This window comes from Pseudomonas asuensis, assembly GCF_014646755.1.
In the GTDB taxonomy this organism is placed as follows: Bacteria; Pseudomonadota; Gammaproteobacteria; order Pseudomonadales; family Pseudomonadaceae; genus Chryseomonas; species Chryseomonas asuensis.
The window spans coordinates 678,396-733,835 of the sequence record NZ_BMNW01000001.1 but is presented as its reverse complement, the minus strand read 5'-3'; the positions used below and the strand labels follow the sequence as shown (position 1 = coordinate 733,835).

The 55,440-nt window shown below is 54.7% G+C and carries 57 protein-coding genes and 1 pseudogene (2 of these 58 running past the window's edge); 29 read left to right on the top strand and 29 right to left on the bottom strand.

The window, feature by feature from the left end:
• Positions 1–287, top strand: partial view of a phospholipase BipL gene (gene bipL, locus IEX86_RS03350; protein ID WP_188864628.1) — the 3' portion only. It extends 655 nt beyond the left edge of the window; only the last 287 of its 942 coding nucleotides appear in the window; its start codon lies off the left edge, out of view; its stop codon occupies positions 285–287.
• Positions 288–297: 10 nt separating this feature from the next.
• Here bipL and IEX86_RS03345 read toward each other — a convergent pair whose 3' ends face one another.
• Complete coding sequence (locus tag IEX86_RS03345; RefSeq protein WP_188864627.1) at positions 298–1,029, bottom strand: DUF2059 domain-containing protein; 732 nt, start codon at positions 1,027–1,029, stop codon at positions 298–300.
• A 215-nt stretch (positions 1,030–1,244) separates the two neighbouring features.
• Here IEX86_RS03345 and IEX86_RS03340 point away from each other — a divergent pair, with 215 nt between their 5' ends.
• Both IEX86_RS03340 and IEX86_RS03335 read left to right on the top strand, forming a co-directional pair.
• Complete coding sequence (locus tag IEX86_RS03340; RefSeq protein WP_188864626.1) at positions 1,245–1,883, top strand: 2OG-Fe(II) oxygenase; 639 nt, start codon at positions 1,245–1,247, stop codon at positions 1,881–1,883.
• Entirely contained in the window at positions 1,884–2,375 is a 492-nt protein-coding gene (locus tag IEX86_RS03335; RefSeq protein WP_188864625.1) for a 2-thiouracil desulfurase family protein, read from the top strand.
• Between the two features lie 56 nt (positions 2,376–2,431).
• Here IEX86_RS03335 and serA read toward each other — a convergent pair whose 3' ends face one another.
• The gene (serA, locus tag IEX86_RS03330; RefSeq protein ID WP_188864624.1) at positions 2,432–3,661 is read right to left on the bottom strand and encodes a phosphoglycerate dehydrogenase; all 1,230 of its coding nucleotides are present in this window, start codon (positions 3,659–3,661) and stop codon (positions 2,432–2,434) included.
• A 153-nt stretch (positions 3,662–3,814) separates the two neighbouring features.
• On the opposite strand from serA, the gene IEX86_RS03325 reads away from it, so the two are divergent.
• The 4 genes from IEX86_RS03325 (at position 3,815) to IEX86_RS03310 (ending at position 7,988) form a co-directional block, all read left to right on the top strand.
• Entirely contained in the window at positions 3,815–5,206 is a 1,392-nt protein-coding gene (locus tag IEX86_RS03325; protein WP_188864623.1) for a D-2-hydroxyglutarate dehydrogenase, read from the top strand.
• 147 nt (positions 5,207–5,353) lie between these two features.
• On the top strand, positions 5,354–6,019 hold the full coding sequence (locus IEX86_RS03320) for a fumarylacetoacetate hydrolase family protein (RefSeq protein WP_188864622.1): 666 nt from the start codon (positions 5,354–5,356) through the stop codon (positions 6,017–6,019).
• A gap of 67 nt (positions 6,020–6,086) precedes the next feature.
• The gene (locus IEX86_RS03315; RefSeq protein WP_188864621.1) at positions 6,087–6,986 is read left to right on the top strand and encodes an SdiA-regulated domain-containing protein; all 900 of its coding nucleotides are present in this window, start codon (positions 6,087–6,089) and stop codon (positions 6,984–6,986) included.
• An 84-nt stretch (positions 6,987–7,070) separates the two neighbouring features.
• Positions 7,071–7,988, top strand: coding sequence for an SdiA-regulated domain-containing protein (locus tag IEX86_RS03310; protein ID WP_188864785.1), 918 nt, complete (start codon positions 7,071–7,073; stop codon positions 7,986–7,988).
• A 13-nt stretch (positions 7,989–8,001) separates the two neighbouring features.
• On the opposite strand, the gene IEX86_RS03305 is transcribed toward IEX86_RS03310, so the two are convergent.
• Together IEX86_RS03305 and rpiA are read right to left on the bottom strand one after the other, a co-directional pair.
• Positions 8,002–9,939 (bottom strand): autotransporter outer membrane beta-barrel domain-containing protein, encoded by a 1,938-nt coding sequence (locus IEX86_RS03305; protein ID WP_188864620.1) that lies wholly within the window; start codon positions 9,937–9,939, stop codon positions 8,002–8,004.
• 207 nt (positions 9,940–10,146) lie between these two features.
• Positions 10,147–10,818, bottom strand: coding sequence for a ribose-5-phosphate isomerase RpiA (gene rpiA / locus IEX86_RS03300; RefSeq protein ID WP_188864619.1), 672 nt, complete (start codon positions 10,816–10,818; stop codon positions 10,147–10,149).
• 150 nt (positions 10,819–10,968) lie between these two features.
• Between rpiA and ilvA the strand changes: the two are divergent.
• From ilvA to ptsP, 4 genes and pseudogenes are all read left to right on the top strand, one after another.
• Positions 10,969–12,489 (top strand): annotated as a pseudogene (gene ilvA, locus IEX86_RS03295) (threonine ammonia-lyase, biosynthetic); the annotation flags it as partial.
• A gap of 112 nt (positions 12,490–12,601) precedes the next feature.
• Positions 12,602–14,116, top strand: coding sequence for an MFS transporter (locus IEX86_RS03290; RefSeq protein WP_188864617.1), 1,515 nt, complete (start codon positions 12,602–12,604; stop codon positions 14,114–14,116).
• Between the two features lie 277 nt (positions 14,117–14,393).
• Positions 14,394–14,867: an RNA pyrophosphohydrolase gene (locus IEX86_RS03285; RefSeq protein WP_188864616.1), complete on the top strand. Its 474-nt coding sequence runs from the start codon at positions 14,394–14,396 to the stop codon at positions 14,865–14,867.
• Between the two features lie 294 nt (positions 14,868–15,161).
• Complete coding sequence (ptsP, locus tag IEX86_RS03280; RefSeq protein ID WP_188864615.1) at positions 15,162–17,441, top strand: phosphoenolpyruvate--protein phosphotransferase; 2,280 nt, start codon at positions 15,162–15,164, stop codon at positions 17,439–17,441.
• A 12-nt stretch (positions 17,442–17,453) separates the two neighbouring features.
• On the opposite strand, the gene IEX86_RS03275 is transcribed toward ptsP, so the two are convergent.
• A complete protein-coding gene (locus IEX86_RS03275; protein ID WP_188864614.1) occupies positions 17,454–18,200 on the bottom strand; it encodes an NRDE family protein in 747 nt (248 codons plus the stop codon).
• A gap of 94 nt (positions 18,201–18,294) precedes the next feature.
• On the opposite strand from IEX86_RS03275, the gene IEX86_RS03270 reads away from it, so the two are divergent.
• From IEX86_RS03270 to IEX86_RS03260, 3 genes are all read left to right on the top strand, one after another.
• Complete coding sequence (locus IEX86_RS03270) at positions 18,295–19,077, top strand: sulfite exporter TauE/SafE family protein (RefSeq protein ID WP_188864613.1); 783 nt, start codon at positions 18,295–18,297, stop codon at positions 19,075–19,077.
• 24 nt (positions 19,078–19,101) lie between these two features.
• A complete protein-coding gene (gene lgt / locus IEX86_RS03265) occupies positions 19,102–19,914 on the top strand; it encodes a prolipoprotein diacylglyceryl transferase (RefSeq protein WP_188864612.1) in 813 nt (270 codons plus the stop codon).
• A gap of 88 nt (positions 19,915–20,002) precedes the next feature.
• The gene (locus IEX86_RS03260) at positions 20,003–20,365 is read left to right on the top strand and encodes a multidrug transporter (RefSeq protein ID WP_188864611.1); all 363 of its coding nucleotides are present in this window, start codon (positions 20,003–20,005) and stop codon (positions 20,363–20,365) included.
• A gap of 75 nt (positions 20,366–20,440) precedes the next feature.
• On the opposite strand, the gene IEX86_RS03255 is transcribed toward IEX86_RS03260, so the two are convergent.
• From IEX86_RS03255 to IEX86_RS03230, 6 genes are all read right to left on the bottom strand, one after another.
• Entirely contained in the window at positions 20,441–20,692 is a 252-nt protein-coding gene (locus IEX86_RS03255) for a YfhL family 4Fe-4S dicluster ferredoxin (RefSeq protein WP_188864610.1), read from the bottom strand.
• 114 nt (positions 20,693–20,806) lie between these two features.
• On the bottom strand, positions 20,807–21,292 hold the full coding sequence (coaD, locus tag IEX86_RS03250; protein WP_188864609.1) for a pantetheine-phosphate adenylyltransferase: 486 nt from the start codon (positions 21,290–21,292) through the stop codon (positions 20,807–20,809).
• 204 nt (positions 21,293–21,496) lie between these two features.
• Entirely contained in the window at positions 21,497–22,513 is a 1,017-nt protein-coding gene (locus IEX86_RS03245) for a hydrolase (RefSeq protein ID WP_188864784.1), read from the bottom strand.
• A 19-nt stretch (positions 22,514–22,532) separates the two neighbouring features.
• Positions 22,533–23,102 carry a 16S rRNA (guanine(966)-N(2))-methyltransferase RsmD gene (rsmD, locus tag IEX86_RS03240; protein ID WP_188864608.1) on the bottom strand — a complete coding sequence of 190 codons (570 nt, stop codon included), beginning with the start codon at positions 23,100–23,102 and terminating at the stop codon, positions 22,533–22,535.
• A gap of 2 nt (positions 23,103–23,104) precedes the next feature.
• Positions 23,105–24,562 (bottom strand): M16 family metallopeptidase, encoded by a 1,458-nt coding sequence (locus IEX86_RS03235; protein ID WP_188864607.1) that lies wholly within the window; start codon positions 24,560–24,562, stop codon positions 23,105–23,107.
• Positions 24,559–25,926: a M16 family metallopeptidase gene (locus IEX86_RS03230; protein WP_188864606.1), complete on the bottom strand. Its 1,368-nt coding sequence runs from the start codon at positions 25,924–25,926 to the stop codon at positions 24,559–24,561. Before IEX86_RS03230 ends, IEX86_RS03235 begins: the two co-directional genes overlap by 4 nt.
• Positions 25,927–26,078: 152 nt before the next feature.
• Between IEX86_RS03230 and ftsY the strand changes: the two genes are divergently transcribed.
• The 8 genes from ftsY (at position 26,079) to IEX86_RS03190 (ending at position 32,072) form a co-directional block, all read left to right on the top strand.
• Positions 26,079–27,569 carry a signal recognition particle-docking protein FtsY gene (ftsY, locus tag IEX86_RS03225; protein ID WP_188864605.1) on the top strand — a complete coding sequence of 497 codons (1,491 nt, stop codon included), beginning with the start codon at positions 26,079–26,081 and terminating at the stop codon, positions 27,567–27,569.
• Positions 27,566–28,237 (top strand): cell division ATP-binding protein FtsE, encoded by a 672-nt coding sequence (gene ftsE / locus IEX86_RS03220; RefSeq protein WP_188864604.1) that lies wholly within the window; start codon positions 27,566–27,568, stop codon positions 28,235–28,237. The genes ftsY and ftsE overlap by 4 nt, the downstream gene beginning before the upstream one ends.
• The gene (gene ftsX, locus IEX86_RS03215; RefSeq protein WP_188864603.1) at positions 28,234–29,244 is read left to right on the top strand and encodes a permease-like cell division protein FtsX; all 1,011 of its coding nucleotides are present in this window, start codon (positions 28,234–28,236) and stop codon (positions 29,242–29,244) included. Before ftsE ends, ftsX begins: the two co-directional genes overlap by 4 nt.
• Before the next feature lie 189 nt (positions 29,245–29,433).
• Positions 29,434–30,288, top strand: coding sequence for an RNA polymerase sigma factor RpoH (rpoH, locus tag IEX86_RS03210; RefSeq protein WP_188864602.1), 855 nt, complete (start codon positions 29,434–29,436; stop codon positions 30,286–30,288).
• A gap of 113 nt (positions 30,289–30,401) precedes the next feature.
• Positions 30,402–30,698, top strand: a complete 297-nt coding sequence (locus IEX86_RS03205; RefSeq protein ID WP_188864601.1) for a hypothetical protein — start codon at positions 30,402–30,404, stop codon at positions 30,696–30,698.
• A gap of 37 nt (positions 30,699–30,735) precedes the next feature.
• Positions 30,736–30,993, top strand: coding sequence for a hypothetical protein (locus IEX86_RS03200; protein WP_188864600.1), 258 nt, complete (start codon positions 30,736–30,738; stop codon positions 30,991–30,993).
• Positions 30,990–31,547, top strand: coding sequence for a lipocalin family protein (locus IEX86_RS03195; RefSeq protein ID WP_188864599.1), 558 nt, complete (start codon positions 30,990–30,992; stop codon positions 31,545–31,547). Before IEX86_RS03200 ends, IEX86_RS03195 begins: the two co-directional genes overlap by 4 nt.
• A gap of 15 nt (positions 31,548–31,562) precedes the next feature.
• Positions 31,563–32,072: a YbhB/YbcL family Raf kinase inhibitor-like protein gene (locus tag IEX86_RS03190; RefSeq protein ID WP_188864598.1), complete on the top strand. Its 510-nt coding sequence runs from the start codon at positions 31,563–31,565 to the stop codon at positions 32,070–32,072.
• A 49-nt stretch (positions 32,073–32,121) separates the two neighbouring features.
• Here the strand turns inward: IEX86_RS03190 and IEX86_RS03185 are convergent, their stop codons facing one another.
• Together IEX86_RS03185 and IEX86_RS03180 are read right to left on the bottom strand one after the other, a co-directional pair.
• Positions 32,122–32,946, bottom strand: a complete 825-nt coding sequence (locus tag IEX86_RS03185) for a cysteine hydrolase family protein (RefSeq protein WP_188864597.1) — start codon at positions 32,944–32,946, stop codon at positions 32,122–32,124.
• Between the two features lie 64 nt (positions 32,947–33,010).
• The gene (locus IEX86_RS03180) at positions 33,011–33,436 is read right to left on the bottom strand and encodes a hypothetical protein (protein WP_188864596.1); all 426 of its coding nucleotides are present in this window, start codon (positions 33,434–33,436) and stop codon (positions 33,011–33,013) included.
• A gap of 102 nt (positions 33,437–33,538) precedes the next feature.
• On the opposite strand from IEX86_RS03180, the gene pip reads away from it, so the two are divergent.
• From pip to mdoH, 4 genes are all read left to right on the top strand, one after another.
• Positions 33,539–34,504 (top strand): prolyl aminopeptidase, encoded by a 966-nt coding sequence (pip, locus tag IEX86_RS03175; RefSeq protein ID WP_188864595.1) that lies wholly within the window; start codon positions 33,539–33,541, stop codon positions 34,502–34,504.
• A complete protein-coding gene (gene dtd / locus IEX86_RS03170) occupies positions 34,501–34,938 on the top strand; it encodes a D-aminoacyl-tRNA deacylase (RefSeq protein WP_188864594.1) in 438 nt (145 codons plus the stop codon). The genes pip and dtd overlap by 4 nt, the downstream gene beginning before the upstream one ends.
• 233 nt (positions 34,939–35,171) lie before the next feature.
• Positions 35,172–36,671, top strand: a complete 1,500-nt coding sequence (locus IEX86_RS03165) for a glucan biosynthesis protein G (protein WP_188864783.1) — start codon at positions 35,172–35,174, stop codon at positions 36,669–36,671.
• A complete protein-coding gene (mdoH, locus tag IEX86_RS03160; protein ID WP_188864593.1) occupies positions 36,664–39,264 on the top strand; it encodes a glucans biosynthesis glucosyltransferase MdoH in 2,601 nt (866 codons plus the stop codon). Before IEX86_RS03165 ends, mdoH begins: the two co-directional genes overlap by 8 nt.
• A 75-nt stretch (positions 39,265–39,339) precedes the next feature.
• Here mdoH and IEX86_RS03155 read toward each other — a convergent pair whose 3' ends face one another.
• From IEX86_RS03155 to ubiE, 9 genes are read right to left on the bottom strand one after another with little or no spacing between them, the layout of a single operon-like run.
• Positions 39,340–40,047 (bottom strand): 16S rRNA (uracil(1498)-N(3))-methyltransferase, encoded by a 708-nt coding sequence (locus IEX86_RS03155; RefSeq protein ID WP_188864592.1) that lies wholly within the window; start codon positions 40,045–40,047, stop codon positions 39,340–39,342.
• Positions 40,044–40,835 (bottom strand): twin-arginine translocase subunit TatC, encoded by a 792-nt coding sequence (tatC, locus tag IEX86_RS03150; RefSeq protein WP_188864591.1) that lies wholly within the window; start codon positions 40,833–40,835, stop codon positions 40,044–40,046. The genes IEX86_RS03155 and tatC overlap by 4 nt, the downstream gene beginning before the upstream one ends.
• On the bottom strand, positions 40,832–41,215 hold the full coding sequence (gene tatB / locus IEX86_RS03145) for a Sec-independent protein translocase protein TatB (protein ID WP_188864590.1): 384 nt from the start codon (positions 41,213–41,215) through the stop codon (positions 40,832–40,834). Before tatB ends, tatC begins: the two co-directional genes overlap by 4 nt.
• Before the next feature lie 9 nt (positions 41,216–41,224).
• The gene (locus IEX86_RS03140; protein WP_188864589.1) at positions 41,225–41,467 is read right to left on the bottom strand and encodes a twin-arginine translocase TatA/TatE family subunit; all 243 of its coding nucleotides are present in this window, start codon (positions 41,465–41,467) and stop codon (positions 41,225–41,227) included.
• Between the two features lie 19 nt (positions 41,468–41,486).
• Positions 41,487–41,819 (bottom strand): phosphoribosyl-ATP diphosphatase, encoded by a 333-nt coding sequence (locus IEX86_RS03135; RefSeq protein ID WP_188864588.1) that lies wholly within the window; start codon positions 41,817–41,819, stop codon positions 41,487–41,489.
• Positions 41,812–42,213, bottom strand: coding sequence for a phosphoribosyl-AMP cyclohydrolase (gene hisI, locus IEX86_RS03130; protein ID WP_188864587.1), 402 nt, complete (start codon positions 42,211–42,213; stop codon positions 41,812–41,814). Before hisI ends, IEX86_RS03135 begins: the two co-directional genes overlap by 8 nt.
• Before the next feature lie 55 nt (positions 42,214–42,268).
• A complete protein-coding gene (gene ubiB / locus IEX86_RS03125) occupies positions 42,269–43,867 on the bottom strand; it encodes a ubiquinone biosynthesis regulatory protein kinase UbiB (protein WP_188864586.1) in 1,599 nt (532 codons plus the stop codon).
• 3 nt (positions 43,868–43,870) lie between these two features.
• On the bottom strand, positions 43,871–44,488 hold the full coding sequence (locus IEX86_RS03120) for a ubiquinone biosynthesis accessory factor UbiJ (RefSeq protein WP_188864585.1): 618 nt from the start codon (positions 44,486–44,488) through the stop codon (positions 43,871–43,873).
• Complete coding sequence (gene ubiE, locus IEX86_RS03115) at positions 44,488–45,258, bottom strand: bifunctional demethylmenaquinone methyltransferase/2-methoxy-6-polyprenyl-1,4-benzoquinol methylase UbiE (RefSeq protein WP_188864584.1); 771 nt, start codon at positions 45,256–45,258, stop codon at positions 44,488–44,490. Before ubiE ends, IEX86_RS03120 begins: the two co-directional genes overlap by 1 nt.
• Before the next feature lie 192 nt (positions 45,259–45,450).
• On the opposite strand from ubiE, the gene IEX86_RS03110 reads away from it, so the two are divergent.
• Entirely contained in the window at positions 45,451–45,729 is a 279-nt protein-coding gene (locus IEX86_RS03110) for a polyhydroxyalkanoic acid system family protein (protein ID WP_188864583.1), read from the top strand.
• A gap of 3 nt (positions 45,730–45,732) precedes the next feature.
• Here the strand turns inward: IEX86_RS03110 and IEX86_RS03105 are convergent, their stop codons facing one another.
• From IEX86_RS03105 to IEX86_RS03080, 6 genes are all read right to left on the bottom strand, one after another.
• Positions 45,733–46,104, bottom strand: coding sequence for a gamma-butyrobetaine hydroxylase family protein (locus IEX86_RS03105; RefSeq protein WP_010797020.1), 372 nt, complete (start codon positions 46,102–46,104; stop codon positions 45,733–45,735).
• Between the two features lie 63 nt (positions 46,105–46,167).
• Positions 46,168–47,511: an ATP-dependent protease ATPase subunit HslU gene (gene hslU, locus IEX86_RS03100; RefSeq protein ID WP_188864582.1), complete on the bottom strand. Its 1,344-nt coding sequence runs from the start codon at positions 47,509–47,511 to the stop codon at positions 46,168–46,170.
• A 19-nt stretch (positions 47,512–47,530) separates the two neighbouring features.
• On the bottom strand, positions 47,531–48,058 hold the full coding sequence (hslV, locus tag IEX86_RS03095; RefSeq protein WP_010797022.1) for an ATP-dependent protease subunit HslV: 528 nt from the start codon (positions 48,056–48,058) through the stop codon (positions 47,531–47,533).
• 86 nt (positions 48,059–48,144) lie between these two features.
• Positions 48,145–48,834 (bottom strand): SPOR domain-containing protein, encoded by a 690-nt coding sequence (locus IEX86_RS03090; protein WP_188864581.1) that lies wholly within the window; start codon positions 48,832–48,834, stop codon positions 48,145–48,147.
• 10 nt (positions 48,835–48,844) lie between these two features.
• Positions 48,845–50,584 (bottom strand): arginine--tRNA ligase, encoded by a 1,740-nt coding sequence (gene argS / locus IEX86_RS03085; protein ID WP_188864580.1) that lies wholly within the window; start codon positions 50,582–50,584, stop codon positions 48,845–48,847.
• Positions 50,585–50,710: 126 nt separating this feature from the next.
• On the bottom strand, positions 50,711–52,930 hold the full coding sequence (locus tag IEX86_RS03080; RefSeq protein ID WP_188864579.1) for a primosomal protein N': 2,220 nt from the start codon (positions 52,928–52,930) through the stop codon (positions 50,711–50,713).
• A 162-nt stretch (positions 52,931–53,092) separates the two neighbouring features.
• On the opposite strand from IEX86_RS03080, the gene rpmE reads away from it, so the two are divergent.
• Together rpmE and IEX86_RS03070 are read left to right on the top strand one after the other, a co-directional pair.
• Positions 53,093–53,311 carry a 50S ribosomal protein L31 gene (gene rpmE, locus IEX86_RS03075; protein ID WP_188864578.1) on the top strand — a complete coding sequence of 73 codons (219 nt, stop codon included), beginning with the start codon at positions 53,093–53,095 and terminating at the stop codon, positions 53,309–53,311.
• Between the two features lie 570 nt (positions 53,312–53,881).
• Positions 53,882–55,150, top strand: a complete 1,269-nt coding sequence (locus tag IEX86_RS03070) for a malic enzyme-like NAD(P)-binding protein (protein ID WP_188864577.1) — start codon at positions 53,882–53,884, stop codon at positions 55,148–55,150.
• Between the two features lie 46 nt (positions 55,151–55,196).
• Here IEX86_RS03070 and IEX86_RS03065 read toward each other — a convergent pair whose 3' ends face one another.
• A protein-coding gene (locus IEX86_RS03065; protein WP_188864576.1) for a penicillin-binding protein 1A crosses the window boundary here: on the bottom strand, positions 55,197–55,440 show its end. 2,180 nt of this gene lie beyond the right edge of the window; the window shows 244 of its 2,424 coding nt (coding positions 2,181–2,424); its start codon lies beyond the right edge, outside the window; it ends in the stop codon at positions 55,197–55,199.

The window sequence follows — 55,440 nt, the reverse complement described above, 5'->3', positions numbered from 1 at the left end:
AGCACCACGATCTACTCCAGCCACGTGAATTGCCTAGCCGCTGGGTTGGGGCGCTGGCCCGTTGGATTCCGCGAATCGAGAAGGCCTCTCCGAGTCGATATCGGCCCATCATTGTTCAGGGTGAGCAGGATAACACCGTGGACTGGCGTCACAACCTGCAAGTCCTGGAGAAGAAGTTTGATAAACCAGAAGTGCTGCGCCTGCCGGAGGCGCGGCACCATCTGGTTAACGAGACAGAGGCGTTACGCCAGCGCTACTTCGATTTTTTGCGAGAGCGGCTGACGTAAACAGAAGAGACTAATTACTGTCTGAGCCGAGGCCTGCCCGCAAAGCGGCCAGGGCAGCCTGATAATAACGAGTACCTTCAGGCGAGCTGGCAAAGTCAGCAAACTGGGTCAGTTCTGCGTCTGTCAGCGTGCGATAGACATAAAGCAGAGTGTTTTCCAGGTCGCCATTGTTCATCTGCTGCATGATTCGCTCGCGCTGCTGGCCGATCATGCCCTGAGCCTGACCCATCAGACCAGGGAGCATCTGGCTCAAGCTGTCGGCGGCAAGACCTGCCAGCGCCATGCTGACTTCGGCACCGGCTTCGCGGGCCGGAATCACGGCTGCGATTCGCTTGATCTGTGCTTGCCGGGTTGCATTGGCTTGTATTTTAGGCAAGCCGCCAGCGCTGCGGGCGATCTGATCGCTACGGGTGGCACTGACTTCTGCTGCGACGACTTTCTTGCCAACAGATGATTGGAAAAACTGTAAGGCAGGATTGGTTTCTGGCAACGCCTGACGCAACTGGCCAATGGCACGCTGATCAATGGCCTCGGCCGAGAAGCGACGGTTACTGTTGTCGACCAGTGTCTGATACAACGCCGGTGGCAGGCTATTCTGGTAACGCTGCTGCGCCGCTTGCAACGCATCGCGGAAATGGCTGCGTTGTTCAGGCCAACCCGCGGTCTGGTAAAGAGTTTGATAATTATCGGCCAGCGCGGGAAGGCCGATGGCAAGTAGCAGACCAGCAATAAAAACGCGCATGAACTCTCCTGCAGGGGCACGCCTTGAACCGCAACGTGCCAGAAAATAAACAGTATTTTGGGTACGTATCACGTTGATGTCGAGGCTGGAAAGGGCCGATTCGTCGGAGCGTATAAATTCGAGCAGAAGTATGGACGACTTATTACAATGCCGACGCCGCCAGCCACACTTGTTTATGCTGGTTATCTCGTTGCGATGTCTCGCAGGAATTCGATATGCCCATTCGCCCTGATCATCCCTTGTTGCAGCGTATCGTTGATGATCTGGCCGATGTCGGCTGGTCTCATCAAACGGTGTTTTTGCCTGATGATCTGACCCGCGCGCTGGCGGAAGAGTGCCATAAGCGCGCGCAGCATGGGTCGCTGGCCCCGGCCGCCATTGGCCGAGGCGACAGTCAGATCATTCGGGAAGGGATTCGCGGTGACCAGATTGCATGGTTGGAAGGCGATGAATCGTCACCAGCCATCACCTGCTATCTGGAACTCATGGATGCGCTACGCCTGGCCTTCAACCAGAGCCTGTTCATGGGGCTCGAAGATTATGAAAGCCATTTTGCGATGTACCCACCGGGAGCGTTCTATGCAACACACGTGGATCGCTTTCGTGACGATGATCGGCGTATGGTTTCATTAGTGCTGTACCTGAATGAGGCGTGGCTGCCGGAGCACGGCGGAGCACTGCGTATGCATCTGCGTGATGGTCAAACCCGTGACGTACTCCCAACTGGTGGCAGTCTGGTCTGCTTTATGTCAGGCGATCTACCCCATGAGGTCCTGCCTGCGACACGTGAGCGTATGTCGCTCACCGGCTGGTTCCGCCGGCGGGGAGAAAACGTGTTGGAAAACGTCTTGTAAATGGAAAAGATACTGGTTAGTCGCTGTCTGTTAGGCCACCGGGTTCGCTATGACGGCGGCGCCCATGGTCCCTTTGATCAACTAGGCGCCTGGCTGGCGGAAGGGCGTGTTGTAGCGTTATGTCCAGAAGTGGCAGGTGGTCTGCCCACACCTCGGCCGCCTGCTGAGATTCCAGGCGGGCAGGGCGCTGCCGTATTGGAAGGCAAGAAGTCAGTGATAACCGATACTGGTGAAGATGTCAGTGCAGAATTTCTAGCGGGTGCCGGTCAGGCTATTGCGCTGGTCGAGCAGCACCATATTCGGATGGCCGTACTCAAGGCACGTAGCCCTTCGTGCGGTAATCATGAAAATTACGATGGGACTTTTTCAGGACGTAGAGTGCCCGGCGAAGGCGTAACGGCCGCAGCTTTGCGACGCGCCGGTATAAAAGTCTTTAACGAAGGTGAGTTGGATAAGGCTAGCGCCTACCTTCAGTCACTCGAAGCGAAATAAGCGTTCTTTCTACAAAAGAAAAGGAGGCCGAAGCCTCCTTCCTTATCCATGAATGCTTAGAACAGCACGCGGCAGCGGATGGTGCCTTTGACGTTCTGCAACTTCTCCAGCGCGATGTCAGAGTAAGCGGCATCTACATCGACCACTACATACCCAACTTTCTCGTCAGTCTGCAGGTACTGACCGGAAATGTTAATACCGTTTTCGGACAGCACCCGGTTGATCTCGCTCAGGACGCCCGTCACGTTCTGGTGGATGTGCAGCAAACGGTGCTTGCCCGGATGGGAGGGCAAGGCCACTTCAGGGAAGTTGACAGAAGATACGGACGTACCGTTGTCGCTGTATTTCACCAGCTTCTCAGCCACTTCCAGACCGATGTTGGCCTGGGCCTCCATAGTAGAGCCACCTACATGTGGGGTCAGGATGACATTGTCCAGGCCGCGTAGCGGGCTAACGAACTCGTCATTGTTGGAGCGCGGCTCGACTGGGAATACGTCGATGGCAGCGCCCAGCAGATGCTCGTCCTTGATGGCTGCTGCCAGCGCTTCAAGATCAACAACGGTGCCACGTGCCGCGTTAAGCAGGATGCTGCCTTTCTTCATGGCGCGGATTTCACGCTCGCCAATCATCAGTTTGGTCGAGGGTGTTTCCGGTACGTGAAGCGTTACGATATCGGCCATGCCCAGCAGCTCGGTGATGGAAGCAACCTGTTGTGCATTACCCAGCGGCAGCTTGGTGACTACATCGTAGAAGTAGACCTGCATACCTAGGCCTTCGGCCAGGACGGAGAGCTGCGTACCGATGGAACCGTAACCAATGATGCCCAGCTTCTTACCGCGAATCTCAAAGGAGTTGTTGGCGCTCTTGAGCCAGCCGCCACGGTGGCAGGAAGCGTTCTTGGCAGGAATGCCACGCAGCAGCAGAATGGCTTCAGCCAATACCAGCTCAGCGACCGAACGGGTATTGGAGTAGGGCGCATTGAACACGACAATACCGCGCTCGCGTGCTGCGTTCAGGTCCACCTGATTGGTACCGATGCAGAAACAGCCAACAGCGATCAGCTTCTTGGCACAGTCGAACACCTCCTCGGTCAGTTGGGTGCGAGAGCGAATGCCGATAAAGTGCGCATCAGCGATCTTCTCCTTGAGTTCAGCCTCGGGCAGCGCTTTGGAGATGTACTCGATGTTGGAGTAGCCAGCCGCTTTCAGCGTGTCTACTGCCGATTGGTGTACGCCTTCGAGAAGAAGAAATCTGATCTTGCTCTTGTCGAGTGAGGTCTTGCTCATCTGCGTTGAACCCGTAGTCCCGAGGAAGTGTGAATCGGCTGCCGGCTGGCGTCGCCGAAGGGTAGGCATATGCTAGCATGTTCTCCCTTTTCCTTGCCCGGATACGACCTGAGCGGTTCTCAGGACGACCATGAATGCCACGAGAGTTTCAACATGATTGACGCTGCTTTGATCGAATCGCTGAAAACCCTGGTCGAGCCCGGAAAGGTGCTCACGGATGCGGCCTCGCTGGAGTCTTACGGCAAGGACTGGACCAAGCACTTTGCCCCGGCGCCGTCTGCCATTGTCTTTCCGAAGACTATAGAAGAAGTGCAGGCCATCGTGCGCTGGGCCAATGAACATCGGGTGGCCCTGGTACCATCCGGTGGCCGTACCGGTCTTTCGGCGGCAGCGGTGGCGGCCAATGGCGAAGTCGTCGTGGCGTTCGACTATATGAACCAGATTCTGGATTTCAATACGTTCGACCGTACCGTGGTGTGCCAGCCGGGAGTGATTACCGAGCAGCTGCAAGCCTTTGCTGAAGACAAAGGGCTGTATTACCCGGTCGACTTTGCCTCGGCTGGTTCCAGCCAGCTGGGTGGCAATATCGGCACCAATGCGGGTGGCATCAAGGTGATCCGCTACGGCATGACCCGTAATTGGGTGGCTGGCCTCAAGGTTGTTACCGGCACGGGCGAACTGCTCGAGCTCAACAAGGGCCTGATGAAGAACGCCACTGGATATGACTTCCGCCATCTGTTTATTGGTGCTGAAGGCACGCTAGGCTTTGTGGTCGAGGCTACGATGCGCCTGGAGCGTCAGCCGACCAATTTGACGGCCCTGGTATTGGGTACGCCGGATTTTGACTCCATCATGCCGGTGTTGCATGCCTTCCAGGACAAGCTGGACCTGACGGCCTTCGAGTTCTTTTCCGATAAGGCCATGAGTAAAGTCCTGGCTCGCGGTGATGTGCCTGCACCGTTCGATACGAACTGCCCGTTCTATGCGTTGCTGGAGTTTGAAGCGACAACGGACGAGCGTGCCGATCAGGCCCTGGCTACATTCGAGCATTGCGTTAACGAGGGCTGGGTGCTTGATGGCGTCATGAGCCAGAGCGATCAACAGCTACAAAACCTGTGGCGTCTGCGTGAAGATATCTCCGAGACGATTTCCCACTGGACGCCCTACAAGAACGACATTTCCGTAACGGTTTCGAACGTGCCGTCCTTCCTGCGTGAGATCGATGCCATCGTGGGCGAGCACTATCCTGATTTCGAGATTATCTGGTTTGGCCATATCGGCGACGGCAACCTGCACCTGAACATTCTCAAGCCTGACGACCTGTCCAAGGATGAGTTCTTTGATAAGTGCAAGGTCGTAAACAAGTGGGTATTCGAGACGGTGGCAAAGTACAACGGTTCGATCTCTGCCGAGCATGGCGTAGGGATGACCAAGCGGGATTATCTGATCTACTCCCGTTCAGCGGCCGAAATCGCCTACATGAAGGCTGTCAAGGCAGTCTTTGATCCCAATAACATCATGAACCCGGGCAAGGTCATCGTCTGATAACCCTTCAGGCTCAGGCGATAAACTGACCGTTCCGTTAACGTTCAGGTTTGTGTCGTTATGCTTGGCCGCCACCTTGGTAATGCGGCCAAGCTTTTGGTTATAAAGGATTAAGCAGGACTTTTCCTCTTTCGGAGTCGGTTCACCATGAGCTACCAACACCAGTACGTCGATGGTACGAAGATCCACTTCCCGCTGGGCAAAGTGGTCTGTATTGGCCGCAACTATGCCGAGCATGCCAAGGAGTTGAACAACCCTGTACCCACCGAGCCGCTCATCTTTATCAAGCCAGCCAGCTCAGTTGTGCCGATCGAAGGGGGCTTCAGCATTCCTGATGATCGCGGAGTTGTGCATTACGAGGCTGAAATTGCCGTGCTGATCGGCAAGCCCCTGTCACGCACGCCAAGCGAAGAAGAAGTCCGTGATGCTATTTCCGGCTTCGCACCGGCGCTGGATCTGACGCTGCGTGATGTACAGGCTCGCCTGAAGGAGAAGGGGTATCCTTGGGAAATTGCCAAAGGGTTCGATGGCGCCTGCGTCTTGGCACCTTTTATTCCAAGTGATGCCTACAGCGATCTGACCAATATTGATGTGCGCCTGACCATCAATGGCGATGTGCGCCAGGACGGTAACAGCCGCGATATGCTTAATCCTATCGTTCCGCTGATTCAGCACCTCTGTACACACTTTTCTCTGCAACCGGGCGATGTCGTGCTGACCGGTACGCCCAAAGGTGTTGGGCCGCTAAACAAGGGTGAAGAGCTGATCCTGGAGCTGCCTGGTAAAAGCCGCTTTACGAGCCGTGTTCTCTAACTACTCATTAACCATCCGGATGCATCAGGCGACGGATCCAAAACGCTAAGCAGTTGAAACCGTCGTCATGCCAAACGTATTACAACGTCGATCCCTCAAATGGTGGCTGGCCGGCTTCGTGCTGGTCGTCTCCGCCACACTTACCTACCTGTTTCATTGGGATCAGCGCGCATACCTCTGGTGGCAGGAACATAATACGCCTGCCGATCAGCATGCGGACAATATCTGGCTTCCGGGCTATACCGCGGTTATTCAGGCCAAGCCTTTGCCTGGTATGGAAAAAGCGGAGGCATCAGATATCGCTTATAACCCGCTAACCGGCACGCTTTTCATTATCATGGGTAAAGAGCCCTTGCTGGTGGAAACCAACCTGAGTGGCGACATTCTTCGGCAAATTCCTATCTCCGGACTTTCTAACCCCGAGGGCGTCGTTGTCCTGGATGGAAATCGCATGGGGATCGTCGATGAGCGGCAGCATACGCTGGCCTTGTTCAATCTGACCCCCGAGACCCGCCAGCTACAGTCCGCAGATTTCCAGTTTTTCGACCTGGGGTTTGCCGATGCCGGCAACAAGGGGTTCGAAGGTGTTGCCTGGGATCCCCGTCAGCAACGTCTCCTGCTCAGCAAGGAGCGAGACCCTGCAGCACTGTTCAGCCTGTCCAGCGATGGTGATCAGATCCTGGGCGAGATGGCGGACCTTCCCGATCAGCCCGACCTGATGAACGATTATTCTGCGCTAAGCGTCGATCCCCGTACCGGCCATACGCTGGTACTCTCTGATGAGTCGCACCTGTTGCTTGAGCTGGACGGAAGCGGAAAGCCGGTCAGCTTTATCAGCCTCCTCGGAGGGCTCAATGGACTCAGTAAAAACATCCCTCAGGCCGAAGGTGTTGCGATTGATGAAGAGGGAACGGTCTACATTGTCAGTGAGCCCAACCTGTTCTATGTCTTTCGGAAATCTGAATGACATAAATTACCCGTAGGCTTGCTGTCGAGCGCGGGCATGCAGGTCGCCCGGATGATCGATCCCTCGACGACAACGGGCCTACCCATGCAGCGTATCTATCCTTATCGCATTCCTCTGGCTGGCCTGCTGGTGGCAGCGCTCATTGCAACCGTAGCCAGCCAGCAGGCCCCGCTCCTGGCGCGTCTCTGGTATGGCGTCCAGCAGCACTGGCATGCCGATGAGCGTCGGGAAGTTTCAATATGGTTGCCGGATTATCACGTTGATATCGAGGCCAAGCCCCTGCCAGGGCATACGGACCTGTCTGCGCTGACCTATGACCCGAGCAGAGGAACGCTCGCGAGCCTGACCAACAAGTCATCTCACTTCATTGAGCTGTCGCTCGACGGTGAAATTCTGCGGCAAATCCCTATGCAGGGATTCGATGATCCTGAGGCGATCGAGTACATTCGCCCAGGCGTTTTTGTTGTGGCAGAAGAGGGCCGGCAACGGTTGGTTCAGATTCATGTCGATGACACCACGCGCGTCATTGATGCAAATGACCCTCGCAATCAGACACGTCTCTCTCTGGAGTTGGCCGCGTTCGACAATCGGGGTTTCGAAGGGCTCGCCTATGACAGTCGACATAAGCGGCTTTATGTGGCGAAGGAAAAGGACCCGGTGCAGATCTACGAGGTCGATGGTTTTGCCGATCCTGAGCCCGGCGCACCGGTCAGCATTACGATCAGGTCCAATGTGCTGCGTGACAGGGGCCTGTTTGTCGACGATCTGTCGAGCCTCTACTTTAGTGCCAGCACGAATCACCTACTGGCACTCTCGGATGAGTCGAGGCTGGTTATCGAGCTGGATAGTGAGGGAAAGCCCTTGAGCACCCTGCCGCTCGATGCCGGGCGGCAGGGTCTGACGAAAAGCGTGCCGCAGGCCGAAGGCCTGGCCATGGACGACCAGGGCACGCTGTATATCGTGAGCGAGCCAAACCTCTTCTATCGGTTCAGGCGTAAATGATCTGCTAATGCAGTTAGAACCGCCACTGGGCACCCAGGCTGTATCCGGTCTGGCTACCCTCGGAATGGCCTAGGCGACTGTTGACCTCGGCATAGACGCCAATCTCCGGTGTGATCGCCCACTGAGCCCCGATCTGAGCGCGGGCAAAGTGCTTGTCTACCGAATCCAGCGCTGCCGTACGCAGCCGACCATCGCCACGGCTGATGACATCCAGCCGACTCTCGCGGCCATCCCCCAGCTCTTCGATCCAGGCCACATGAGCATAGGGTTGTAGGGCCATGCCACGGCTCATGGGAAGATCGCCATAGACTCGCCAGCCAAGGCTTGCCTGAATGGAATCATAGGTTTGATCATCAAATGATGCGGCGGTCCGGCGGCTATCGTCTTCATCGAAGCTGTCGATGTGGTAGCGGGTATAGTCCAGTCCCAGTTGAGGCCCGGTTCGCAGCTGACCGACCGTCATATCGTAGCCCCCGGTCAGGCGAGCACCGAAGAAGCGGGCCCTGGTATCGCCGGATAACGTCTGGTTCAGGAGAACCGGCCCGCCACTGGCCTGAAGAAATACGGAGCGATCCGTATCGAAGCGGGTGCGACCCGCGCTCAGCTCGCCTGCAGCCCAAAGCGGTCCGCCGTTGCTGATCAGGCCATACAGCCCGGCCTGCCATGTCTCGTTACGGATCTTGCCGGAATGCTCCAGATCATCCTTGCCACGCTGAATGCTCAGGCTACCGCCTACGGTCAGCCATTCACTGGCCCGGTAATCGCCAATGGCATAGGCGGTGGCCCGCTTGGAGCGCTGGCTCGGGTCTACATCAAATCCATGCTCAGGTTGATACTCGCCCTCGATTCCCACGCTGCCAGTGAATTGGTTGAGTGCAAGTGGAGCAAGCTGAAGGCCCAACCAACGGCGATCATGCAGGCGGGTCAGGGTTTCATGCTGGCTGCGCAGGTTGTCTTCCATCGCCCGTGCCAGCGCACCGCTGGAGGCGGTAGAAGCGAGCAGGTCGGCATTTGTCAGCTCCAGCAGGAGACGCGTCAGCAGGCGTGAATAATCACGCAGGCGCTGCTGAATGCGCTCTGCACCAAAGGCGTCGGTCAGCACTGCCTCGTTATCCAGCGAAGGCGTATGCCAAGTAGCACCGCCGGGGATCGCCGGGTTGGTGGTTTGCTCATAGCCATCCAGATCGCCAATTTCCCAGTTGGTCGCCTCGACGAACAGCACCGGAATGCCTAGCGCCTCGAAGCTTGCAGCATCACTGCAACAGCCGGTGCCGGCAGGGTATTCTGGATTGAGCCCAGGATTCGTGCGCAGATCGATACCCAGCTCCTGTGCGATACGAAGCGTCTGCTCGCGTAGGGACGCCAGGGCAGGGGTGTCAACACTGTTGGCGCCTGCATGGGCATACATCATGTCCCCGGTAATCAGACTGTCGAGGTTGATCATGCCCAGCAGACTTGCACGCTCGTTGTCGCTTAAACCGGCCACATAGGCCCGTGAGCCACGCAGACCTTCTTCTTCCGCGCCAAAGGCGACGACATTGATACCATTTTCCAGCGCGATCCCGCTAAGGTTGCGCGTGATCTCCGTAAGGACAGCGGCGCCGGAGCCGTTGTCATCCAGACCTTGGAGCGTCGGGCGGCCAAAATAGGTATCAAAGTGTGCCCCTAGTACAACGGTGTTACCGCTGGTGCCTGCCAGCTGGGCCACTACATTTTGCGAACGACGGTCACCACTCCACGTGAAGGGCTGAAGGGTCGCGCTATTACCGATGCGTTGTTGCATCCAGGTCGAAGCACCCTCAAAGCTCGTAGTGCCTCGATAACGACCCGGATAGTCGTTGATCAGAACATCCAGTGTCTCGTCGGCGTACTCGCCATAGTCATAGGCACTCGCAGTGCCCCCCAGCAAGATACAGCCGACTGCAAGCGCTATTTTAGAAAAGGAATGCACAAGCGATCCTCATTGTTATGGTTTGTTGTGTTGTAGTTATGGGTGTTGCGAGGCTGCGTAGAGCAGATAGCGTGCCGGCCCGAAAACAGGGCAGGCAGGCGGCGCCTGGGCGTAACTATAGATGGGGATTCAAAAAATGTTGAAGGGTGCTGTGCACTGCGAGCGTGCACAGCCTGGAGCGCGTGTCTTGTTGTAGGGCGTATGCGTTTAACGTTTGAGCGTCTGGACGCCTTCGGCCGTGCCCAGTAGCAGGACATCGGCTGGACGAGCCGCGAAAAGGCCAACGGTCACTACGCCCACGATGTTATTGATCTTGGATTCCAGGTCGACCGGATCAAGGATATGCAGGTTATGCACGTCCAAGATTACATTGCCATTGTCGGTTTTTACGCCTTCACGGTAGACCGGATCACCGCCCAGTTTGACCAGCTCGCGCGCCACATAGCTGCGCGCCATGGGAATTACCTCAACTGGCAAAGGAAACTCACCCAGCACGTCGACCCGCTTGCTGCCGTCTGCGATACAGATAAACGTCTGCGCGACGGCCGCCACGATTTTTTCGCGCGTCAGTGCTGCGCCGCCGCCCTTGATCAGGTGCAAGTGATCAGTCGCCTCGTCAGCGCCATCGATATAGAACTCAAGGTAATTAACGCCGTTAAGATCGTAAACCGGAATGCCATGCTTTTTGAGTCGCTCAGCAGTGGCTTCCGAGCTGGCTACTGCGCCGTCGAATTCCATCTTGTGTTGGGCCAACAGGTCGATGAAAAAGTTGGCAGTAGAGCCGGTGCCGACCCCAATGACGCTGTCGCGAGAGAGGTGCGGAAGAATATAGTCCACCGCGGCCTGCGCCACGGCTTGCTTGAGCTGATCCTGATTCATGATCGATTCCGGCAAAGGAGGAGTAGAGAGGGCAGATTATAGCCGGGCTGACCCTATCAGCGGTGAAGAGGGTGAGCGATGCATTGTGGGTGGCTTGTCGTGCTGCTTGCGCAGTAGACTGGCTGTCCCCCGCAAAAGCCCTGCCGAGAAAAGTCGATGCTCGAACAGTACGTCAAGAAAATGCTGACCTCGCCCGTCTATGATGTGGCCGTTGAAACACCTCTGCACCCTGCACACAGCCTGTCGGAGCGCCTGGGTAACCGAATTCTACTCAAGCGCGAAGACCTGCAGCCGGTTTTCTCGTTCAAGATTCGTGGCGCTTATAACAAGGTGGCCCAGCTCACTGACGAGGAAAAGGCCCGCGGCGTGGTTGCAGCCTCAGCAGGCAACCATGCCCAGGGTTTGGCTCTGGCGGCCCAGAAGTTGGGTATCAAGGCCGTGATTGTCATGCCCAAGACCACGCCCGAGATCAAGATCAAGGCGGTACGCGCCCGCGGCGCCAAGGCCGTTCTGCATGGTGACGCATTTCCCGAGGCACTGGCCCATGCACTGAAACTGGTAGAAGAAAAGGGATACACCTTTATTCACCCGTACGATGATCCGGATACGATTGCCGGGCAGGGTACGGTCGCCATGGAAATCCTGCGTCAGCAGCCAGGGCAGCTGGACGCCATTTTCGTGCCGGTGGGCGGTGGAGGGCTGATCGCGGGGATCGCCGCCTACGTCAAGTACCTGCGCCCGGATATCAAGATTATTGGCGTTGAGCCAGACGACTCCAATTGTCTCCAGGCCGCCATGCAGGCAGGCGACCGGGTAGTGCTCAGTCAGGTGGGTATCTTTGCCGATGGCGTGGCGGTCGGGCAGATTGGTTATCACACCTTTGAGATCTGCCGACATTATGTGGATGACGTGATTACCGTCAGCTCCGATGAGATCTGCGCAGCTATCAAGGATATCTACGACGATACACGCTCCATCACCGAGCCTGCAGGCGCACTTGGCGTCGCGGGGATCAAGAAGTATGTTGCTACCCGCGGCGTAAAAGGGGAGACCTTGGTCGCCATCGACTCGGGGGCCAACGTCAACTTCGACCGCCTGCGTCATGTGGCAGAGCGTGCCGAACTGGGTGAGCAGCGCGAGGCCATCATCGCTGTGACTATTCCCGAGCGCCCCGGCAGTTTCAAGGCGTTCTGCGAGGCGCTGGGCAAGCGCCAGATCACCGAATTCAACTATCGCTATAACACTGACAAGGAAGCCCATATCTTTGTTGGTGTGCAGACCCATCCAGAAACCGATCCACGCGGCAAACTTGTCGAAAGCCTGCGAGCGCAAGGCTTTCCCGTACTGGACCTGACCGATAACGAGTTGGCCAAACTGCATATTCGTCATACGGTAGGCGGCCATGCGGCACATGTGGATACTGAGCAGGTTTTCCGCTTCGAGTTTCCCGAGCGCCCTGGTGCCTTGTTCAACTTCCTCAATCGCCTGGGTGGACGGTGGAATATCACCATGTTCCACTATCGCAACCACGGCTCGGCTGATGGGCGGGTACTGGCGGCGCTCGAGGTTCCGGAAGAGGAGAGGCACCGGGTTCCCGAAGCGCTGGCGGAGATTGGCTACCGCTATTGGGATGAGACCAATAACCCGGCGTATAAACTGTTTCTGAGTTAACGCTTAAGGTGGCAACAGGCGCCTGGTAGGGAACCAAGCGCCCAGACCGTGTTCGATGAAAGGCTGGCCAATATTACTGGCCAGCTGATACCAGTCATTGAACCGAGTTGGAATGTCTTCATCTACTTTTCCACATCACCGTGGCCTGCTGATGCTCAGCATTACGCTAATGGTCACTGTTTATTTTCTCGACAGCTTGTCCATTGCGCTGGCTAATCGCTATGTGTCAGGCGGCCTGGGTGCTGATCAGCGCAGTTATGTCTACGCCACGGCAGCCTACAGCGTTGCGGTTATCTTTTTTACCGCCCCTCATCAATGGTTCGTGCAGCATCTGGGGTACCGGCATCTCATGATGGCCGCTACGGTCGTTCATACGATCGGCCAACTGCTTTGTCTGGCCAGCGATCACTTGTGGGTGTTTGCTGCCGGCAGGGTGTTCATGGGCGCGGCGGCCGCCACGTTCTTTGCCGGGGCGCGCGTATTGGTACTCATGTTTTTTCCGGGGCCGCAGACCCCTACAGGCATTCGGGCCTTTGCCAGCGGTGTACCACTGGGAGCTGCAATGGCCTCTTTCTGTACGGCACAGTTGCTGGCAGAAGAGGCGTGGCGCGGTATTTTTGCCGTACCGCTGGTGGTTTGTCTGGTCATGGCGGTGTGCATCTGGATGGCCATTCCCTCACGCGTCATACCCGAAAAGCTATCAGCCAGGCCTGCACTCCTGCCGATAGTCATCCTGCTGGCTGGCAGCATCATTGTTGAAACCACCATCCAGCGGATGAGCTTTGATTTCTACAGCGATACCTGGGAGCTGTTTGGGCTCTTTCTGCTCGGGATCTGCCTTATGGCTGTCTTCATCTATTGCGAGCGTCAACGGGAGCGGCCAACCCTCGACTTTCGCAACGCCATCAATCCAGCCTTTCTGCTGGGCATGTTGTTCATGATGACCAACTATTTCATGCTGGGGGCTTATAACTATGTTATTCCCCAATATCTCCTTAATGCCTTGCAGGTGCCGATCTATACCGCCGGAACGGTCATGGCCATCGGTTGGCTCTGTGGGCTCGTACCGCTGATGGCCATTACCTCGGGCACGCTTAAACAGTATTTCCCTTGGGGCGGTTTCAAGAAGTTTTTGGTACTTGGATATGCGCTATTGGCCTGCTACGGCTTCTGGATGTCCAGCCAGAATGGTGAGGTACCGCTCGTACAACAGCTCTTACCAGCGCTCATGATGCATGGTGTATTCCTCATCTCGACCTTTGCCGTCATCATTATGTACACCTTCATGACCATTCCTCCGCGTTATTTCAGCCAGGCTTATCAGATCAAGAACATGACGCAACAAATTGTCATGCCGCTGGGAATTGTCATGGCCAATGTCTTCCTGCAGTGGCGCGATGCGTTACATTCAGATGTCCTGCGTAGCCATATCACTTCATTCAATCCGCTTTATCACCGCTATCAGGAGCAACTGGCCGAGGCAATAGGGCATGCCTCCATGAGCCAGATTGCCGCGTTGGTCAATCGTCAGGCGGCCATCCTGGGATTCTTGGACTATTTCTACCTGATCGGCTGGGTGGGAGTGGTCTTGGCTATTTATATGGCGCTGCAAAAGCACTTCCGTTGACGGGAGTGGGAGACAGGTCATGCTTTACCGGTCAGAACCTGTTGATTGCATAGCCATGTAAGCTTTTGTTCAGCAACGGCTGACGATACTGCCCGCGTGTTTTTCGAGTGCGCTGGCGAGATTGCCTATAGGGAGTGTCCATAAAGAGGAGCATGCACCGGTGGTGCTTGCCAACGTATTGCCACAGACGGCAAAAATACAGGCAAGAGGCTGCGTTGCTGCTTGAACAAGCTTTGTGGAACAATGCAAGCCTATTGACTTTCCAGGGGTGTCAGCCGTGATCGATTCTGATGGTTTTCGCCCAAATGTCGGCATTATCCTCGCGAATGATGTCGGCCAAGTGCTGTGGGCTCGGCGCATTAATCAGGACGCCTGGCAGTTTCCACAGGGAGGTATCGATGATCGTGAAACGCCAGAAGAAGCGCTTTATCGCGAATTGAACGAAGAAGTAGGTCTGAGCCCGGATGATGTCCGGATTCTGGCCTGTACGCGGGGCTGGTTGCGTTATCGCTTGCCCCAACGCATGGTGCGTACGCATAGTAGGCCTCTGTGTATTGGTCAGAAGCAGAAATGGTTTTTGCTTCGGCTGATGTCCGAGGAGCAACGGGTGCGCATGGATGTTACGGGCAAGCCGGAGTTCGACGGTTGGCGCTGGGTCAGTTACTGGTACCCATTAGGGCAGGTGGTGACGTTCAAGCGCGAAGTGTATCGTCGGGCCCTGAAAGAGTTGGCACCGCGTCTGCTCGCCTGACACATACGTTAAGCCTGTACCATACGTGTACGTATGGAAGACGGAAGAGGCACCGTTTGCATTGCCTCACCGGCCCGTCCGGTTATGCCGGGCCTGCCGCGTACGGAGGAAGTGCTGTGGTCATGCTAGATGAACGATTTGTGACGTTGAATGGCATTACGCTGTCAGATAGGCATTGCTGTCCACCTTCATCTATTGTGGCTATCAGGTCGGTGACCGAAACTCAATTTGATCGCGCCTCGAAATCCTTTATCAGGATGTCGTCCAACGTCACCAGAGCCCAGGGCTTCTAGCATGCTGAATACGCTGCGTAAGGTCGTTCAAGAAGTAAACGCCGCCAAGGATCTTAAAACGGCGTTGTCGATCATTGTTCAGCGCGTTCGAGCGGCTATGGGCACCCAGGTGTGCTCCGTCTATCTGCTGGACCCTGAAACCAACCGATTTGTCCTTATGTCGACCGAGGGCTTGAACAAGCGCTCCATAGGACGTGTCAGCATGGCCCCTAACGAAGGTCTTGTGGGTCTGGTCGGAACGCGTGAAGAGCCGCTTAACCTTGAGGATGCCTCGAGTCATCCGCGCTTTCGCTATTTCGCTGAAACGGGCGAGGAGCGTTATGCTTCCTTCCTGGGCGCGCCGATCATTCACCATCGCCGTGTAATGGGTGTACTGGTCGTTCAGCAAAAGGAGCGGCGCCAGTTCGATGAGGGTGAAGAAGCCTTCCTCGTTACCATGAGCGCTCAGTTGGCAGGCGTCATCGCACATGCCGAAGCCACGGGCACCATTCGTGGCCTCGGGCGACAGGGTAAGGGTATCCAGGAAGCACGCTTCGTGGGCATTCCGGGTTCCCCTGGCGTTGGCGTGGGTACGGCAGTGGTCGTGCTGCCTCCGGCCGACCTGGAGGTCGTCCCTGATAAAACTGTTAAGGATATCCAGGCAGAACTGGCCTTGTTCCAGCATGCGTTGGAGTCCGTACGCGAGGACATGCGTCAGCTGTCTGAGCGGCTTTCGAGTCAGCTTCGCAAGGAAGAGCGTGCCCTGTTCGACGTGTATCTGATGATGCTCGACGATGCGGCGCTGGGTAACGAAGTCACCCAGATCATCAAGGGTGGGCAGTGGGCCCAGGGTGCATTGCGTCAGGTCGTAAATGATCATGTTCGTCGCTTCGAGATGATGGACGACGCTTACCTGAGCGAGCGCGCCGCTGATGTGAAGGATCTGGGGCGTCGCTTGTTGGCCTATCTTCAACAGGCTCGGCAGCAGTGCCTGGTCTATCCTGACCAGACTATTTTGGTCAGTGAAGAACTGTCACCTGCCATGTTAGGCGAAGTGCCCGAGGGCAAGCTGGCCGGCATGATTTCCGTGCTGGGTTCCGGCAACTCTCACGTTGCGATCCTGGCACGTGCCATGGGTATCCCAACCGTCATGGGCGCGGTAGACCTGCCTTACTCGAAAGTTGATGGTATTTCGCTGATTGTCGATGGCTACCATGGGGAAGTATTTACTAACCCTTCGGCGCAGCTGCTCAAGCAATACAGTGCTGTGGTCGAGGATGAGCGTCAGCTGACGCAAGGGCTGGAAGCCCTGCGCAGCCTGCCGTGCGAAACTCTGGATGGCCACCGGATGCCGCTCTGGGTAAACACCGGGCTGTTAGCCGACGTTGCGCGCGCGCAACAGCGTGGCGCCGAAGGGGTAGGGCTGTACCGGACTGAAGTCCCCTTCATGATCAACGACCGCTTCCCCAGTGAAAAGGAACAGCTCTCCATCTACCGGGAGCAGCTGGCAGCCTTCCACCCTCAGCCCGTCACCATGCGTATGCTGGATATTGGCGGAGATAAATCGCTGTCCTATTTCCCCATCAAGGAAGACAATCCCTTCCTGGGCTGGCGTGGTATTCGTGTCACGCTGGATCACCCGGAAATCTTTCTGGTGCAGGCTCGGGCTATGCTCAAAGCCAGTGAAGGCCTGGATAATCTGCGCATCATGCTGCCCATGATCTCGGGTGTGCATGAGCTAGACGAGGCTCAGCACCTCTTGCATCGCGCCTGGTGTGAGGTGCGTGACGAAGGCGTTAATATTCCCATGCCGCCAGTAGGCGTGATGGTAGAGGTGCCCTCGGCGGTCTATCAGGCTCGGGATCTGGCCCGTGAGGTGGACTTCATCTCGGTGGGCTCCAATGATCTGACCCAGTACCTGTTGGCGGTGGACCGCAACAACCCCCGTGTGGCTGACTTATACGACTATTTCCACCCTGCAGTGCTTCAGGCGCTCAAAAGCGTTGTGGAAGATGCCCATGCGGAAAACGTTCCGGTCAGCATCTGTGGCGAGATGGCAGGCGATCCGGCAGCAGCAGTACTGCTTATGGCCATGGGGTATGACTCGCTTTCCATGAACGCGACCAACCTCCCCAAGGTAAAATGGTTGCTGCGTCAGATGAGCCTGTCCAAGGCAAAGGAGCTCCTAGAGCAGTTGCTCAAGATTGATAACCCACAAGTAGTGCACAGCGCACTCCATCTGGCTTTGCGTAACCTGGGGCTAGGGCGGGTCATCAATCCGGCTTCCACCGTCCAGAGTTGATAGCGTGCCGGACTATATCGTCCGGCTGCTTTCTCCAAGCGGCTTACCATAGGTGCCAAAACGCCGTTCCGTAATAAGGGTCCGTCCATCTGCTTGTTGGCGCAGAAGCGTGCTGGCGCGCGTGCCGTAGTTCTCACTGGCAATGAATACGCTGGATAATAACGCCTCTAGTTCAGGGTTGACTCCAGTGTGAGGAAGCGTTGCAGGATCGGGTTGCCAGGTATCGGCCAGGAGTGTGAATAGCGCTTCATCCGAGGGATGATCCAATGCCCGCTCAAGGCCAGCTCTAACCCTGAGTAGCTTTGGCCAGGGTGTATTCAGGTCAGCGTTGGATACTCCATAAATTCCCGGCGGTAATCGATGCGGCTTTCGACTGCGGGCATTTAGGTGCCATAACGATTGACGATCCCCCAGAAGCAGATTGAAGCCCGTGTACTCATCGCTACGTCGGGCTACGTCATGCGCATATTCCTCGGCCGAAATACCACTTTCTAAAAAGCGCACAGGCAACTCACCACGTGAGCGGTCGGATAAGGGCTGGCCAGGGTCGCGGATATTGGTCACTGTGGCAAAGCGGCCATCTGATCCTACGGCAAGCCAGGTGCCGCCTGCCGTCAGGTCTCTTCCGCCAATGATGTGGGGCTGGTCTTTCCAGGTATCCAGTGGGGCACTGGGGCGTGCGTAGAACTCGTCACGGTTGGCTGCCAGGATTAGCGGCTCGGTATGTTCAGGGCGCCAGGCAAAGACAATCAGGCACATTGCATGGTCTCCATAAGGCCTTGATCATTAAGGGTTCGCTCGTGTGCTGTTGCCGATTGGGCTACCATTGCTGTTTTGTTCGGCAGGATTCGACATGGAGTTCGTGCTCTATCTGATTCTTGGCGCATGTGCAGGCGTTCTGGCTGGTCTGTTCGGCGTCGGGGGCGGATTGATCATCGTACCGGTTCTGGTGTACAGCTTCACTGCCCATGGTATAGAGGCCGATGTACTGACGCACTTGGCAGTCGGCACTTCGCTGGCAACCATCGTATTTACATCGATCAACGCTATCCTGGCCCACCATCGCCAGGGTGCCGTACAGTGGCCCATTGTGTTGTGGATGACGGTTGGAATTGTCCTGGGGAGCTTTATCGGTGGGATAACTGCTTCCTATATTCAAGGGCCCGTCCTGCAAAAGATCATAGGCACCTTTGCCATTCTCGTATCGCTACAGATGACGCTCGATATTCGTCCAAAAGCCAGCAAGACCGTGCCGGGTAGGCCAGTGCTTACCGTGGCTGGTGTGGTCATTGGCTGGGCTTCGGCTATCTTCGGCATTGGGGGCGGTTCGCTGACTGTGCCTTTCTTGACCTGGCGAAGCGTCAGCATGCAGCAGGCTGTGGCAACCTCATCTGCGTGTGGTTTACCTATCGCGATCTCCGGAGCCATTTCATTCATGGTGGTGGGCTGGGGTGAGTCTGGCCTGCCGGAAGGGAGTATCGGGTATGTCTATCTGCCGGCATTGGCAGGTATTGCGCTAACCAGCATGTTCTTTGCCCGTTTTGGTGCGCGTTTGGCGCACATGCTTTCTCCACGGCTGCTCAAGCGGCTATTTGCGTTGTTGTTGTTTAGTGTAGGGCTCAGTTTTCTGATCTGAGAACCCTTTTATCAAGGAGTCGTAATGCTGCCTTATCCACAGATCGACCCGGTAGCGGTCGCGATCGGTCCATTAAAGATTCACTGGTACGGCCTTATGTACCTCATTGGCATCGGTGGTGCTTGGCTGCTAGCCTCACGCCGTTTGGATCGGTTTGATCCTACCTGGAACAAAGACAAGCTTTCTGACTTGGTCTTCTGGGTGGCGTGCGGCGTCATCATTGGCGGCAGATTGGGCTATGTTCTTTTCTATAATCTGGACGAATATATCGCCAACCCCACGCTCATCTTTGAAGTCTGGAAGGGCGGTATGGCCTTTCATGGCGGTTTGTTGGGCGTGATCCTGGCGGTGTGGTGGTTTGGTCGCCGTAATAACAAGAGCTTTTTCGAGCTGATGGATTTCATCGCCCCGCTGGTTCCAATCGGCCTGGGCGCCGGAAGGATCGGTAACTTCATCAATGCCGAACTCTGGGGCAAGCCGAGCGATGTACCGTGGGCAATGATTTTCCCGCCCTTCAGCGATCCGGCTCAGTTGCCACGTCATCCTTCCCAGCTCTATCAGTTTGCGCTGGAAGGGGTCGCCTTGTTTGTCATCCTTTGGCTTTTCTCACGCAAGCCACGTCCGACAATGGCGGTTTCAGGGCTTTTCGTCCTGTGCTACGGCATCTTCCGTTTCCTGGTGGAGTTCGTTCGTATGCCGGATGCGCAGCTGGGTTATCTGGCCTGGGGCTGGCTCACCATGGGGCAGGTGCTGTGCGTACCGATGATCCTTGGGGGGATTTTCCTGATGGTCCTGGCCTACCGGTATCAGCGTAAACCCAAAACTCTGACGGAATGACCTGATATTCAGGTGAAAGGTCACTGACAAGTTGAGGGGCGGTGCTTATAGTTAATGGTTAATCGCCTCTCACTTAAAGGACAGAAGTATGAGCCCGTTCCGCGCATTGGCTACCACGTTGGCCTTCTCCATGGCCCTATGGAGCGCTGCCGCACCGGCATTAGCCGATTCGGGTTACGAGACGGAAACCGTTAGCAATACCAGTGGCGATCCGAATTATGAGGTTGGCGCACCAAAAGCGTTCTCGATGATTGGTGATCTGCTGATTGCCCGGCCGCTTCTGATCGTTGCGACGGCCATTGGCGCGGGTGCGTTCGTGGTCAGCCTGCCCTTTACTGCCGCTGGCGGTAATGTAGGGGAGGCGGGTAGAGCATTGGTTGTTGAGCCGGGCAAAGCGGCTTTTGTCCGCTGCTTGGGATGTACCCGTACGGGGTATGGCCAATCAGAGTGAGATCAATAAAAAAGCCGGTCAAGTGACCGGCTTTTTTATTGGAGCTAAGCACCTGATGCAGCGCAGCAGCCTTGATCAAGCCTGACCGCTGATCCTCAGATACTTCTCGTGCAGCTTTTCTTTGCTTTCAACATTCTCAGTGTCGAGTGGAATGCAGTCTACGGGGCAGACCTGCTGACATTGCGGTTCATCGTAATGCCCCACACACTCAGTACAGAGGTTGGGGTCGATTACGTAAATCTCCTCACCCTGAGAGATAGCACCATTAGGGCACTCAGGCTCACACACATCACAATTGATGCAGTCTTCAGTAATCTTGAGGGACATGACTTGCTCCCGCCGCTCACGGATGACGGCGATACAGAAAAGGTAAACGCGAATTGTGCCTTATCGGCGCGCATGGTGCACGTCTACGCCGATATATGTGCCCTAACGGTAATTTCAAGAGGCTGTTTTGAAGCGCTCGGCCAGGGCTTCCTTGACAAGCGGGTGTACAAACTTGGTGACATCGCCGCCCAGCGCTGCAATTTCACGTACCAGAGTCGAGGAAATATAGGAGTAATTCTCCGACGGGGTAAGGAACATGCTTTCTGCATCGGGTGCCAACACACGATTCATATTGGCCAGCTGAAATTCAAACTCAAAATCCGAAACGGCACGCAGTCCACGCAGCAAAATCGTAGCTTTTTGTTCCTTGACGAGATTGGCCAACAGGCACGAGAAGCCAATCACTTCAACGTTAGACAGATGCGCCGTAACCGCCCGAGCCAGTTCTACCCGCCGCTCCAGGGGAAACAACGGATTCTTTTTCGGACTGGCCGCTACGGCGACGACGACATGCTCAAATAGGCGTGAGGCGCGTTCGATGAGATCACCATGACCCTTGGTGATCGGGTCGAAGGTTCCCGGGTACAGCACTCGATTCATCGCGGCGTCCTTACGGTCCGTGGGGGTTTGGATGGTAGCTCAGCCAGGCCAGATGTCCAAGTCGAAAGGTCAATAAGCGGCCTGGTATTCATAAAGGATGAGCCTTAAGCGCTGGGAGTGTAGAAAATTTTTTCGAAACGTGCAGCCCGAGCGGTTTGCCTGTTTTCACTTATAGCGGATAGCGTTCGCTGATCGGTTACCGTTCTAAGCCAGTCGCTCCTGCTGCGACATAAGCCACTGTGGTATCCGGTGCTCCAGGTAGTAGTCAGGGCTCCGCCATGAACCCGCTACAAACCCTACATGACCACCATGAGCGTGACGCTCAAAGCATAGGGTATCGGACAGCTCCTGTGCTGTCGGCAGGCTCTCACGCCCAATAAAAGGGTCATCTTCCGCCTGAATCATGAGAGTAGGTATCCTGATATCTTTCAGGTAATAACGACTTGATGCCTGCCGATAATAGTCATGAGCATCCTCGAAACCATGCAATGGAGCGGTAATACGTCCATCGAAATCCCAAAAGGTCTTCATATCTTTCAGGTCACCTAACGCATCCAGCGAGGCCACATGGTCGTGTTGCTGACGTTGCTGCAACGCCTCTCGCTTGCGCTTTACATAGGCCACCAGTTCTCGCATGAAATGCGCCTGGTAAACCTGTGAAAAACCAATGGCGATACGGTCCGCGCATAGGTCTAGTCGAAAGGGGACCGATACAGAGACCGCCGCTTGAAGGGGGCAGTGTAAGCCCGTCTCACCTAAGTACTTGAGCAGCACATTTCCACCCAGTGAGTAACCAACGGCATAAAGCGGCGCCAGGGGTCGCTTGGCTTGAAGATGGGCGATAACCGCGGAAAGGTCTTCGGTAACGCCCGAATGATAGCCACGCGGTAATAGGTTTGGCTCGCCCGAACAGCCTCGCCAATTGAGCCCGACGCTAGCCCAGCCATGCTCGGCAAGAGCCAGTTGCAGTCCCAGGATATAGTGTGAAGAAGAACTGCCTGTCAGTCCGTGTATAGCCAGCACCAGAGGCGTATAGGGATCCTCCGGTCCGTACCAGTCCAAATCCAGGAAGTCGCCATCTTCCAGCCAGATTCGCTCGCGTGGACGCGTCATCAGAGGGAGGCGTCGCCAGAGCGAGCCCCATAGGGTTTGCAGATGAGGGCCAGGCAGCCACCAGGCGGGCCGAAAGGTATCCGCCTGGGCTGAAAGGTCTGGTGCTATAGGGTGCGTCACCAGAAAATCACTCGGCTCGACGCCAGAGTGCGTAATGCACACTTCCCGCCTTCTTCTCCCTGTGCAGGTGCCAGCTGGCTGGTATGAGAAGCAGTGACGGCTGACTTTCGCTTTCGGTATAGACCCAAGCATCCTTGGCTAGCCAGCCTCGCTCTTCAAGGAGCTGGCAGGCAGGCTCAAGCAGGCCTTTTTGAAAGGGTGGATCAAGAAAGACGACGTCAAAGGGTGATGCATCGCCGTGCTGAAGGTAGTGCAGGGCATCGCTCTGGACGACCTGAGTATTGTCGCACTTGAGCCAAGCCAGATGACTGCGAAGTGAACTCACCGCAGCTGGGTTCAAGTCCAGCCCGAGCGCCTGACTGGCGCCTCGGGACAGTGCCTCAAGCAGCAGCGCACCGCTGCCGAGGAATGGGTCCAGCACACGGGCACCGGGTACATAGGGCATCAGCCAGTTGAATAACGTCTCACGGACCCGGTCAGGCGTTGGCCTAAGTCCTGGCGCTTCAGGAAAACTGAAGCGTCGGCTGCGCCAGTCGCCACCAATGATGCGCAACTGACTACCTTTACTGTGCACCATGCTCAATGCTCCGGAACGCCAGGAGGCGGTGTGTTGCCTCGCTCTACTGGCGCTGGCAAGGGTTGCTGGGCAACGGTTGGGCCGGCCGTCACGATAACAAAGGCTTCGGGGTCCAAATGCTTGGCCATGGCTTCGCGTACCTGGTCGGCGGTCACTGTTTGCGTCTGCTTCATGAAGGTATCCAGGAAGTTGAGAGGCAGATCATAGAAGCCAATCATGCCAAGCTGGGCGACGATTGCACTGTTACTGGCTGTCGAAAGTGGAAAGCTGCCCGACACCTCACGTTTTGCATCGTCCAGCTCCTTCTGGGTCGGTCCCTCCTTCAGATACTGACGGATGATGTCTTGTACGAGCCCCAGCGTGTTCTGGCTCATCTCGGCACGAGTCTGCAAGCTGATTGTGAATGGACCCGCAACTTGCATGGGGGTAAACCCGGAATAGACCCCATAGGTCAGCCCGCGCTTTTCCCGGACTTCTGTCATCAGTCGAGTGCCGAATCCACCGCCGCCAAGGATCTGATTACCCAGATAAAGCGCAGCGTAATCAGGATCCCGACGGTCGATCCCTTGTTCGGCAAGGATCAAATGCGTTTGCTGGGAGGGAAACTCGATATGAGTGATACCCGCCTTTGGCGGTAGCGGCTTGGCTACCGAAGGCAAGGCAGGCCCCTTAGGGAGGGATTTGGATACCTTGGCAGCAATGGCTTCGGCCTGGGGGCGGGTCAGGTTTCCTGTCAATGCAATAACCACATTGCCAGCTGCATAGGCGCGCTGATGGAAGGCGCGCAGGTGAGCAGGCGTAATCGACTTTAGCGACTCGACTGTACCCGTGCTGGGATGCGCATAAGGATGATTGCCGTAGAGCTGCTTCATCAAGGCATCGCCTGCCTGAGCACCCGGGTCCTGTTTCTTGTACTCGATAGCGGTCAGCAGTTGATTGCGGATACGCTCCAATGGAGCAGCAGGAAACGTGGGCTGACCTACTACTCTGGTGAAGAGATCAAGTGCCGGGCCACTCTTGGCAGGGTCGGACAGGGTTCGTAAGCTGGCGACTGCCATGTCACGATAGGCCCCGTTCGAAAAGTTGGCGCCCAGGTTTTCGAAACCAATGGCAATCGCTGTGGTGTCCATGCCAGCAATGCCTTCATTGAGCATGCCGTTGGTCATCGTGGCGATGCCTGGGGTGTTGCCGTCCTGGCTACTACCAGCTGCAAACGTCAGACGCAGGTCATACATGGGCAGCTCGTTGGCTTCCACAAACATGACGCGCGCACCTTCTGCGGTTTTCCAGCTCTGAATATCTAACGTACGAGTGACGGGCGGTTTCTTGCTCAGCGCTTGCAGTGACTCCAGTTTGGGATGTGCTGCTGCACTGTCGATAGCAGAAGAGGTACTTTGACAGCCCCCAAGCAGCGTCAGGCTGAGCAGGGCGCCCCATGCATAAGAAAAACGGGCGTTCATGGGCGAGCCTCCTGCTGCGTCTGGGTTTCGGGGATCACATTGGCAACCGTCAAGCGATCACGGGTGAAGTAAGTACGGGCAGCGCGCTGTAGATCAGCCGGGGTTACAGACTGCAGGTCTGCAAGCTCATTATCCATCTCATGCCAGGACACGCCGATGCTTTCCAATTGGCCAATACTGCTGGCTTGGGCAGTAATCGAGTCACGTTCATAGACGAGATTGGCAATCACTTGTGCCCTGACACGTTCCAGTTCGGCGGTGCTAGGCGGTGTACGCTTGAGTGCATCCAGCTGCTTCCATAGGCCCGATTCAACGTCTGCCAGCGTCTTGCCTTTTTGCAGGTTAGGCATGGCACTAAGCATGAACAGGCTATCGCCGCGGGTGTATGGCTCATAGGATGCTGATGCACCAGTAACTAACTCCTGCTCCCGCTCCAGTTGGGTAGAAAGGCGCGCACTATAGCCACCATCGAGCAGGGCTGAAATCAAGCGTAGGGCATGCACGTCACGCTGATTGTCGGCACTGGCAAAGCCTGGCACGTTAAAGCCCATCATGAGTGTCGGGATCTGGGTCCGGACGGGGAGTGTCAAGCGGCGCTCACCTGGTGTTGGTAGCTCAAGCGGGCGCTTGGCTGGCGGCAGGTCGCGCTTGGGGATCTGGCCGAAATACTTCTGGGCCATCTGCTTAACGTCTTCACCGGTTACATCGCCTACCACGACCAGCGTCGCGTTGTTAGGCGCATACCAAGATTGATACCAGTGTCGTAGATCATCGATGTTCATGCGTTTAAGATCAGCAGGCCAACCAATGGTTGGGGTTCGGTAGCCGCTGGCAGGATAGGCTGCTGCGCTGAAGCGTTCATAGGCCAGCCCCATCGGCTGGTCGTCAGTACGCAGGCGGCGCTCTTCCTTGATGACCTCTATCTCACGACTGAACTCGTCGGCAGGTAGACGCAAAGTGGCCATGCGATCGGCCTCAAGCTCCAGCGCTACAGGCAAGCGATCCTTGGCTAGCACTTGGTAATAGGCGGTGTAGTCGTCTGTTGTAAAGGCATTTTCGGTGGCGCCAAGATCGCGTAGAACCAGTGAGGCCTCACCAGGGCCCATTTTGCTGCTGCCCTTGAACATCATATGTTCCAGTGCATGCGAGAGACCGGTTGATCCAGGCGTCTCATAGCTTGAGCCGATCTTGTACCAGAGTTGTGAAACAACGATAGGAGCACGATGATCTTCCCGAACAATGACTTTCAAACCATTGTCGAGCGTGTATTCGTGCGTGGGTTGGGTCTCGGCGGCCAAGACGGTAAGCGGCGCGCAGAGTAGGCTAAACAGCAGACCAGTAGTACGTCGAGAGAAGACTGTCATCAATCTATGAACTCATTCCAGGGCTTGCCGGTCTTTAGCGCCAGCAAGCGATGAGGTGCTAGGATACGCATCCCTTTTCATGCCGGCCACGCTTGGCAGCACATCTTAATGGATTTGCCACAGCGTGCCCGCCCCTTGAGATAGACCTTTGCATGTTTGGTTCCGACGATAAAAAGTCCCCTCCCGCAGGGGAAAAGAAAGGGTTCTTCAGCTGGTTTCGCAAGAAGCCGCAGGAGACAACCGAGGCCAAGCCGGAAACGGCTGTCGAGCCGGTAGTGCACCCGGAGCCGGTCCCTGAGCCGGCTGATTCCATTCCTTCAACTCAGCTACCGCCTGCCGAGGAGGTTGAGGCACCTGCGCCGGTAGCCGAGCAGGACGAGATCGTAAAAACCTTTCAGCCGGAGCCGATTCAGGCGCAGCCGGTCGAGCCGCCACGCCAGCCTGAAACGGTGCAGCCTTCTTTGCAGGCGCCTGCAGTTGAGCCAGAGCCAGAGTCTGCCATGCAGGCGCCTGTTGAGCCTGTATTCATTGAGCCCGAGCGGCTGGACGAATCGAGAACGGCCGAGCTCCAACCTGTTGCTGAGCCTGAGCCTGAGCCTGAGCCTGAGCCAGTAGCCGAGCCTGTCGTGTCGGTTGCAGAGCCGGAGCCAGAACCAGAAGTAGACGCACAACCGGAGCCGGAGCTGGCACCACAGCCCGCGGCACCGGCAAAACTAGGCTTCTTCGCTCGCCTCAAGCAAGGGCTGAGCAAGACCAGCGCCAGCATTGGCGAAGGGATGGCCAGCCTGTTCCTGGGCAAGAAAGCCATTGACGATGACCTGCTCGATGAACTGGAAACCCGGTTGTTAACCGCTGACGTGGGTGTCGAGGCGACGACCACCATCATGAAAAATCTCACCCAGCGGGTTGCGCGTAAACAGCTTGCTGACAGCGAGGCGCTTTATCAGGCATTGCAGGAAGAATTAACTGGCTTGTTAACGCCTGTTGAACAACCGTTGATTATCGATAAGGCTACTCAACCATTCGTCATTCTGGTTGTTGGCGTGAACGGTGTTGGCAAAACCACGACCATCGGCAAGCTGGCCAAAAAGCTCCAGCTTGAGGGCAAGAAGGTCATGCTGGCCGCTGGCGATACGTTCCGTGCCGCAGCGGTCGAGCAGTTGCAGGTCTGGGGGGAGCGTAACCGCATTCCAGTGATTGCACAGCATACCGGCGCTGACTCCGCCTCGGTGATCTATGACGCTGTACAAGCTGCCAAGGCTCGCGGTGTCGATGTTCTGATTGCCGATACGGCAGGCCGTCTGCATACCAAGGACAACCTGATGGAAGAGCTACGCAAGGTCCGTCGCGTTATCGGTAAGCTGGATGAGTCCGCCCCGCATGAAACCTTGTTGGTGCTGGATGCAGGCACCGGTCAGAACGCCATGAACCAGGCTAAGCAGTTTCACGCTGCCGTTCCGCTGTCTGGCCTTGCCCTGACCAAGCTCGATGGTACTGCCAAAGGTGGCGTCATTTTTGCCCTGGCTAAACAGATGAGTCTGCCTATCCGTTACGTCGGCGTGGGTGAGGGCATCGACGATCTGCGCGAGTTCGAAGCCAAGCCCTTCGTTCAAGCGTTGTTCGCCGAACGGGAGATAACATGATTCATTTCGATCGGGTCAGTAAACGTTACCCGAACGGGCATATCGGTTTGCATGAGTTATCGTTTCGCGCGGAGCGAGGCGAGATCCTGTTTATTACCGGCCACTCTGGTGCCGGTAAGAGCACCTTGATGCGCCTGATTCTGGCAATGGAGCGGCCAACCAGTGGCAAGCTTTCACTGGCCGGGCAGGATATTTCACGCATCAGTAATGCGCAGATTCCTTTCTTGCGCCGTCAGATTGGCGTGGTATTTCAAAACCATCAGCTCTTGTTCGACCGTACTGTATTCGACAACGTCGCGCTGCCTTTGCAGATACTGGGGCTATCCAAGCCTGAGATCGCCAAGCGTGTGACCATGGCGCTGGAGCGAGTCAGTCTGAAGGACAAGCTCGAAGATTATCCGTCCGATCTGTCTACCGGACAGCAGCAGCGTGTCGGCATCGCACGAGCCGTTGTGCACCGACCCGCCTTGCTGCTGGCGGATGAGCCCACTGGTAACCTTGACCCGCGGCTTGCCACCGAAATCATGGGGGTGTTCGAGGATATCAACAGCCTTGGTACTACCGTACTGATTGCCAGCCACGATCATGCCCTGATTGCACGTCTACGCCACCGCATGCTAACGCTTCAGCGTGGCCGCTTGATTGGGGATGAGGAGAGTCCTACATGAGTGCCAAGGAACTTCCACGCGGCGAAGTACAAGGCGAAAAGCCGGAAAAGCCCAAGCGTCGCAAGACCGCCAAGCCAAAGCAGGATTGGCGGAGTCCACTGCATGCCTATTTTGAGGCACACCTCATCGGTTTTCGTGACAGTCTTTGGCGGATGGGGCGACAGCCGATAGGGAGCTTTTTAACCTGTCTGGTAATGGGGATCGCCCTCGCTCTGCCTATGGGTGTATCGCTGTTGCTAAACAATGTGGAGCGGCTTGGCGGCTCATGGCAGCGTGCAGCGCAGATTTCCGTGTTTCTTGACCTCAATCTGAATGAGGCTCAAGGCAAGCAACTTCAAGAACAGATTGCGGCACTACCCGATGTCAGTGAAGTCCATTGGATCGGCCGCGACGAGGCTTTGCTGGAGCTTCAACAGCAGGCCGGATTAGGCGAGGCCTTGAAGGAGCTGCCGGAAAACCCGCTACCTTCAGTGATCTCCGTGACTCCGCAGGAGATCGACAAGGGCCGACTAGATATGCTGCGCAGTCGTTTGGCGGAGTTGTCTGGCGTCCAGCAAGTGCAGCTCGATATGCAATGGGTCGAGCGCCTTACCGCCATTCTGAAACTGGGTGAGCGCTTTGTTTTTGGTCTTACAGTAGTCCTGATCGTAGCGCTGCTACTCGTCATCGGGAATACAATTCGTCTGGCCATTGAAAACCGCAGAACCGAAATCGAGGTCATAAAGTTAGTAGGGGGTACAGACGGCTATGTGCGACGACCTTTCCTATACATGGGCACCATGTATGGCGTAGGAGCTGGCGTTGCTGCCTGGGCGCTACTGGCTTTTGGCCTGAGCTGGCTCAACGAGGCTGTAATCGAGCTGGCCGGTCTCTATGGCAGCGACTTTGCGCTGGCCGGAGTTTCCATGGATGAAGGTATCCAGCTACTTATTGGTGCAATACTGCTAGGTTACATTGGCGCTTGGTTGGCGGTGGCTCGCCACTTAAGAGAATTGGCCCCTCGTTGAGGGGCATAATTCACAAATCAAACAAGTGTCTCAAATTATGATGTAAAGCTATCAATATGATTGATAGTGACTATTTAAGTGATTGATTTTAAAGGCTCTAGGTTCTTTTTTATGGAACTGTTAGTCTTGTTTTCTGTCTGATTCTTCAGTGATACACTGCCCCGTGCATAAGTGAATCGGAGGATTCGCATGACCAATTCTCTGCAACCTGTTCCAACATTGGTTCCTGGCGCTAGTCTGGAGGCCTATGTCAACTCTGTGAACAGCATTCCCATGCTGACACCGGAGCGGGAGCGCGAACTGGCTGAACGCCTCTTCTATCATCAGGATTTAGAGGCGGCGCGGCAAATGGTGCTCGCGCACCTGCGTTTTGTCGTACACATCGCTAAAAGTTATTCAGGTTATGGTTTGGCCCAGTCAGACTTGATTCAGGAAGGTAACGTCGGCCTGATGAAGGCTGTAAAGCGCTTTAACCCTGAAATGGGTGTTCGCCTGGTATCGTTTGCCGTTCACTGGATTAAGGCTGAGATACACGAGTTTATCTTGCGTAACTGGCGCATCGTGAAAGTGGCTACAACCAAAGCTCAACGCAAACTGTTCTTCAATCTGCGTAGCCAGAAGAAACGTCTCGCTTGGTTAAACAATGATGAAGTTCAAGCAGTTGCTAGTACCTTGGGCGTCGAGGCACGCGAAGTCCGTGAAATGGAAAGCCGTTTGACAGGCCAGGACATGGCGTTCGACCCGGCATCCGATGCCGATGACGATACCGCGTTTCAGTCACCCGCTCAGTACCTGGAAGACAACCGCTACGATCCGGCTCGCCAATTGGAGGAGTCTGACTGGAGTGATAATTCTTCGGCTAACCTGCACGAAGCGTTGGAAGGCCTGGATGAACGTAGCCGTGACATCCTTTACCAGCGTTGGTTGGCTGAAGACAAAGCCACGCTGCACGAGCTGGCTGCCAAGTACAACGTGTCGGCTGAACGTATTCGTCAGCTTGAGAAAAACGCAATGAACAAGCTCAAGGGCAAAATCGCTGCCTGAGACTTGATGTAAAAGCGAACCCCGCCTCAAGCGGGGTTTTTTATTGCCCGAGAAAACCGAACCCCTTGTATAAGGACAGGTTCTAACGTGCTGCTAAAGCGAGAGAGGTTGGCATGAAATCATTTTTGCTAATGCTTTTTACAACGGTTCTTCTAACGGGCTGTGGCAGTCATGACGATTTCGAAGGCAACTGGAAAAGCCTTAACGAAGGCCAGGTCAGGTTGCAGATTGCGCCAGAGGAGGTCGCATGGCGTGTGACCGTCACAGGCGATGCGCTTTCTCCTCAAACATACGGCGCCACTCTGGTTGATGAGGGGTTGCGCGTAGATATGCCGCCGACCTCCGAAGTGTGGACAATAGATGACAGTGGGCATTTGAAAGGGCTCGGTCAGGTGTTCACAAAGGAGTGAGCGCAGCGTCAATCGTGCGGCCTATTGAGGAATGAGAATGAAGGTTCGCGTCTGTGTAGTGCTGCTGAGCTGCTTATGGCTAATCAGCTGCAGTAAGATCAATCAGGAAAATTACAATCGACTTAAAGCCGGTCAGACAAAGGCCGAAGTTGAAGATCTGCTGGGCAAGCCAGCGGAGTGCTCGGGCGCACTGGGATTATCAAGCTGCACATGGGGTGATCAGTCTTCTGCCTTCATCAGCGTGCAGTATGTCAACGACAAGGTTGTCATGTATGCAGGACAGGGGTTGCGATGAAAACATCTACTAAACTTTTATTACTGGCTGGCGCTGCAGGCTTGCTAGTTGCCTGTGCCAGCTCAACGAAAACTCCACCGCCCGAAACAGTTGGCTCGCTTGATCTGGAGCGTTACCAGGGCACATGGTATGAACAGGCGCGCCTGCCTATGTTCTTTCAGCGCAACTGTGTTCAGTCCGAGGCACATTACCACCTACGTGACGATGGAAGCGTAGCAGTGCTCAATCGCTGCCTGACACAGTCTGGTGATTGGGATCAGGCAACCGGTGTTGCCTCACCCATGAAGCCCGGCGTGACGGATCGGTTGGAAGTGCGTTTCGATACCTGGTTCAGTGGTGTATTTCCTAATATAGCCAAGGGTCCGTACTGGGTACTTTATATTGATCCGGAATACCGTAACGCTGTTGTGGGAAGCCCTGATCGCAAATACCTGTGGTTTTTGTCGCGCTCAACCGAAATCACACAGCAGCAGCGTGAGACGTTTCTAAGCGTTGCTAAAGCCAAGGGCTTCGATACATCGGGGCTGGTCTGGCGAGGCCAATCATCTAACTAATAGAGGGAGGTAAGCATGGCAGAGTCAGAGTTTCGCCTGTGGACCGACGCGTTCGCTGACAATAGTCTAATGTCCAGGCGGCAGGAGTTTGATGTTGAGGCCTTTGGCGTATCAGGTGAGAATATTTCACCTGCTCTTAAGTGGGAAAACCCGCCTGCGGGCACCAAAAGTTTCGCTTTGACGGTTTATGATCCGGACGCACCTACAGGTAGTGGATTCTGGCACTGGGTTGTAGTGAATATACCTGCCAATGTCATGGAGCTACAGGAAGGTGCTGGCCGCGCAGATGGGAACTTGCTGCCAGCGGGCGCATTGCAGTTGCGCAATGACTACGGGACCGTGGGGTTTGGCGGTGCAGCGCCGCCTAAAGGTGATAAGCCGCATCGCTATATCTTTCAGGTTCATGCGCTGGCAGTAGAGAACCTGCCTGTGCCCGCAGATGCTACCAATGCGGTAGCACGGTTCATGACGCACCTGAATCAAATAGCCTCGGCCACCTATACTGGTTTGTATGAATTGAAGTAATGGTTATCGGCCATAGCACCAGCAATGGCCGATTTTCACCGGCAGAGCATCAGGACGTTGTGAAAAGGTGCTCTGCCTCTTTGCATGTCAGGCATCTAACGCCTTTTGCCTTCATCTCTTCAATAAAGTGTTCTGCCAAGTGCTCGAAGCCAGGTACCGCATGCGAGCAATCCGTGAGCACTACCAGCTTATGAAGGTTTGAGTCACCAAAGTAGCTTGCTATATCTCTAACCGTTCCTGCAACACAGTGAGAAAGGGCTTCGCCTGCGATCAGTACAGTCTGGGCCTGTTTTAGCCAATCTAGCAGGCCTGTGTTTAGCTGTGTGCCAGGGTCATCAGGATCGGCGACTTCAGCGGCGATTGCTGAGTAATGCTCTGTATTGGGATTACTGCCTTTTGGAATGTAGTGAACCGTTCTCAAACGAGTCCTGCTCCACTCATTGAGCGCTTCGAGCAGGGGCGGGTATACGTTATGACCCCAGCTTCCAATCAAGCAGTGTTCTGGCCAGATAGTCAACTGATACCGCCCACGCTGGGCCAAGGCTTTTACATATTCAAGACTGTGGTTCTGCTTTTCTGGAGCTCGGGTTTTCCAGCGCCCTTGCTCGATATCGTCCAGGGAAATAACGGTGAAAGGGGGAGGGGAGAGCCTTTCGCTATCCTGCCACCAAGCAGGATGGGCAATATGAAGAGGCTGATGAGAGTCCAGCGTGACATGGATGGCATCTAATCTGTGCGCCCATGTATTAATCAGGCTGGCAACTTTTTGTAGATCAGCACTTGCTTCCGGAACTGGAAGCGTGGCACCTGCGAGATCACAAAAATCGTTTTGTGGATCGATAATCAGCAGTTGTACGGAATCGGCTGGAGGCATGAAAACGTCCTGAGCAGAGATAAACGTATGGGTACGTTGATACAGGCTTTTTAATAACGATGATTTACTGCCAGTCCGCTCGTGCCAGCTTCCAGTCATCGCCTTCCTTCCACCACTCTAGTTTTACGCTGTAATGGCGGGCGGCATCAGGTAGTAACCCTTCGGCTCCAGTCATGCCTACCTCAGCATCCGTGTAGCCCTTGTTCTGGTAAGTAGCATCGATATGGCTGTTTTTGCGAAAGGTAACGATATGAATATTTCGGTACTTTAGAAACATGCCTGCCATGGTTTGGCGTGCCCAAGTGCGATCATTCTGCTGTTGAGCCAGAAACTGCGGATGTAATTGCTCATAGACCGCTCCGGTTTTCTTGGCTTCTAAGTTAGCCTGTAATTGATCAGCCGCCTTATTCAGTGCTTCCTGAGGGTCGCTTTTGCAACCGGTCAGGAATAAGGGAAGCGAAGAAATGAGCAGGCAAACAGCTAAACGCATGACGAGAATTCCTTTTCTTGGTTAGGTTAGCGCTATGATGGCTATAGCACGGATAAATATGACGATGTTTTATCGCCACTGACAAGCCCGAAGGGGAGTAACATGCACAGCCTCTATCCGGAAATCAAGCCATACGCCCGCCACACTCTTGCTGTAGACGATCCACATGTCCTTTACCTGGACGAAAGCGGTTCACCGGATGGTCTGCCAGTGCTGTTCATCCATGGAGGACCCGGCGCAGGCTGCGATGCCTTGAGCCGGCGATTCTTTGACCCAGGTCTTTATCGTATCGTCACGTTTGATCAGCGCGGCTGCGGGCGTTCCACCCCTTACGCGAGTCTGGAAAAAAACACGACCTGGGATCTGGTCGCTGATATGGAGCGTATCCGCGAGCACTTGGGCATCGAGAAGTGGATGCTCTTTGGCGGATCCTGGGGATCAACCCTTGCGCTAGCCTATGCTCAAAAATATCCGGATCGTGTGCATGCCTTGATCCTTAGGGGCATATTCCTCTGCCGCCCAGAAGACTTCCATTGGTTCTACCAGGATGGAGCAAGCCGTCTTTTTCCTGATTATTGGCAGGATTATCTGGCGCCTATCCCAGAGCAGGAAAGAGGCAACCTGATACAGGCCTACTACAAGCGACTCAGCTGCCCTGATGAAATTGCGCAAATGGGTGCTGCCAGGGCCTGGTCTTGCTGGGAGGGTCGCACAGCGACACTTCGGCCTAATCCTGATGTCGTTGAACGATTTTCAGAACACGCGTTGTCCATTGCACGCATCGAGTGCCACTACTTTGTTAACAATGCGTTTCTTGAGCCTGATCAGCTCATCAGGGATATGCCTAAAATTGCTCATATTCCCGGCGTGATTGTCCATGGTCGGTATGACGTAGTATGTCCGCTGGATAACGCTTGGGCCCTACATAAGGCATGGCCAAGCAGCGAACTGCAAATTATCCGTGATGCTGGACATGCAGGCGGTGAGCCTGGAATCTGCGACGCCTTGGTACGTTCGACCGATGCCATGGCACGACAGTTGCTCAACGTTCCGCCGGAGGCTGAATGAGAGTCCTGATACAGCGCGTTACGCAGGCGCGAGTAGAAGTAGAAGGTGAAGTGGTAGGTGCGATCGACCAAGGGCTTCTGGCCTTGGTCGGTATAGAACCAAATGACAATGAGGCAACCTGCGAGAAGATGCTGCATAAGCTGCTTAACTATCGGGTCTTTTCAGACGCGGAAGGGCGAATGAATCGTTCGCTTACGGATGCAGGGGGGGGGTTGCTGCTGGTTTCGCAGTTCACACTGGTAGCTGATACGCAAAGTGGTTTGCGTCCAAGCTTTTCGACCGCCGCGCCGCCAGCTCAGGGTGCAGCGGTATTCCAGCATTTGGTAGGGCTGGCGCGTTATCGTCATGCCCAGGTGGCTACTGGGCAGTTTGGCGCTGATATGCAGGTTTCGCTGACCAATGATGGTCCAGTAACATTTTTATTATCTATTTGAGCAACAGACTCTTACAGGTTTTCTGGAAGTGTCTATGATTGCGCAGTTTGGAACGACCGACATGCTTTGTGCGGAATCATTCGCGATCTTATCAGTCCGACGACTGCTTATCCGTGAATGGCCTAATGCGTCGTTCAACGATTCGTACGCTGATTAAGGGGGCTGCGTTGTATTTGAATACTAATTCCAAGCCAGGTAAGGCTAAAGCCATCGTGCTGAGTTTCACAGCCATCATGGCAATGTTTGGTGCCAAAGCCTGGGCGTTTAGCCTTGATGACGTATCCGCGCAGGCTAAAAGTCTTGCCGAGCAAAAATTCGCTGCGCCCAAGAGCAATCTGCCTGCCGTCTTCCGTGACATGAAGTATGCTGATTATCAGCAAATCCACTTTCGCCAGGATAAGGCGCTGTGGTCTGGAGAGAAAACACCGTTCCAGTTGAACCTTTATCACCAGGGCATGCATTTTGACGTGCCGGTAAAGATCAACGAAGTCACTGCAACCGGTGTCAACGAGCTCAAGTACGATCCATCTTATTTCGATTTCGGCAATCTGCAGCTGGATCAGGCTGCCCTCAAGGATTTGGGATTTGCCGGTTTCCGCGTCACCTATCCGTTGAACAAACCTGACAAGCAGGATGAATTTGTGACCATGTTGGGCGCAAGTTACTTCCGCGTGGTGGGTAAGGATCAGGTGTATGGCCTGTCTGCTCGTGGTCTGGCTATCGATACGGCCTTGCCCTCCGGTGAAGAGTTTCCTCGTTTCCGTGAGTTCTGGGTAGAGCATCCACAGCCGGATCGTCGTAACCTGGTGATCTACGCCTTGCTGGATTCTCCTCGTGCTACGGGCGCTTATAAAATGGTCGTCACACCGGGCAGCGACAGCACAGTCGATGTGCAAGCCCGTGTTTATCTGCGCGATAACGTTGGCAAGCTGGGTATAGCACCACTGACCAGCATGTATTTGTTCGGGCCGAATCAGCCAAGCCCGCAGATCAATTATCGCCCCGCGTTGCATGATTCCAACGGCTTGGCCATTCATGCCGGTAATGACGAGTGGATCTGGCGCCCGCTGAATAATCCCAAGCGTCTTTCTATCAGCACTTATACAGTCGAGAATCCTAAAGGCTTTGGCCTGCTGCAGCGTGGCCGAGAATTCAGCCGCTATCAGGATCTGGATGATCGCTACGATCTGCGTCCTAGTGGGTGGGTCGAAACTAAAGGTGATTGGGGCAAAGGCAAGGTTGAGCTGGTCGAGATTCCAACACCTGACGAGACCAACGATAACATCGTGGCTTTCTGGACGCCCGATACGCTACCAAAGGCCGGTGAGCCTATTGATCTGAGCTATCGTCTGCACTTCACCATGGATGAGCCAGCTCTGCATTCTCCTGATGTAGCCTGGGTCCAGCAGACTCGCCTCTCTACCGGTGACGTCAAGCAGCCCAACTTGGTGCGTCAGCCAGATGGAAGCACTGCCTTTATCATTGACTTTGAAGGTCCGGTCCTCAAAAACCTGCCTGAAAATGCACAAGTGGCTTCTCAGGTTAGCCTTAACGACAATGGTGATCTGATCGAGAACAATGTTCGTTATAACCCTGTCACCAAAGGCTGGCGTTTAACGCTGCGTTTGAAAGTAAAGGACGCTACCAAGCCCGTAGAGATACGCGCTGCGTTAGCGGAAGGCGATAAGACGCTGACCGAAACCTGGAGCTATCAGTTGCCTGCCAATGAATAACCGTAAAGAAATAACACCCGTTCAGGACTACCTCGAGCGTTTACCGCTCGGGGAGACTGAGCGGAAGCAACTCGCGAGTAGAGTGGAGAGTACTGACGCAGAAGGCTTGGCTTCCCTTCATGGACAGCTTGGGACTACTGAGTCAGTAGGAAGCGATCCTGCTCTGGCCTCTGTAGAGGCACGCTTGAAAATGGGATGGGGCGACGCCCTGTCCGAAGGTGATCTGCTCACCGTTGATGCGCAGGGACGTGCCAATATTCGTACCATGCCTGCAATCACGCGCTCCCCGATGTTACCAGAGCCGTGGCGTACCAACCCTGTGGTGCGTATCTGGCAGCGTCTGTTAGGCCGCGGTCAAGAGGCTCGCCAGGCGCCAGATGAAGAAGCGGATGCTCATGCGCATTGGCGTAAAGTAGGCGCTTTCCGTCGCTTCATCCTGCTGGTACTCATGCTCCTTCAGACCGGTATCGCTACCTGGTATATGAAAGCAGTATTGCCCTATCAGGGTTGGTCATTGGTCGATCTTGGCGAGGTATGGAACCAAGGGCTTCTGGAATCGGCTACTCAGGTTCTTCCCTACGTATTGCAAACCAGCATCCTGTTACTGTTTGCGACCCTGTTCTGTTGGGTATCGGCAGGCTTCTGGACTGCCCTGATGGGGTTCTGGCAGCTACTGACCGGACGGGATAAATACAGTATTTCTGCCAGTACCGTAGGTGACGAGGTTATCGCACCCGAAGCGCGTACCGCCATTGTCATGCCGATCGCCAATGAAGATGTGGCCCGTGTATTTGCCGGTTTGCGCGCTACCTATGAGTCTGTGGCAGCAACAGGGCAGCTTGAGCATTTCGACTTCTTTATTCTGAGTGACAGTAATAATCCGGATAAATGTGTTGCTGAGCAGAAATCCTGGCTTGAGCTCTGCCATGCGGTAAAAGGCTACGGCAAGATTTTCTATCGCCGCCGTCGCCGTCGTGTGAAGCGCAAGAGCGGTAATATCGACGATTTCTGCCGTCGCTGGGGTAGTCAGTACCGCTACATGGTGGTGTTGGATGCGGACAGCGTTATGAGTGGCGAATGTCTGACGGGCCTTGTCCGTTTGATGGAAGCTAACCCGCGTGCAGGTATCATTCAGTCGGCCCCCAAAGCTTCTGGTATGGATACGCTGTATGCGCGACTTCAGCAGTTCGCTACTCGCGTATACGGACCGCTCTTCACTGCAGGCCTGCATTTCTGGCAACTGGGTGAGTCCCATTATTGGGGACATAACGCGATTATTCGCGTGAAGCCTTTTATCGAGCATTGCGCCCTGGCGCCTTTGCCCGGCAAAGGCTCATTTGCAGGCGATATTCTGTCCCACGACTTTGTTGAAGCTGCACTGATGCGCCGTGCGGGGTGGGGCGTCTGGATCGCCTATGACATGCCTGGCAGTTATGAAGAGCTTCCGCCTAATCTGCTGGATGAGCTTAAGCGTGACCGCCGTTGGTGTCATGGGAACTTGATGAATTTCCGCCTGTTCCTGGTAAAAGGCATGCACCCTGTACACCGTGCGGTGTTCCTGACGGGTGTGATGTCTTATTTATCTGCACCGCTCTGGTTCCTTTTCCTAGTGCTATCTACTGCACTTCTGGCTGTGCACAAGCTCATGGAGCCGCAATACTTCCTGCAGCCACGACAGCTGTTCCCAGTCTGGCCGCAGTGGCATCCAGAGCAGGCAATTGCCTTGTTCTCAACCACGCTGATTCTGTTGTTCCTACCAAAGTTGCTTAGCGTCATCTTGATCTGGGCTAAGGGAGCAAAAGAGTTTGGCGGGGGATTCAAGCTACTGTGCTCTATGCTGCTGGAAATGCTTTTCTCGGTCCTGCTGGCGCCCGTTCGTATGCTGTTCCATACAGTATTCGTAACTGCTGCTTTCTTGGGCTGGTCAGTGCAATGGAACTCGCCTCAGCGTGACGACGATGCTACGCCCTGGAGCGAAGCCTTCAAGCGTCATGGGTCGCAGATACTGCTGGGCCTTATCTGGACGGCTGGTGTAGCCTGGCTTGATCCGCGTTTCCTTTGGTGGCTATCGCCTATCGTGGTTTCGCTGATGCTTTCTGCAGTGGTATCAGTAGTATCAAGCCGTACCAATTATGGTCTGGCTGCACGTCGCTCAAGCCTCTTCCTGATCCCGGAGGAATATAATCCGCCCCGCGAATTGGTAGCGACCGAGGAATACCTGCAGCAGAACAACCAGACTGTTCTTCGTCATGGCTTCTTACAGGCGGTAGTCGACCCTGTAATCAATGCACTGGCATGTGGTATGGCGAAAGCACGGCATGCCAAGATCGTTCCTCAGGCCGAGACACTACGTCAGCAGCGACTGGAGAAGGTATTGGCGGATGGTCCCGAAAATCACTCGAACGCTCAGTGGGCTATTTTGAGCGATCCTGTTGGGATGTCTCGTTTGCACTTGCATGTTTGGCAGTCAGGTGATGCGCGCGAGCGCTGGGTGGAGGCATATCGACGTATCCTGCCGCTTCCTGTATCTGGTGAATCAAGCGCACTTACCGATGGGAATAGTGCTTCGCTTGTGCCAAGCCCTGCTCGATAAGGTTGGCATAATGCATAAAAAAAGCCCTAGTTGATAAAACAACTAGGGCTTTTTTTATAGATATTGAGTAAGCCCTTAAAACAAGCGGGCCAGAAGCGCTGTAACCGCTGTTTCTACACGAAGGATTCGCTCACCTAACTGAACAGGCTCAAGCCCTGCTTCATGCAGCTTATCTACCTCATAAGGTATCCAGCCGCCTTCCGGGCCAATTGCTAAGGTTACCGGGCCGTCTACTTGGCGAGGGCAGGGCGGGTAATGACCAGGGTGCCCTGTCAGTCCTAATGTTCCTTTAGCTATCGAGGGGAGGCGATCCTCGGCAAAAGGTTTGAAACGCTTTTCTATGATGATCTCAGGCAGCACGGTGTCGCGTGCCTGTTCCAAACCAAGGATCAGTTGCTCTCGAATAGCGGAAGATTCAAGAAAAGGTGTCTGCCAGAAGCTTTTCTCGACACGATAGCTGTTGATAAGGATCAAGCGGGGTACGCCCATACAGGAGATGCCCTGCAATATTCGGCGTAGCATCTTGGGGCGCGGAAGCGCCAGGACAAGTGTTATGGGTAATTTGCATGGAGCAGGCTGGTCCAGGCGAACCCTGATGCGGGCTGAGTTGGATGTGAAATCAAGGATTTCGCCTTCACCCATTAGGCCATTGAGCATTCCAACCCGTAGGGCGTCTCCGCTTTCAGCCTGGTGAATGTCTTTTAAATGGACAAAGCGTCGGTCTTTAAGGAGGACTTCGTTTTCTTCAACAAAGTCCTCCTGTTCTAACAGCAATAGGTTCACGGGCGGGTCGCTGGTGGCTGGTCCTCGTGAGGGGTTTCTTCGTCACGTGGCTCACGTTTACGAACGAAGCGCCCAAACAGAAGGCCAACCTCAAACAACAGCCACATGGGGATCGCTAGCATGGTCTGTGACAGAACATCAGGCGGGGTCAGGATCATGCCGACTACGAAGCACCCAATAATGACATAGGGGCGGATCTTCTTAAGATAGGCAACATCAACAATACCAATCCAGATCAGCAGGACGGTAGCCACAGGAATTTCAAATGCAGCGCCAAATGCAAAGAATAGCGTCAGGATGAAGTCCAGATAACTATTCAGGTCCGGCATCATCATGGCGCCTTCCGGCGTGATGCTTGAAAAGAAATGGAAGATCAGCGGGAAGACCAAGAAATAAGCAAAAGCCATCCCTGCATAAAACAGCAAAATGCTGGAAATAAGCAAAGGCAGCGCAACGCGTTTTTCATGCTTATACAGACCAGGCGCAATAAAACCCCATACCTGGGAAAGAATAACTGGCATAGCCAGAAATAAGGAAACGATAAGCGTCAGCTTGAAAGGTGCAAGAAAGGGCGACGTGACGTCTGTCGAGATCATCGTAGCGCCTTCAGGCAGAAACCTGCGGATAGGTTCTGACGCGAAGGCGTAGATCTTCTGGGCGAAGTAGAACAGACAGGCAAAAATCAGAAACGTCGCCAGCACACAACGCAGCAAGCGCGACCGCAGTTCAGTCAAGTGAGAGACCAGAGGCATTTCCTGGTCTTCATATTCAGGTTTTTTTTCGCTCATGGGGCTCGCGGTGGAGGAGAAGGCTGATCCTTGGACTCGCTGGAGGGCGGGACCACGTTACTAGGCGGAGCCGACTTGACGACAGGCAGGTCATCATTAGGCGGCGTTGGTGTTTCAGCCGACGGTGCTGGATTGCTAGTCTCTTGTCGAGCCTTGTCGCGTTGCTCCCAAGACAAAAGGTTTTCAGTATGAAGCTGGCGCCGTATTTCGTCGGCACCAATTTCACGCTCTACCTCTTGTCGTATGTTGTTGAAGCTACGCTTGAGGCGACCGATCCACAAGCCTGCAGTGCGTGCAGCACCCGGCAGGCGTTCTGGACCTAAAACCAGCAAGGCGACCAGGCTTATCAGGACTAACTCACTGAAGCTGATGCCAAACATAGTAGGTACTCAATCCTTACGGACAGGCTCTTCAACTTTGTGATGTTGAGCATCGATTGTGTGAGGCTGATTAAGCGGCGGCTTCTGCTGATCCTGGGCGGCCTTGTCTTCTTCTTCTGTATTCATGGCCTTACGGAAGCCTTTAATCGATTCACCTACATCCGTACCCAAGGTCTTAAGGCGCTTGGTACCAAATACCAGTACCACGACGATCAGGATGACGATCCAGTGTTTCCAGTCAAAAATACCCATAACATTACCTCATTAAAAATCAGGATTCGGATCGAGCAGCTTTTTCAGCATGTCCAGAAAGCCCAAAGCGGCGATCCAATTCATCAAGCACTGCCTGCGGGTGTTGACCTAGTGCAGCCAGCATGACCAGGCTATGAAACCAGAGATCCGCTGTTTCATAGATCAAGTCTTTCGAGTCTCCACTGCTGGCCGCATCTTTGGCTGCCAGAATAGTTTCTATGGACTCTTCTCCTACCTTCTCAAGGATCTTGTTTAGCCCCTTGTGGTAGAGGCTGGCTACATAAGAGCTTTCAGGCGCTGCGCCCTTTCGGGACTCAAGCACCTCTGCAATTTTGTTTAGCGTATCACTCATGGCTGTGCCCTGGCGTATATATAGCGTCGGGATCTTTCAGAACCGGATCAATCGTCTTCCAGGCTCCATCTTCAAACCGACGATAAAAACAGCTTTCACGTCCTGTGTGACAGGCAATACCGCCTAACTGCTCAACCATGAGAATGACGACATCAGCGTCGCAGTCAAGACGCAGCTCATGTAGCTTCTGTACATGACCAGAGTCTTCCCCCTTACGCCATAGCTTACGCCTTGAACGTGACCAATAAATGGCACGGTTTTCGGCTACAGTCAAAGTCAGGGATTCACGGTTCATCCAGGCCATCATCAGGACGCGTCCACTCTGATGGTCTTGAGCGATTGCCGGTACGAGTCCGTCACTGTTCCAATTGATTTCTTCAAGCCAGTCTTTCATCGTCTATCCGGCAAGTTACTATTTTTATTAGTCTGACAGCGCTAGCGCGGCCTGCCTACCCACGAATGATCAGATAGATGCCGGTTACGAGCATGATCCAGGCAGGCCATCCATCAGCCGCTGAGTGCAGTCCGGTCTGAAAAGCACCACCAATCAGCAAGACACCAAATAATCGAGGAAGCCAGTCGTTTTCGCGTCTCCCCCAAGGGTTGGGTGGGTCATTGCGATGGGGTTGAGTAATGCGCTCCAGCGTGTCGCGGGTCATCTGCGCTAAGTGTGGGATTTGCTCGATCTGCTGTTGGATGTTGCGAAGCACATGAGTTGGCCCCATCCGTTGGCGCATCCAACGCTCAAGAAACGGCTTGGCCGTTGACCAGAGATCCAGATCAGGATAAAGCTGGCGCCCCAGCCCTTCGATGTTCAAAAGCGTTTTCTGGAGCAGCACTAGCTGAGGCTGAATCTCCATGTTGAACCGGCGGGCAACCTGAAACAGGCGCAACAGCAGCTGGCCAAATGAAATATCTTTCAGCGGCTTTTCGAATATCGGCTCGCAAACGGTCCGTATGGCTGCCTCGAACTCATTGACCTGAGTAGTTGCCGGTACCCAGCCTGAGTCGATATGAAGCTGAGCTACCTTACGGTAATCCCTCTGGAAGAATGCCATAAGGTTTCTGGCCAGATAGTTCTGATCTTCTGGCGTCAGGCTTCCAATAATCCCACAGTCGACAGCAATGTATTTCGGGTCCCAGGGGTGCGCCGTGCTGACAAAGATATTGCCAGGGTGCATGTCCGCATGGAAAAAGCTGTCACGAAATACCTGAGTGAAAAAGATTTCGACACCACGCTCGGCCAAGAGCTTGAAGTCTGTGCCTTGGTCGCGTAGAGCATTCAAGTCGGTAACAGGAATACCATAGATGCGCTCCATGACCAGCACTCGCGGGCGGCACCAGTCCCAGTAGACCTGCGGCACGTAAAGCAGGGAAGAGTCTTCGAAGTTTCTTCTCAACTGACTGGAGTTGGCTGCTTCGCGTAAGAGGTCGAGTTCATCGTAGATGGTTTTCTCATAATCGGTAACGACTTCGACGGGATGCAGGCGACGTGCCTCTGCTGAAACTCGTTCTGCCATGCGTGCCAGCAGAAACAGCCAAGCCAGATCTTGAGAGATGATAGGTTTCAGGCCTGGCCGTACTACTTTGACAACGACCTCTTCACCTGTGCGGAGCTGCGCTGCATGCACTTGCGCTACTGAGGCTGAGGCCAGCGGGGTGATGTCGAATCGAGTAAAGACCTTAGCAAGCGGTGCGCCCAATTGAGATTCGATCAGCGCAATGGCTTTTTCGCCAGGAAAAGGCGGAACCTTGTCCTGAAGGAACATAAGTTCATTGGCCACATCTTCAGGGAGAAGATCACGGCGTGTGGAAAGGATCTGCCCAAACTTGATGAAAACAGGCCCCAAGCCCTCTAGTGCGAGGCGTAGCCGAGCGCCTCGGGACAGCGATTTGCGGGGGCGAGGTAACCAGCGCCATGGAAGAAAATACCCGGTCAGGCGTAAATACCAAGGCAGTGGAAGCGCATAAACCAGGTCGTCCAGGCGGTAGCGAACAACGACAAGGAAAATGCGCAGCAGGCGTCGAAGGGCAGCAAACAGCTTCATTGGTTATTTATGTCTGCGTTGAGCAAGGCGATCGATGCGCGCCTCGAGACGATCTACAGTTAGACGCAAAGCATCGATTTCCGCAAAGCGAGCATCGCCTTCTCGACGTCCAACCAGGGTGCGACTTTCTTCAGCTAGCCAGTCGGAGAGGCTTTGACGCAGACTTTCATGACTTTGATCCGTCCATCCACGACCTTTTCGGACGAATTGTCCGAGCAGCGCAGTGGCTACTGGGCCTATCCAGCGAGAGAGCTCGTATTCCCAGTCCAATTCCAGACTTTGAAGGATATCGGACAGCTCTATCAGCGCTGCACTGTCACCTTCGAGTGTCACATTAAAGCTGTGCAGTATCGCTGTTTTATTCTGACTCAAGGCCAGTTGGGCCAGCCGAGACGCAGGTGCTTTAAGTGTGCAATCGACTTCCGCTTCATGATGTGCAGCAAGGTGCAGACCATCATAGGCAGGGAGGATGAACAGCTTAAAGTTTGGAGTAGGGCAGTCTATGGCGATGACCTTACCTTGCAGGCCCGCAAGACGGCGTCCCGCTACAGCGTCCATCGCCAACAGGGAATTCAGGCCGCGCTCCAGTGCAGCCAGTACGGCCTGGGTCATTAGAATCATTAGGGTTTTATGCCACGGTGCAGGGCAACGATACCGCCCGTCATATTGTGGTAAGTCACACGTCCAAAACCAGTGGTTTCCATCATGGCTTTAAGCGTGTCCTGATCCGGATGCATACGGATCGACTCTGCCAGATAACGGTAACTGGCCGAATCGTTGGCGATCAGCTTGCCCATGAAGGGAAGAAGGCTGAAGGAGTAAGCATCGTAGGCCTTGGACAATAGCTGGCTGGTCGGCTTGGAAAACTCCAGGACCAATAGACGTCCGCCGGGCTTGAGTACGCGCAGCATGGAAGCAATGGCCGCTTCTTTGTGGGTGACATTGCGCAATCCAAAGGCAATGGTCACGCAATCGAAGTGATTGTCTGGAAAGGGCAGCTTTTCTGCGTCCGCTTGTACAAAGCTGACGTTATTAGCAATGCCTTCGTCCATCAGACGATCACGGCCGACTTTAAGCATCGAGTCATTGATGTCTGCCAATACGACCTCGCCACGGGGACCAACCAGTCGGGAAAACTGCTTGGTCAGATCCCCAGTGCCGCCTGCGATATCCAGCACACGGTTGCCACTTCGAACACCCGAAAGCTCAATAGTGAAACGTTTCCACAAGCGGTGAACGCCCGCAGACATCAAGTCATTCATCAGGTCGTATTTGGCTGCAACCGAATGGAAGACTTCAGCTACTTTTTGAGCTTTCTGACTTTCAGGTACGCTCTGGTAGCCAAAATGAGTGACGGGATCGGCCTCCGGGCCCTTGCGCTGATCGCTCATGACGCTTCACCTGCATTTGAATAAGCGACCATTCTAGCAGTGCTGATGCGCTGAGATGTCCCTTCTTGCCGGATAAAATCATCAGAAAACAGGTATTCCATGAGATAGGTCATTCTGACTTGTTAGTTCTCGTGCTTTTCGGTCAGGACAGCGGCCGTTATAGTCGCAGGCGAATTCGCTGGAGTACTTTATATGTCCCAAATCAGTATCGAACGTTCCCATTCGCTAGGTCTTGAAACTGCACGTGCCAAGGCAGGAGCGCTGGCCGAAAAGCTAACGCGTGACTATGGCGTGGAGTGTCAGTGGGAGGGCGATACGCTGCAATTTTCCCGTACGGGTGTCGATGGGCGTATCGAGGTAGGCGAGGATAAAGTACGTGTTGATGCAACCTTGGGGTTCTTCTTCTCGGCTTTGAGCTCGCAGATTGAGCATGAAATCGAGAAGAAGCTGGATAAAGCGCTACAGGCTTGAGTGTTACAGCATCAGCTTGACGACAGATACATCCGGATCTCTGGATTTACCTTCCCGGGCCAGTGCAAACAGGTACTCGGCCCACATCTGCTCCTGATTGCGGCCTAGCTCATAGAGATACTCCCAGGTAAACAAGCCACTGTCGTGACCGTCATCGAAAGTAATTTTCAGAGCATATTGACCGGCTGCTTCAATTTGACTGATGCCTACGTTCTTTTTGCCAAACTGCAGAACGGGATTACCGTGGCCCTGTACTTCCGCAGAAGGTGAGTGAACACGCAGAAATTCAGCTGGCAGTGTAAAAGACTCGGTGTCGTATTGGACTGTCAGGGTTTTGGACGCTTTGTGAAGCTGTATGGCCGTGGGCAAACGCATGGCAATAGGTCTCGCTGATAAGCTCGCAGCCCAAGGGCTGCGAGCGATAGGTTGTCGACGTCTTTATAGAATATAGCGCGACAGATCCTCGTCCTGCGCCAACTCGCCTAGATGGCCGTTGACATAGGCCGCATCGATACGGATAGGCTCGCCATTCTGCTGGCCTGCAAGATCTGCAGCGCTGAACGATACTTCTTCAAGTAGCCGTTCTAGTAGCGTATGCAGGCGACGCGCGCCGATATTTTCCGTTTTCTCATTGACCTGCCAGGCAATTTCCGCAATTCGGCTGATGCCTTCAGGCATGAATTCGACACCTAGACCTTCAGTCTTGAGCAGTTCGCGATACTGTTCAGTCAGCGAGGCGTGTGGCTCGGTAAGAATACGCTCAAAGTCCTGAGGCGTCAGAGCTTTCAGCTCTACCCGAATGGGCAGGCGACCCTGGAGTTCAGGCACGAGATCACTGGGCTTGGACAGGTGGAATGCGCCCGAGGCAATAAACAGAATATGGTCAGTTTTGACCATGCCCAGCTTGGTGTTTACGGTGCAGCCCTCAATCAGAGGCAGCAGATCACGCTGTACGCCTTCACGGGATACGTCAGCGCCACTGGTATTGCCACGTTTAGCAACCTTGTCGATCTCGTCAATGAAGACAATACCGTTCTGCTCAACCGCTTCAAGAGCACGGGCCTTGAGTTCTTCTTCATTGACCAGGCGAGCCGCTTCCTCATCACGGATCAGCTTGAAGGCTTCTTTGACCTTGAGCTTGCGGGTCTTCATCTTGCCCTTGTTCAGGCCAGAGAAAAGGTTTTGCAGCTGGCTGGTCATCTCCTCCATTCCAGGTGGCGTCATGATTTCGATACCCGCAGGTGCTTCAGCTACCTCGATATCAATTTCCTTATCGTCCAGCTGGCCTTCACGCAGGCGCTTGCGGAACAGTTGACGCGTATTGGAATCTTCGCTGCGAGTGGGCTCCTCACTGAAACCTACTGCACGTGCCGGAGGCAGCAGCGCATCAAGAATGCGCTCTTCAGCAGCATCTTCTGCACGATGACGCACTTTTACTATTTCCTGCTCGCGCAGCATTTTGACGGCCGCATCGGCCAGATCCCGAATGATGGATTCGACATCACGGCCTACATAGCCCACCTCAGTGAACTTGGTAGCTTCTACTTTCAGGAAAGGTGCGTTAGCCAGCTTGGCAAGTCGACGGGCAATTTCGGTTTTACCTACGCCTGTCGGGCCAATCATCAAAATGTTTTTTGGAGTGACTTCGGCACGCAGTTCCAATGGAAGCTGCATACGACGCCAGCGATTGCGCAGTGCAATGGCTACGGCGCGCTTTGCGTCATCCTGGCCGATAATATGGCGGTTAAGTTCGTGAACGATTTCACGCGGAGTCATAGACATGTCGTTATTCCGGCCGGACTCAGGAAGCGTCCAGCTCCTCAATAGTCAGGTTACGGTTAGTGAAGACACAAATGTCTCCCGCAATATTCAGTGCAGTTTCGGCAATCTCACGCGCACTCAATTCAGTGTGTGTGAGCAGGGCGCGAGCGGCAGCTTGTGCATAAGGGCCGCCAGAGCCCATGGCAATCAGACCTTCTTCGGGCTCAACGACGTCGCCATTGCCAGTAATGATCAATGAGGCATCTTTGTTAGCTACTGCCAGCATAGCTTCCAGCCGGCGAAGTGCGCGGTCAGTACGCCAGTCTTTGGCCAACTCTACCGCTGCACGAACAAGATGGCCCTGATGTTTGTCGAGTTGCTGCTCGAAGCGTTCAAACAAGGTGAATGCATCCGCCGTGCCTCCAGCGAAGCCTGCCAAGACCTGCCCGTGGTAAAGACGGCGGACTTTGCGTGCATTGCCCTTCATGACGGTATTACCCAGGGATACCTGGCCGTCGCCGCCAATGACGACTTTGCCGTTGCGACGCACTGAAACGATAGTGGTCAAGGGTGTTCTCCTGCTATGCCTTAAGCTATTGCCGGAGATATGGGGACGGCCTTCCAAGGCTTCAAGCCTTTTCCGGCCGCCATGTGTTATCGACCTTGGCGTTGCTGGAGCAGCAGGTTCTTGAAACCATTGCTGGCCAGCTGGCTTTGAGCCTGGGTCAATTGACTACGGTCCCGGAAGGGGCCGACCAGGACGCGATACCAAGTGTCATCCTTTACCTTGCCGGACTCTACCCGTACATCCTGACCGATCAGGATAATCTGGGCTCGAACACGGTCAGCATCAGCCTGGGTTCTGAACGAGCCAGCCTGGAGGAAGAACAACGTTACGGGAGGCTGAGCGGCAGCCTTAGGCTGCTGAGCTGCTGCTTGCGCAGTAGCTTGGGCAGGCGTCTGAGGCTGTTGTGGCGATCCTGCCGGTGGCTGCGTTGTTGACGGCGGAGGTGTTTCAGGCTTGGGTGGAGCTGGCGTTGTTTGTGGCACGGCATCCGGCGGAACGATAACTTCAGACTCCGGCAGCAGTGTATAGAAATCATACTTGGGCTTGACCGGTGTCGGCGTAGTAGGTGCCTCCTGCTTGGCCTTGGAAGTGACTTGCACTTCTTCACCTTTCGGTCGACGAACAGCATCGTTGCCCGGCTCGAGCTTCATCAGGAAGACTACAAAGCCACCAATGGCAAGGCCTGAAGCCAGCCATACCCAACCAGGGATAGGCTGCTTCTTGGCTGATGGCTGGTTTCGGCTTGCGCCTCGTTTAGGTGCTGCTTTCTTGGCCATATACGTCCGTTTACATGCGTTCCAGTGTATTCAGGCCTAGCAGTTCGAGACCTTGTTTAAGGGTACGTCCAGTCAGGGCGGCCAGCCGCAGGCGGCTCTGGCGTTGAGCAGGATCTTCTGCGTTAAGAATGGGGCAGTTCTCATAGAAGCTAGAGAAAAGGCCTGCAATATCGTAAAGGTAGGCACACAGCAGGTGCGGTACACCTTTTTCTGCGACTGAGTTGAGGACTTCACCAAACTGCGCCAGGCGAGCACCCAGCTCCTGCTCTTGTGGAGCGTCCAGGCGGATCTGGCCTTCTACTTCGTTATACCCTTTGCCAAGCTTACGGAAGATGCTGGCGACACGGGTATAGGCGTAAAGCAGATACGGCGCTGTATTGCCTTCAAAGCTGAGCATCAGCTCAAAGTTGAAGCTGTAATCACTCGTTCTGTGTTTCGACAGGTCTGCATATTTGACGGCACCGATGCCAACGGCGCGAGCAATTTCACGTAACTCAGCTTCTTCCAATGAAGGGTTTTTCTCTTTGACCAGGACGTAGGCGCGTTCTTCTGCCTCATCCAGCAAGTCGATCAGCTTGACCGTGCCGCCATCGCGGGTCTTGAATGGGCGACCGTCGGCGCCATTCATCGTACCGAATCCCATATGCTCCAAGCTCATGGATGGAGCAACAAAGCCGGCCAGACGTGCAACTTCAAATGCCATCTGGAAGTGCAGTGCCTGGCGCTGATCGACGAAATAAAGTACGCGATCAGCATTTAGGGTTTGGCTACGGTAACGCATGGCTGCCAAGTCGGTGGTCGCATATAGGTAGCCGCCACCTGCTTTCTGCACGATCACAGGAAGCGGATTGCCCTCTGCATTCTTGAACTCTTCAAGGAAGACACAGTGAGCGCCATCACTTTCGGTAAGCAGGCCTTTGGCATTCAGCTCGGTCACAATACCAGGCAAGTCGCTGTTATAGGCGCTTTCCCCTTTAACGTCCGCAGGTGTGAGCTTGACGTTCAGTCGGTCATAAACCTTCTGGCAGTGGCTTAGCGAGATATCGTTGAAGCGGTGCCATAGTTTTAGGCAGGACTCATCGCCCGCTTGTAGCCTGACAACCAGTTCGCGGGCGCGATCAGCAAATTCAGGAGAATCGTCGAAGCGTTTCTTGGCGGCTCGGTAAAACGTTTCCAGATCGGACAGTTCGCTTTCAGCGGCTACAGGCTGCTCTTCCAGATAAGCGAGCAGCATACCGAACTGGGTTCCCCAATCTCCGACATGGTTCTGCCGGATAACATCATCGCCCAGGAATTCGAGTACACGTGCAACAGCGTCACCGATGATAGTGGAACGTAGATGGCCTACGTGCATTTCCTTGGCCAGGTTAGGCGAGGAAAGATCTACTACAACACGCTGTTTAGGCGCTACCTTGCGGACAGTCAGTTGTCCGTCGGTTAGTGCCGCATCAAGGCGCTGAGCCAACTGTTCATGATTCTGGAAGAAGTTCAGAAAGCCTGGGCCTGCGATTTGTACCTGGCTGATACTGGCGTCGGCAGGTAGGGCTGCAATAAGTTTTTCTGCAAGGTCACGGGGCTTCATGCCGGCAGGCTTTGCGAGCATCATGGCGATGTTGCTGGCAAAGTCGCCGTGGCTTTTATCCTTGGTGTTTTCAACCTGGATGGTCGGCGTCAGACCCTCTGGCAAGATGCCTTCGGCAGTAAGGCGCTCCAAGGCGTTCTGAATAAGCTGTCGAATAGTGTCTTTCATGATCGTCTGGCCTTTGGCTCGCGCCTGGGCGCGTAATGAAAACCCTGCATTATCCGCAGGCTAGGATCACTTGCCAATGTGTAGACGTCATTGAAGCCTGCGGAACCCGAAATTAGAGGTGAAATCTCAATAAAGGTCGATGGGATCGATGTCCAGTGACCAGCGCACCTGTCGCCCCGCAGGCAGGGTTTCCAGTCGCAAGACCCAGTTGGTCAGCAGCCGGTGAAGCGGCGCCCTGAGCGATGCCTGCAGTAAAAGCTGTGCGCGAAAACGACCTGCCCGGCGTTCCATGGGAGCGGGAACAGGGCCAAGAAGTTCGATGTGAGGCAAGTCCAGCTCTGCTGCCAATTGATCCGCCTCAGTATAGGCCAGCTCCAGAAATTCTTCAGCCTGACCGGGCTTGTAGGCTTCGGCACGCAGCAGCGCCAAATGGGTGAAGGGGGGTAAGCCGGCCGCACGTCGCTCTGCCAGCGCCTGTTGGGCAAAAGCAACATAACCTTGCTCGGTTAGTTGTACGAGCAAGGGATGGTCCGCCAAATGCGTCTGAATCAGGACTTGCCCCTGTACTTCTGCTCGGCCTGAGCGGCCCGCGACCTGAACCACCTGTTGAGCCATCCGCTCGCTGGCGCGGAAGTCTGCCGAGAAGAGGCCTCCATCGGCATCCAGGATGGCGACCAAGGTAACGCGTGGAAAGTGGTGCCCTTTGGCAAGCATCTGCGTTCCTACCAGGATGCACGGCTCGCCTCGTTGAATAATGGAGAAAATGTTAGTCATGGCATCTTTGCGCATCGTGCTGTCCCTATCGACGCGCAACACTGGAAACTGTGGGAAGAGAATTCGAAGTCGCTCCTCCGCCCGTTCCGTACCTGCACCCAATGGGCGTAAGTCCAGCTTTCCACACGCAGGGCAGTGCTGTGACGGACGTTGGCGATGATCGCAATGGTGACAGCGCAACTCGCCTGAGCGTTGATGAATTGTCATGCGCGCATCACAGCGTGGGCACTGAGCGACCCAGCCACAGTCATGGCATAACAGCGTGGGTGCAAAGCCGCGGCGATTTAAAAAAACCAGAACCTGTTGGCCTTTACTCAGTGTGTCGCCAATCGCTTGGTTCAACGGCTGCGACAGGCCTGAGTCTAGGGGGCGGCTCCTGACGTCAAGGCGCTGGAATTTTGGTGCAGTAGCAGTGCCGGCGCGCTGAGTAAGGCGAAGTAGACCGTAGCGGCCAATTTCAGCGTTATGAAGGCTCTCTAGAGATGGCGTGGCAGAGCCTAACAACAGCGGAACTCTTTCAAGACGAGCCCTGACGACAGCCAAGTCTCGTGCATGGTAGCGCAAACCTTCCTGCTGCTTATAAGACGCGTCATGCTCTTCATCAACAATGATGAGCCCCGGATTCTTCAGCGGAGTAAAGAGGGCTGATCGCGTGCCTATTACTATATCTACATCACCGTCGCGGGCGGCCAGCCATGCATCTGTCCGTTCGCGATCAGTGAGGGCCGAGTGGATCAGCACGATACGAGCATTGAAGCGCTTCTCGAAGCGGGACAATGTTTGCGGGCCCAGGTTGATTTCTGGAATGAGAACTAATGCCTGCCGTCCCGCTTCAAGCGTCCGGCGTATGAGCTGAAGATAAACCTCGGTCTTGCCACTTCCTGTCACACCGTCCAATAAAAAGCAGTGAAAGCTGCCAAGTCGTGCTTTAACCGCTTCGTAGGCAATACGCTGCTCGTGGTTAAAAGGAAGCTCTGCCTGGGCCAGCCAGGCGCCGTGATGCTTGGCCGGCATGATCTGACGTGATTCAACATCGACTAGTCCCTTTGCCTGCAACGTGTCGAGTGTATCCTTGGCCAGGCCTAGTTGGCTAAGTAGGTCATGGGCAACGCCATGGGGATGCTGCTTGACAACCTTTAATGCATCGCGCTGGCGTGGCGCACGCGCCAGGCGTGGGTCAGATACGTCAGCATCCGGCGTGGCTACCCAGAACCGTTGAACTCGTCGCTCGGCAGGATCGCCTTGGCGTAACGGCCCTGGCAAGGCGCAGGTGAAGGTATCGCCCAGGCTGTGTTGATAGTATTGAGCCGTCCACTTGCAAAGCTCGATCAGGCTGGCCGGCATTGGAGGGATAGTATCCAGCAGCGCAATAGCAGGCTTTAGCTTGTCTTGCGGAACATCGGTTTCAGAAGCCGTTTGCACCAGAATGCCAACGACCTCTCGGCGACCAAACGGTACGCGCAGTCGAACGCCTGGAGCAAGCTCTGAGGCGTCAACGCCAGCTGGCACTCGATAGTCGAATAGCCGGCGTAAAGGAGAAGGCAGCGCAAGGCGCAGCAGAACTTCAGACACGTCTGGACTCGTGGGTAAAAAGAGGCAGATCTTAACAGACCATTGGTAGACGTAACGGCTTGCATCGTTGCAAGCCTCTGTTATGATGCGCGGCCTATTATCCGTGCGGTATTCGGCAATGACGCCGGATGGCGGCACGGCACGAACCTCGAGGATTTCGTAATGAAAGCCGATATTCATCCTACGTATACCGATATCGAAGCAAGCTGCAGCTGTGGCAATGTCATCAAGACGCGCTCCACGCTGGCCAAGAACATCAACCTGGACGTGTGCTCTGAATGCCACCCGTTCTACACAGGTAAGCAGAAGGTGCTGGACGCTGGTGGTCGTATCGACCGCTTCAAGCAGCGCTTCGGTGTTTTCGGTACTGCTCAGAAGTAATATGTTTGATCGCTCATGTCTTTACCTGAGCGATTTAACAAAAAAGGCGCCTATACAGGCGCCTTTTTCATTTCTGTCTCTTTTAGGTAGAAGTGAGTCTGTCTTTAATACGCACCTGATTGCCAAGTGTGCTGATAGGTATTGCCTGAATTGCTCTAACCGGCTGTGACATTGAGACAGATGTCAAGTCAGGGCTGTTCCCGCATAATCAGCTTAGGAGTCGGGCTGACCTATCCCCGCAGCCGCTTCGCAACCTCACACAATGAGAACATGTACACGGTAGGGTATTGTCACAGTCAGCCCAAAGGTCGACTGATACCCTTGCAATGCACCGTTGGCAAGACAAACCGTCTGTGCCTGCTATCGATGTTCGATCTATCCGTGTCTGCCTTGCTGGCCATGCTTTGGCCTTAAGGTAGCTCACCTTGTTACTACGGATGAGAGGCTATACAGGATTGGCCTAAAGTCGTATAGAACAACTATTGACTATCAGGGCCATTGCTTGTGAGGCGTAATCTTCTTGCGTATCCTCCATCCACTTTGCCCAACATGACATAGCGGATACTTATAATGTCTGATTTGAAAACAGCCGCTCTCGAATACCATGCCCAGCCCCGTCCAGGTAAGCTGAGCGTTGAGCTGACCAAGCCTACCGCCACCGCTCGTGATCTTTCCTTGGCTTACAGTCCAGGTGTAGCAGAACCTGTACGTGAAATCGCCCGCGATGCGGAGCTGGCCTATCAGTACACCGGTAAAGGTAATCTGGTTGCAGTCATCTCTGATGGTACAGCCATCCTTGGCCTGGGAAATTTGGGGCCACTGGCATCCAAGCCGGTTATGGAAGGTAAGGGCGTATTGTTCAAGCGCTTTGCTGGCATCGACGTATTTGATATCGAAGTCGATGCCGAAAGTCCGCAGGCGTTCATTGATACTGTAAAGCGCATCTCTATTACCTTTGGTGGCATCAATCTGGAAGATATCAAGGCGCCTGAGTGCTTTGAGATTGAAAAGGCTCTAATCGAGCAGTGCAATATCCCGGTTTTCCATGATGATCAGCATGGGACGGCCATCGTTACAGCAGCGGGTATGCTGAACGCGTTGGAGATCGCCGGTAAGAGCCTTGAGGATGCCAAGATCGTGTGTCTAGGTGCGGGCGCTGCGGCTATTTCCTGCATGAAGCTTTTGATCAGCATGGGTGCCAAGGTCGAAAATATCTTTATGCTAGACCGTCAAGGCGTCATTCATTCTGGCCGTACTGATCTCAATCAATACAAAGCCATCTTCGCGACCGAGACTGAAAAACGCACCTTGGCTGAGGCGCTGGATGGTGCTGACGTATTCGTAGGCCTCTCCGGTGCAAATTTGCTAAGCGCCGAAGATCTGCAGCGCATGGCTCCTAATCCCATCGTATTTGCATGCTCTAACCCTGATCCGGAAATTAAACCTGAGCTGGCTCACGAAACCCGTTCCGATGTCATCATGGCAACTGGTCGTTCCGACTATCCGAATCAGGTTAACAATGTATTGGGTTTCCCCTTCATTTTCCGCGGGGCGCTGGATGTTCGCGCTACGGTAATCAATGAAGACATGAAAATTGCAGCGGCTCATGCACTACGTGATCTCGCCAAGCTTCCAGTGCCAAAGGAAGTATGCGAAGCCTATGGTGTTGATGAGCTAAGCTTTGGTCGTGGCTATATTATTCCGAAACCCATGGATCCCCGCCTGATTACAGTAGTATCTGACGCCGTAGCCAAGGCGGCTATTGAGTCCGGCGTAGCGACTCGTGCTTATCCTGCACACTATCCGCTCAAGTCGGTTAGTGACGTTTTTAGTCACTAATCAAAGCAATAAAAAACCCCGCCTTGGCGGGGTTTTTTATTGCCCTTTAGAACAGGTCCATAGGGGCGGATTCGTCAGACGGAAGTGGTGTGCCTGGCGAACTGCCTGGGCCTAGTTCATCCATTGGTGGCGGCGTATCTTCGTTCTTGAATAGCTCAAAGTACGCATCTGGCGTGCCGGGCGGAGCCGCTCGGCCACTAACGGGGTCAATGCGCAAAGTAGCAATTCCTGGAGGCTCTGCCGGTAAATGCTCGGGTTTGCCTTCTAAGGCACTGCCCATATATTGCATC

What these genes read in the sequence shown, in the direction of transcription:
- IEX86_RS03275 (WP_188864614.1), bottom strand. Translation starts at nt 18,200, where the DNA reads ATGTGCCTGATTGTCTTTGCCTGGCGCCCTGAACATACCGAGCCGCTA.
- tatC (WP_188864591.1), bottom strand. Translation starts at nt 40,835, where the DNA reads ATGAGCGAAAAAAAACCTGAATATGAAGACCAGGAAATGCCTCTGGTC.
- serA (WP_188864624.1), bottom strand. Translation starts at nt 3,661, where the DNA reads ATGAGCAAGACCTCACTCGACAAGAGCAAGATCAGATTTCTTCTTCTC.
- ftsE (WP_188864604.1), top strand. Translation starts at nt 27,566, where the DNA reads ATGATTCATTTCGATCGGGTCAGTAAACGTTACCCGAACGGGCATATC.
- IEX86_RS03340 (WP_188864626.1), top strand. Translation starts at nt 1,245, where the DNA reads ATGCCCATTCGCCCTGATCATCCCTTGTTGCAGCGTATCGTTGATGAT.
- IEX86_RS03290 (WP_188864617.1), top strand. Translation starts at nt 12,602, where the DNA reads ATGTCTTCATCTACTTTTCCACATCACCGTGGCCTGCTGATGCTCAGC.
- IEX86_RS03190 (WP_188864598.1), top strand. Translation starts at nt 31,563, where the DNA reads ATGGCAGAGTCAGAGTTTCGCCTGTGGACCGACGCGTTCGCTGACAAT.
- IEX86_RS03315 (WP_188864621.1), top strand. Translation starts at nt 6,087, where the DNA reads ATGCCAAACGTATTACAACGTCGATCCCTCAAATGGTGGCTGGCCGGC.
- ubiE (WP_188864584.1), bottom strand. Translation starts at nt 45,258, where the DNA reads ATGAGCGATCAGCGCAAGGGCCCGGAGGCCGATCCCGTCACTCATTTT.
- IEX86_RS03200 (WP_188864600.1), top strand. Translation starts at nt 30,736, where the DNA reads ATGAAGGTTCGCGTCTGTGTAGTGCTGCTGAGCTGCTTATGGCTAATC.
- IEX86_RS03185 (WP_188864597.1), bottom strand. Translation starts at nt 32,946, where the DNA reads ATGCCTCCAGCCGATTCCGTACAACTGCTGATTATCGATCCACAAAAC.
- IEX86_RS03335 (WP_188864625.1), top strand. Translation starts at nt 1,884, where the DNA reads ATGGAAAAGATACTGGTTAGTCGCTGTCTGTTAGGCCACCGGGTTCGC.
- ubiB (WP_188864586.1), bottom strand. Translation starts at nt 43,867, where the DNA reads ATGAAGCTGTTTGCTGCCCTTCGACGCCTGCTGCGCATTTTCCTTGTC.
- IEX86_RS03205 (WP_188864601.1), top strand. Translation starts at nt 30,402, where the DNA reads ATGAAATCATTTTTGCTAATGCTTTTTACAACGGTTCTTCTAACGGGC.
- IEX86_RS03255 (WP_188864610.1), bottom strand. Translation starts at nt 20,692, where the DNA reads ATGTCCCTCAAGATTACTGAAGACTGCATCAATTGTGATGTGTGTGAG.
- IEX86_RS03070 (WP_188864577.1), top strand. Translation starts at nt 53,882, where the DNA reads ATGTCTGATTTGAAAACAGCCGCTCTCGAATACCATGCCCAGCCCCGT.
- IEX86_RS03260 (WP_188864611.1), top strand. Translation starts at nt 20,003, where the DNA reads ATGAGCCCGTTCCGCGCATTGGCTACCACGTTGGCCTTCTCCATGGCC.
- IEX86_RS03135 (WP_188864588.1), bottom strand. Translation starts at nt 41,819, where the DNA reads ATGAGTGATACGCTAAACAAAATTGCAGAGGTGCTTGAGTCCCGAAAG.
- hisI (WP_188864587.1), bottom strand. Translation starts at nt 42,213, where the DNA reads ATGAAAGACTGGCTTGAAGAAATCAATTGGAACAGTGACGGACTCGTA.
- tatB (WP_188864590.1), bottom strand. Translation starts at nt 41,215, where the DNA reads ATGTTTGGCATCAGCTTCAGTGAGTTAGTCCTGATAAGCCTGGTCGCC.
- hslU (WP_188864582.1), bottom strand. Translation starts at nt 47,511, where the DNA reads ATGTCTATGACTCCGCGTGAAATCGTTCACGAACTTAACCGCCATATT.
- IEX86_RS03120 (WP_188864585.1), bottom strand. Translation starts at nt 44,488, where the DNA reads ATGATTCTAATGACCCAGGCCGTACTGGCTGCACTGGAGCGCGGCCTG.
- rpiA (WP_188864619.1), bottom strand. Translation starts at nt 10,818, where the DNA reads ATGAATCAGGATCAGCTCAAGCAAGCCGTGGCGCAGGCCGCGGTGGAC.
- IEX86_RS03180 (WP_188864596.1), bottom strand. Translation starts at nt 33,436, where the DNA reads ATGCGTTTAGCTGTTTGCCTGCTCATTTCTTCGCTTCCCTTATTCCTG.
- ftsY (WP_188864605.1), top strand. Translation starts at nt 26,079, where the DNA reads ATGTTTGGTTCCGACGATAAAAAGTCCCCTCCCGCAGGGGAAAAGAAA.
- mdoH (WP_188864593.1), top strand. Translation starts at nt 36,664, where the DNA reads ATGAATAACCGTAAAGAAATAACACCCGTTCAGGACTACCTCGAGCGT.
- coaD (WP_188864609.1), bottom strand. Translation starts at nt 21,292, where the DNA reads ATGAATCGAGTGCTGTACCCGGGAACCTTCGACCCGATCACCAAGGGT.
- dtd (WP_188864594.1), top strand. Translation starts at nt 34,501, where the DNA reads ATGAGAGTCCTGATACAGCGCGTTACGCAGGCGCGAGTAGAAGTAGAA.
- rpmE (WP_188864578.1), top strand. Translation starts at nt 53,093, where the DNA reads ATGAAAGCCGATATTCATCCTACGTATACCGATATCGAAGCAAGCTGC.
- IEX86_RS03310 (WP_188864785.1), top strand. Translation starts at nt 7,071, where the DNA reads ATGCAGCGTATCTATCCTTATCGCATTCCTCTGGCTGGCCTGCTGGTG.
- IEX86_RS03230 (WP_188864606.1), bottom strand. Translation starts at nt 25,926, where the DNA reads ATGACAGTCTTCTCTCGACGTACTACTGGTCTGCTGTTTAGCCTACTC.
- rsmD (WP_188864608.1), bottom strand. Translation starts at nt 23,102, where the DNA reads ATGGTGCACAGTAAAGGTAGTCAGTTGCGCATCATTGGTGGCGACTGG.
- IEX86_RS03165 (WP_188864783.1), top strand. Translation starts at nt 35,172, where the DNA reads ATGGCAATGTTTGGTGCCAAAGCCTGGGCGTTTAGCCTTGATGACGTA.
- rpoH (WP_188864602.1), top strand. Translation starts at nt 29,434, where the DNA reads ATGACCAATTCTCTGCAACCTGTTCCAACATTGGTTCCTGGCGCTAGT.
- pip (WP_188864595.1), top strand. Translation starts at nt 33,539, where the DNA reads ATGCACAGCCTCTATCCGGAAATCAAGCCATACGCCCGCCACACTCTT.
- IEX86_RS03140 (WP_188864589.1), bottom strand. Translation starts at nt 41,467, where the DNA reads ATGGGTATTTTTGACTGGAAACACTGGATCGTCATCCTGATCGTCGTG.
- IEX86_RS03110 (WP_188864583.1), top strand. Translation starts at nt 45,451, where the DNA reads ATGTCCCAAATCAGTATCGAACGTTCCCATTCGCTAGGTCTTGAAACT.
- ptsP (WP_188864615.1), top strand. Translation starts at nt 15,162, where the DNA reads ATGCTGAATACGCTGCGTAAGGTCGTTCAAGAAGTAAACGCCGCCAAG.
- IEX86_RS03235 (WP_188864607.1), bottom strand. Translation starts at nt 24,562, where the DNA reads ATGAACGCCCGTTTTTCTTATGCATGGGGCGCCCTGCTCAGCCTGACG.
- IEX86_RS03325 (WP_188864623.1), top strand. Translation starts at nt 3,815, where the DNA reads ATGATTGACGCTGCTTTGATCGAATCGCTGAAAACCCTGGTCGAGCCC.
- ftsX (WP_188864603.1), top strand. Translation starts at nt 28,234, where the DNA reads ATGAGTGCCAAGGAACTTCCACGCGGCGAAGTACAAGGCGAAAAGCCG.
- IEX86_RS03345 (WP_188864627.1), bottom strand. Translation starts at nt 1,029, where the DNA reads ATGCGCGTTTTTATTGCTGGTCTGCTACTTGCCATCGGCCTTCCCGCG.
- IEX86_RS03270 (WP_188864613.1), top strand. Translation starts at nt 18,295, where the DNA reads ATGGAGTTCGTGCTCTATCTGATTCTTGGCGCATGTGCAGGCGTTCTG.
- IEX86_RS03105 (WP_010797020.1), bottom strand. Translation starts at nt 46,104, where the DNA reads ATGCGTTTGCCCACGGCCATACAGCTTCACAAAGCGTCCAAAACCCTG.
- IEX86_RS03320 (WP_188864622.1), top strand. Translation starts at nt 5,354, where the DNA reads ATGAGCTACCAACACCAGTACGTCGATGGTACGAAGATCCACTTCCCG.
- IEX86_RS03090 (WP_188864581.1), bottom strand. Translation starts at nt 48,834, where the DNA reads ATGGCCAAGAAAGCAGCACCTAAACGAGGCGCAAGCCGAAACCAGCCA.
- lgt (WP_188864612.1), top strand. Translation starts at nt 19,102, where the DNA reads ATGCTGCCTTATCCACAGATCGACCCGGTAGCGGTCGCGATCGGTCCA.
- argS (WP_188864580.1), bottom strand. Translation starts at nt 50,584, where the DNA reads ATGAAAGACACTATTCGACAGCTTATTCAGAACGCCTTGGAGCGCCTT.
- IEX86_RS03195 (WP_188864599.1), top strand. Translation starts at nt 30,990, where the DNA reads ATGAAAACATCTACTAAACTTTTATTACTGGCTGGCGCTGCAGGCTTG.